The following is a 57,024-nucleotide window of genomic DNA, read 5'->3' as shown; positions in this document are numbered from 1 at the left end:
TACACCGTAAATGAAAAACAGGAACCCGTTTTTTTAGAAAGTCAAACGAAACAGGAATGAACCTTTTTCCCGCGCATACAAATAGGGAGAAAGGTTTTTTTGATTTTGATAGAAAAGACTGCCTGAAAATTTTCTAAAGATGTCATATTGAAATAGGACAACGTCATACACATATAGTGTCCTGTATTTGATTGGAGAATGGTGAATGAAAAATGATAAGGATAGGAAGTCCGGGAGGGGATCACTTGGAAAAGGTCGATATTTTCAAGGATATCGCTGAACGAACAGGAGGCGATATATACTTAGGAGTCGTTGGCGCTGTCCGTACAGGGAAATCTACATTCATTAAAAAATTTATGGAGCTTGTGGTGCTCCCGAATATCAGCAATGAGGCCGACCGAGCGCGGGCGCAGGATGAGCTTCCGCAAAGCGCAGCAGGAAAAACGATAATGACCACAGAACCAAAATTTGTCCCGAATCAAGCCATGTCCGTTCATGTCGCGGAAGGGCTTGATGTCAACATCCGTCTTGTGGATTGTGTGGGATATACGGTTCCCGGGGCGAAGGGATATGAGGATGAAAACGGTCCGAGAATGATCAATACACCTTGGTACGAAGAACCGATTCCCTTTCATGAGGCTGCGGAAATCGGTACGAGAAAAGTCATCCAGGAACACTCCACAATCGGGGTCGTCATTACGACAGACGGCTCAATCGGCGATATTGCGCGGGGCGATTACGTGGAAGCGGAAGAAAGAGTCATCGACGAGCTGAAGGAAGTCGGCAAACCGTTTATTATGGTCATCAACTCGGTAAAACCGTACCACCCGGAAACAGAAGCGCTCAGAGCTGAATTAAGCGCGAAATATGATATTCCTGTCCTCGCCATGAGTGTTGAAAGCATGCGGGAAACAGATGTGTTAAGCGTCCTCAGAGAAGCGCTTTACGAGTTCCCTGTGCTGGAAGTCAATGTCAACCTTCCGAGCTGGGTCATGGTGCTGAAAGAAAATCATTGGCTCAGAGAGAGCTATCAGGAATCAGTGAAAGAAACCGTAAAAGATATTAAACGCCTGCGCGATGTCGACCGGGTTGTCGGCCACTTCAGTGAATTTGAATTTATTGAAAGCGCCGGTCTGGCCGGAATCGAACTTGGCCAGGGTGTCGCAGAAATTGATTTGTATGCGCCGGATCATTTATATGACCAGATTTTAAAAGAAGTGGTCGGCGTTGAAATCCGCGGGAAAGACCACCTGCTTGAATTAATGCAGGACTTCGCCCACGCGAAAAAAGAATATGATCAGGTATCAGATGCGCTGAAAATGGTGAAACAGACCGGCTACGGCATTGCCGCCCCGGCCTTAACCGATATGAGCCTGGATGAACCGGAAATCATCAGGCAGGGATCAAGGTTCGGAGTAAGGCTGAAAGCGGTCGCTCCGTCCATTCATATGATCAAAGTGGATGTGGAAAGTGAATTCGCACCGATCATCGGGACAGAAAAACAAAGTGAAGAGCTTGTCCGCTACTTAATGCAGGACTTTGAAGATGATCCGCTTTCTATCTGGAATTCCGATATTTTCGGCAGATCATTGAGCTCTATCGTAAGAGAAGGAATCTCCGCAAAACTGTCACTCATGCCGGAAAATGCGAGATACAAACTGAAAGAAACGCTTGAGAGAATTATTAACGAAGGCTCAGGCGGCCTGATCGCCATTATTTTGTAAGCTGAAGGACCTCTTCCTGAAACGGGGGGTCTTTTTTTATTCTTTTTAGATACTGGAAATCAATCAAGGATTAGGAGGAAAAAGCAAAAAAAGGAATATTTGTTCGGTAAAACACGTGAAAACCTTGACGAGCAAGGGATTGAGGCTTTAAAATGCTTGATATGGCTTTTTATATGTGTTACTCTACATACAGAAAATCTTCACTTTGTTGGACAAACATTCCTCAAAGTGTCTGTTTTCTTATGAAAAGCCGTTTACTTGTCTGTTCTTCCCTGCTTTGATTTTTTATCAGACAGGTTTAGAATCAGGCTGAACTGTGAAGAAATGATAATAAACTGCTGATTTGATACCCTTTTGGGAGGAGGTGAAAGGCATGAACAAGACAGAACTAATCAATGCGGTTGCTGAAGCAAGCGAATTGTCTAAAAAAGACGCTACAAAAGCAGTTGATTCTGTTTTTGATACGATTTTAGATGCACTTAAAAACGGTGATAAAATCCAACTGATCGGTTTCGGTAACTTTGAGGTGCGCGAGCGTTCTGCACGTAAAGGACGTAACCCGCAAACAGGTGAAGAAATCGAAATCCCTGCAAGCAAAGTACCTGCTTTCAAACCAGGTAAAGCTCTTAAAGACGCTGTTGCAGGAAAATAATTGTGAATATAGATCGTGTATGCATCTGATACATACACTTTGTTTCTTCACAGAAAAGCCCCTTGATAAAGGGGCTTTTCATATTTAAGCAGCCCCGGTCACCGGGCAGGACTTTCGTTTTGCTTTTGGCGCGGCAAATGTGCTAGAATCGAAATTAAATGTATTCAATGGTGGAGGACACAGACAATGAAAGAAGTTAATAAAGAACAGATTGAACAGGCGGTTCGCCAGATTTTAGAGGCGATTGGAGAAGATCCGGACCGGGAAGGGCTTTTAGATACGCCGAAACGCGTGGCAAAAATGTACGCGGAAGTATTCTCGGGATTAAATGAAGACCCGAAAGAACACTTTAAAACCGTTTTCGGAGAAGACCATGAGGAGCTTGTTCTTGTAAAAGATATCGCGTTTCATTCCATGTGTGAACATCACCTTGTTCCTTTTTACGGAAAAGCGCATATTGCCTACATTCCGCGCGGCGGCAAAGTGACGGGCCTGAGTAAATTGGCACGGGCGGTGGAAGCCGTCTCAAAACGCCCGCAGCTGCAGGAGCGCATTACTTCAACGATTGCAGAAAGCATCGTAGAGACCTTAGATCCCCACGGTGTCATGGTTGTCGTCGAAGCTGAGCATATGTGCATGACGATGAGGGGCGTAAGAAAGCCGGGCGCAAAAACAGTGACTTCCGCTGTAAGAGGTATTTTTAAAGATGACGCAGCGGCGCGTTCCGAAGTGTTAGAACATATTAAACGTGCGGATTAATAATGATAGAGGGTGCAGATATGAATTCAAAGCATTCAAGTGATTTTGTCGTCATTAAAGCGGTCGAGGACGGCGTGAACGTCATCGGTTTAACGAGAGGAACGGATACGAAATTTCACCATTCCGAAAAACTGGACAAAGGCGAAGTGATTATCGCTCAGTTTACTGAGCATACCTCTGCCATCAAAGTGAGAGGCAACGCCCTCATCCAGACCGCTTACGGAGAAATGAACAGCGAAAAAAAATAAGCCGGCTGTTTCCCGCTTTTGCCAAATGCCCGCAAACGGCGGGAGAATACAGCCAATTTCTTTTTTTTATGCTATAATGATACCTGCGTATAATAATGACGAGTAAATCTCATACATATTAGAATAAATGTGAATTTGGGGACAAGGGTGATATTTTTGCAAGACATCTACGGAACTTTAGCGAATCTAAATACGAAATTAAAACAAAAGCTGTCTCATCCTTATTTAGCGAAACATATTTCCGCGCCTAAAATCGATGAGGATAAGCTTCTTCTTTTTCACGCTTTGTTTGAAGAGGCGGACATTAAGAACAACGACAGAGAAAATTACATAGTAACTGCGATGCTTGTCCAAAGCGCCCTTGATACCCACGATGAAGTGACAACAGCCAGAGCGTTAAAGCGAGACGAAAATAAAAACCGGCAGCTCACCGTGCTTGCCGGCGACTATTTCAGCGGACTGTATTATTCGCTTTTATCTGAAATGAAGGATATCTATATGATTCGGACGCTCGCTACGGCAATTAAAGAAATCAATGAGCATAAAATCCGTCTGTACGATCGGTCTGTCAATGACTTGAATCAATTGATCGAAAGCATGGCGATTGTGGAAGCGGCCCTGTTTCACAGAGTGTCAGACCACTTTAATCTTCCGCGCTGGAAAGAGCTGGCGAGTGATTTTTTTGTATATAAGCGGCTGATGAACGGCAATGCTATATTTCTCGATGTCATCGGCAATATTGTAAAGTCAGGGAAATCAAAGGCTGACATAATGGAAGATAGCTTCCGAAAGGCAAAGCAAAGCATTGAAACGCTGCTGCCGCTCAATTCACCAATCCAAAACCTCATGCTGAACCGGCTTAAGGCGATCAGCCAGGACAAAACATATCATCAGAAAGTGGAAGAAGGGTAATCAACATGCAGGAGTCAAAAGAACAGCGCGTACACGGCGTGTTTGAAAAAATCTATAAAAATTATGACCAAATGAACTCTGTTATCAGTTTTCAGCAGCATAAAAAATGGCGCGATAAAACGATGCAGATCATGAATGTAAAAGAAGGCGCAAAAGCGCTTGATGTCTGCTGCGGAACGGCTGACTGGACGATTGCCCTCGCAGAAGCGGCCGGAAAAAGCGGCGAAATCAAAGGACTGGATTTCAGCAAAAATATGCTGAGCATCGGCGAGAAAAAAGTGAAAGAGGGCGGTTACAGCCAAATTGAACTTTTGCACGGAAATGCGATGGAGCTTCCTTTCGCTGATGATTCTTTTGATTTTGTCACCATCGGCTTCGGGCTGCGGAACGTTCCCGACTATCTGACCGTGCTGAAAGAAATGCGGCGGGTCGTCAAACCGGGCGGGCAGGTCGTATGTCTGGAAACATCCCAGCCGGAAATGTTCGGATTCAGACAGGCATATTTTCTATATTTTAAATACATCATGCCTTTCTTCGGAAAAATGTTTGCGAAGAGCTATAAAGAATATTCTTGGCTTCAAGAATCGGCAAGAGAATTTCCCGGTATGAAAGAACTTGCGCGTCTGTTTGAAGAAGCGGGCCTGACGAATGTCAAATACCATTCGTTTACCGGCGGAGTGGCCGCTACGCATATCGGTTGGAAATGATGAATATACAGATGTTTGGGTGAATGATATGAAATTTAAAATGGCCTATTCTTTTTTAAATGACGATATTGATGTGATCGAAAGGGAACTTGAGCAAACGGTGCGGTCAGACTATCCCTTGCTGAGTGAAGCCGGGCTCCATCTGCTCCAGGCGGGAGGCAAGCGGATCCGCCCTGTTTTCGTATTGCTTTCCGGCATGTTCGGCGACTATGACATTAATAAAATAAAATATGTTGCGGTGACGCTGGAAATGATTCATATGGCGTCCCTCGTGCATGACGACGTCATTGATGACGCCGAGCTGCGGAGGGGAAAACCGACCATCAAAGCCAAGTGGGACAACCGTATCGCCATGTATACCGGTGATTATATGCTTGCGGGCTCACTGGAGATGATGACGAGATTGGATGAGCCGAAAGCCCACCGGATCCTGTCCAAAACCATCGTAGAAGTATGCCTCGGAGAAATTGAACAGATCAGAGATAAATACAATATGGAACAAAACCTCAGAACCTATTTGCGCCGCATCAAACGGAAAACGGCTCTTCTCATTGCCGTCAGCTGCCAGCTCGGCGCCATCGCTTCGGGAGCTGATGAGAAGATTCACAAAGCATTATATTGGTTCGGCTATTACGTGGGCATGTCCTACCAGATTATTGACGACATTCTTGATTTCACTTCAACGGAAGAGGAACTGGGAAAGCCGGTCGGAGGGGATCTGCTGCAAGGAAATGTCACTCTGCCCGTTTTGTACGCGCTCCGTCAGCCTGAATTGAAAAATCAGCTGAAATTAATTAACAGTGAAACAACACAGGAGCAGCTCGCCCCCATTATTGAAAATATTAAACGCACAGACGCAATTGAAAAATCAATGGCCGTCAGTGACAGGTACTTAAAAAAAGCGTTTGAAAAACTGAATACACTGCCGAGAGGACGGGCGCGCTCATCATTGGCCGCCATCGCCAAATATATCGGCAAACGGAAATTTTAAATTCCTTTTACGAACAAGATGTGAACATTCTCCGCCCTGGATTGATTAATTGTCAGAAAGATGTTACGATTTCGGTGTGCAACTTGAAAGCCTATACATAATGATGGGGTGGAGAATCTTATGGAAAAAACTTTTATCATGGTAAAACCGGACGGCGTACAGCGCCAGCTGATCGGAGAGATTTTATCCAGATTTGAGCGTAAGGGCTTACAATTGGCAGGAGCCAAGCTAATGCAAGTTTCAGAACAGATGGCTGAAAACCATTATGCTGAACATAAAGGGAAGCCGTTTTTCGGCGAGCTTGTGGAATTCATTACATCAGGACCCGTATTTGCAATGGTATGGGAAGGGGAAAATGTAGTAGAGATCACAAGACAGCTGATCGGAAAAACGAACCCGAAAGATGCACTGCCGGGCACGATCCGCGGTGACTACGGCATGTTTGTCGGCAAAAATATCATTCACGGTTCAGACTCCTTAGAAAGCGCTGAGCGGGAAATTGACATTTTCTTCAAACAGGAAGAGCTTGTACCGTATCAAAAATTAATGGCCGACTGGGTGTACTAAGCCGTCAGCCTTTCTTTTTCTCTTGTTATGAAAAGGTTTACATATTTTAAAAAAGACAGAGGCTGCGCTGCCCTGTCTTTTCATTTCTCACAAATCAGCCTGCGGGCTGATTTTTTTATTGAAATCGTACAAATTAGAAAGAAAACAGGCTATACTAGGACAAAAGACAGCGAGATTGGGAGAGAAGCAATGGAGCCTTACGAAATTTTTATCACCAAGTGGAAACAAATAACCGGCGTTGATTTATCTTTATACAAAGAAGCACAGATGAAAAGACGGCTGACGTCCCTTTATGAAAAAAAGGGATTCAAAGATTTTCAGGAATTTGCCGCCGCTTTGGAGAAAGACAAGCTTTTATTAAATGAAACATTGGACAGGATGACGATCAATGTTTCTGAATTTTACCGAAATTATAAACGGTGGGAAGTTCTTGAAACCTCAATTCTTCCGTTAATAAAGCATAACAAACCGTTAAAAATATGGAGTGCGGCCTGTTCAACGGGGGAGGAACCCTATACTTTGGCTATGATTCTCAGTCAGCAGGCGGGTTTGGCCGGATTTGATATATTGGCGACAGATATTGATGAAAAGGCGCTTGGCAAAGCCAAGCGGGGCATCTATCAGGAACGCTCGCTGCAAGAGGTGCCGGCTTCCGTGAAAAGCCGTTATTTCACCAAGCAGGCTGACAACAGTTATCAAGTAAAACAAGAGATTCAAAAAAACATCCGGTTTAAGCGGCACAACCTGCTCGCCGACAGCTATGAACAGGATTTTGATCTGATCGTCTGCCGCAACGTCTTTATTTATTTTACTGAAAAAGCAAAAGAAGAGCTGTATGTAAAAATGGCGGGCAGCCTGAAAAAGAACGGAATTCTGTTTGTCGGAAGCACAGAGCAGATTTTCAGCCCGGAAAAATTCGGCCTTGAGAGCACTGATACATTTTTTTATCAAAAAAGATAGAAGACATTTAATGAAAACTTGTGGTATAGTTTTACTTAAAAGCGTTAATGCGATGAAGGGAGAAGAAAGAAATGAGATACTTAACAGCCGGAGAATCACACGGCCCGCAGCTGACGACAATTATAGAAGGTGTGCCTGCGGGGCTTTATATAACTGAAGAAGACATTAATTTTGAGCTTGCCAGACGTCAAAAAGGGCACGGCCGCGGACGCCGCATGCAGATTGAAACGGACAGAGCGAAGATCACAAGCGGCGTGCGGCATGCCCGGACACTCGGTTCACCCATCGCGCTCGTTGTAGAGAATAAAGATTGGACTCACTGGACAAAAATCATGGGCGCCGCACCGATTACAGAAGAAGAAGAAAGTGAAATGAAACGCCAGATTTCAAGACCGAGACCGGGACACGCAGATTTGAACGGGGCTATTAAGTATAATCACCGCGATATGAGAAATGTGTTAGAACGATCTTCCGCGCGTGAGACAACGGTTCGCGTGGCGGCCGGAGCCGTCGCTAAAAAGATTTTAGCGGAGCTTGGCATTAAAGTCGCCGGACATGTCCTGCAAATCGGCAGCGTAAAAGCAGAGAAAACCGATTACACATCCATTGAGGATCTCAAACGGGTAACGGAAGAATCACCGGTCAGATGCTACGATGAAGAAGCAGGCCGTCAAATGATGGCAGCCATTGATGAAGCGAAGGCAAACGGTGACTCGATCGGCGGAATCGTTGAAGTGATCGTCGAAGGTATGCCGGTCGGTGTCGGAAGCTATGTCCACTATGACCGTAAGCTGGACAGCAAGCTCGCTGCTGCCGTTCTGTCGATTAACGCGTTTAAAGGCGTAGAGTTCGGCATCGGTTTTGAAGCGGCCGGCAAAAACGGCAGTGAAGTTCATGATGAAATCGTATGGGATGAAGAGAAAGGCTATACACGCGCCACAAACAGGCTCGGAGGATTAGAAGGCGGTATGACGACGGGAATGCCGATTGTCGTCCGCGGCGTTATGAAACCGATCCCTACTTTGTATAAGCCGCTGAAAAGCGTCGACATTGAAACGAAAGAACCGTTTACAGCGAGCATTGAACGTTCAGACAGCTGTGCGGTTCCGGCAGCAAGCGTAGTGGCTGAAGCAGCAGTGGCCTGGGAAATCGCAAATGCCGTCGTAGAACAATTCGGGCTTGACCAGATCGACCGCATTAAAGAAAATGTTGAAAACATGAAAAAACTATCGAGGGAATTCTGATGAAAGAGCTTGAGGTTCGGACAGCTTCCTCCGCATATCCCGTGTATATCGGTGAAGGCATAAGGAAACAGGCCGCTTCCCTTTTGTCTTCACTGAACAGGCCGCTGACAAAGATCCTTCTCGTCATCGATGCTGAAGTTGACCGGCTTTACGGCGATGAGATGTTCCGGCTTTTAAACGAAACATGGCCCGTGAAAAAAGTAATCGTTCCAAGCGGAGAAGAAGCGAAGTCTCTAAAAGAGTATGAACGGATTCAAACGGAAGCGATCGCTTTCCATATGGACCGCTCCTCATGTATGATCGCCTTCGGAGGCGGCGTGACAGGTGATTTGACCGGCTTTTGCGCAGCAACATTTATGCGCGGAATTGATTTCATTCAAATGCCGACGACACTGCTTGCCCATGACAGCGCGGTAGGCGGCAAGGTGGCCGTCAACCATAAACTCGGAAAGAACTTAATCGGCGCGTTTTATCAGCCGAAAGCGGTGATTTACGATACGGAGCTTCTGAAAACCCTGCCGGAACAAGAGCTGAGATCGGGCATGGCTGAAGTGATCAAACACGCGTTTATCGCCGATCATGCTTTTTTAGAAAAACTTCTCACGTTTGATACGTTGCAAGGACTGACAAGCGCTGAGCTGAATGAAATGATTTATAAAGGAATTTCAATCAAATCGGCCGTCGTGCGTGAGGACGAAAAGGAAGAGGGGATAAGAGCTTTTCTGAATTTCGGCCATACGCTCGGCCATGCCGTTGAGGCGGAATACGGCTACGGCCGGATTACTCATGGAGATGCGGTCGCCCTCGGCATGCAGTTTGCCCTTTACGTGAGTGAACAGGTTGCGGGTTGCAAGATGAACAGGAAAGAACTCACACAATGGCTGATTGGGCTCGGCTACCCGGGAAGCATCAGACAAGATATTGAAACGCCGGTTCTCTCCGCCCGGATGATGAATGATAAAAAAACGCGCGGAGGCATGACACAGTTCATCGTGTTAAAAGAATTAGGCGAAGCGCGGGACTGCATGCTTTCAAAAGATGAGCTCGAAAATTTGCTGAACAAATGGCGAATGGAGGAAACAGCATGATGATACGCGGCATTCGCGGAGCAACAACGGTGGAACAAGACACCGAACAAGAAATTTTAGAAAAAACACAGCAGCTGCTTGAAAAAATCATTGAACAAAATGGATGCAAGCCGGAAGACGTTGTACAGATCCTGTTATCCGCCACGCCTGATATCCATTCCGTATTTCCGGCAAAAGCGGTCCGCCGCCTTTCCGGGTGGCAGTACGTCCCGGTGACGTGCATGCAGGAAATGGATGTCACCGGCGCTCTGCAAAAGTGTATCCGTGTCCTGATGACGGTTCAGACGGATACGCCTCAGGATGAAATCAAGCATGTCTATTTAGAAAAAGCCGTTGTGTTAAGGCCGGATTTATCATTGACAAAAAATACTGACATGTAATACGATAAACAAAGCTTAGAAATACACAAGAGTGTGTATAGAGCTGGTAAGTAAGATATTGAACAGTTGAGTTTAGAATAGGGTAGCAGAGAATGAGTTTAGCTGAGCTGAGATAAACACGTTTTTATTCTGCCCAAAAGAAGCCTTTCTTTTGGGTTTATTTCTTATACGCAAGACTCCTCTCACTCTTCATCTCATTCTCCTTACCGTAAGGAGGAGAATCATGAATTTACAATCGGATATTTCTTTATTTTTAAAGGACAGTCTGACACACCGCACCATTCCAATCGCAGAGACTTTTACGGTCGACACGATCACACCCATTCAGATGGTTGAAAAACTGGACAGAAACATTACGTATCTTTTAGAAAGCAAGGATGAGTCGTCAAGCTGGTCGAGATACTCTTTTATCGGCCTTGATCCTTTTATCACGATTAAGGAGAGTCATCACACATTCACTGCCGCTGATCCAAACGGGCATACGCTGTTTGAAGCCGGAGAACTAAAAGCCGTGCTTGATTGGATGAATGAAAGCTTCCGCATTAAAACACCCGAGCTTGATATCCCGTTTTCGGGAGGGGCCGTCGGTTATCTGAGCTATGACATGATTCCTTTGATTGAGCCTTCCGTGCCGAGCCACGCGAAAGAAACAGATTTCGAAAAATGCATGCTGTTTGTCTGCCGGAAAATCATCGCGTACGATCACGAAACGAAACAAGTGCATTTCATTCAATATGCGGCGCTTAACGGCCGGGAGACGGAGGAAAAAAAGCGGGCCGTTTTTAAAGAAAATTGCGCGGAGCTTCGTAAGCTTATCGGTATTTTGACAGAACCGAAAGATATGAAAGAGCCGTTTTTTTCTAAAGAATCATTTGAAACGCCAAGTTTTGCCGATGTGACATCCAATTATACAAAAGAAGAGTTTATGGCCGGCGTCGATAAACTGAAAGAATATATAAAAGCCGGAGACATTTTTCAAGGGGTGCTTTCGCAAAAGTTTGACATTCCGGTATCCAGACATTCATTTGAGCTGTACAGGGTGCTCCGCATCGTCAATCCTTCACCTTATATGTACTATATCAAACTGCCTGACAGAGACATTGTCGGGAGTTCGCCTGAACGTCTGATCCGCGTGGATGACAGGCACCTGGAAATTCATCCGATTGCCGGAACGAGAAGAAGGGGCGCCGGAAAAGAAGAGGACGATCGCCTCAAAAAAGAGCTGATGAATGACGAAAAAGAGAAAGCTGAACATTATATGCTCGTCGATCTTGCGCGCAATGACATCGGCAGAGTTGCGGAGTACGGTTCCGTAGCCGTTCCGGAATTCACAAAGGTCGTTTCTTTTTCACATGTGATGCACATCATCTCTGTTGTAACCGGCCGTTTAAAACAGGGCGTCCATCCGGTTGATGCGCTGATGTCGGCATTCCCGGCAGGAACACTCTCGGGCGCTCCGAAAATCCGCGCGATGCAGCTTTTAAATGAATTAGAACCGACTTCCAGAGAAACCTACGGCGGATGTATCGCTTATATCGGATTTGACGGGTCAATTGATTCGTGTATCACCATCCGCACCATGAGTGTCAAAAACGGTACGGCGTCGGTGCAGGCGGGCGCGGGAATAGTCGCTGATTCCGTCCCGGAAGCCGAATATGAAGAGAGCTGTAACAAAGCGGGGGCGCTTTTAAAAACGATTCAAATCGCAGAAGACATCTTTTCTGGCAGGGAGGAGAAGACGGATGAACAAATTTCTGCAATCGTGCGTTAATGGCCGCACGCTGAAAACCGGAGAAGCCGAAAAGCTGATGGAGATGATGATGAACGGGGCCATGTCGCAGTCTGAGATCGGGGGGATTTTATCGGTATTAGCCCACCGGGGTGAAACGGCGGAGGAGCTTGCCGGATTTGTAAAAGTGATGCGGGCGCGGGCACAGACGGCGGGTGGCTTGGCGGATGTCGTTGATACGTGCGGAACAGGCGGAGACGGGATTTCTACGTTTAACATATCCACGGCAGCGGCGATTACAGCTTCTGCCGCCGGAGCTAAAGTTGCCAAGCACGGAAATCGCTCCGTTTCGTCTAAAAGCGGCAGCGCGGATGTGCTGGAAAAGCTGGGGGTTTCCATTCAAGCCACTCCAGAAAGCGTCAAACGCAGCATTGAAATGAAACAAATGGGGTTTTTGTTTGCGCCGCTGTTTCATTCGTCAATGAAGCACGTCGCCGCCGCAAGAAAAGAGCTTGGCTTCCGAACCGTATTTAATCTGCTGGGCCCGCTCAGCAACCCGCTGCAGGTGAAGCGGCAGGTGATCGGCGTCTATTCATTTGATAAAGCGCGCCTGATGGCAAGCGCTTTGGAACAATTTGATGTCAGACACGTCATGCTTGTGTCGGCGCGTGACGGATTAGATGAACTGTCCATCACAGCACCGACCGATATCATTGAGCTGAAAAACGGTGAACGTCTGGAATATTCCGTTTCACCTGAACAATTCGGTTTTGCAGAAGGTTCATTGAAGGATATTCAAGTGAGTTCATCGGAAGAAAGCGCGCTTCTCATTCAGAATATTTTTGCAAATAGAGCTCCGTCATCCGCTCTGCATATTACCGCCTTAAATGCGGGCGCGGCCATTTATACGGCAGGTCTTGCAAACGATCTGAAAGAAGGAACGAAAACAGCCTTAGAAGCGATTCAAAACGGAGATGCCAAAAGGCAGCTCGAACGTCTGAAACAGAAAGAGGAAGAAATGTATGCTTGATCAAATCATTCTGCAGAAAAAAGAAGAAATCAAATCCATCGTGCTGCCGGAAACCTGTCAAATTGAACGGAGATCCTTTAAAGAAGCGCTCCTGAACCCGAACCGTTTTATCGGGCTGATTGCCGAAGTGAAAAAAGCTTCGCCGTCTAAAGGATTGATTAAAGAGCATTTTGTTCCGGAAACGATTGCGGCGGATTATGAAGCGGCTAAAGCCGACGCCCTTTCGGTTCTCACGGATACCCGTTTTTTTCAGGGGAGAAATCAATTTCTGACAGATGTTAAACAAACCGTGTCTCTTCCCGTGCTGAGAAAAGATTTTATTATTGATTCCCTTCAGGTGGAGGAATCGTTCAGGATCGGCGCCGATGCCATTTTGCTGATCGGGGAAGCGCTGGAACCTTCAAAGCTTCATGAGCTTTATCTGGAAGCCCGCGGGAAGGGGATGGACGTTCTCGTTGAAGTCCATGATGAAACTGTGCTTGAACGGATTTTACAAGTGTTTCAGCCGGACATTCTCGGCATAAACAACCGGGACTTAAAAACGTTCCGTACTTCTGTTTCGCAAACGGAAAAAATAGCGCAGCTTGTGCCGGACGGCTGCCTGCTGGTCAGCGAAAGCGGCATCGGTTCTTTGGCTGACCTGCAATTCGTCAACAAGCACGGGGCGCAGGCTGTATTGGTCGGAGAATCCTTAATGAGAGAGGATTCGCAGCAAAAGGCGATCCGCGGACTGTTCGGAGAGTGACGATATGAAAAAGCCTGAGTTAAAGTACTGCGGAATACGATCGAAGCGTGATTATGAACTTGCGGCAGCTTCAGAAGCGGATTATCTGGGATTTATTTTTGCCGCAAGCAAACGGAGAGTAACGCCGGATGAGGTCCGGAAATGGAAAGAGCAGGTCCGGACAGACAAGAAACATGTCGGAGTATTTGTAAATGAAACGATAGAAAACATCGCGCAAATCGCATCTGATCTGGCACTTGACGTCATCCAGCTTCACGGTGATGAATCGCCTGAGGATGCCCTTCGCCTCCGTCCGCTTGTGCGCTCGGAAATATGGAAAGCGCTCCATCACGGGGAAGGGACGCTCCGTCAGATGGCTCAATTTACACCTGCTGTCGACGGCTATGTCATTGATTCTTCAGTGACAGGAATGAGAGGCGGGACGGGAATCGCGTTTTCATGGGCCCGTGTCCCCTTGTACCGAAAGCAGGCTCAAAATGCAAGCAAGCGCTGTTTTATTGCGGGCGGTGTTAATCCTGAAACGATTACCGGCTTACTGAGATCGCGTCCGTGCGGTATAGATCTTGCCAGCGGAATTGAAAAAAACGGACACAAGGATCAAACACTGATCCGGCTTTTAGAAGAAAGGATGAACCACTATGTATCCATATCCAAATGAAATCGGAAGATACGGCGAATTCGGCGGCAAATTTGTCCCTGAAACATTGATGCGGCCCCTTGAGGAAATCGAAACGGCTTTCACAGAATTAAAAAATGATCCTGTTTTTCATGCCGAATATAAAAAACTATTGTTTGATTACTCCGGAAGACCGACTGCATTAACGTTCGCAGACAGGGTGTCAGAGTATTTGGGAGGGGCGAAAATCTATCTGAAAAGAGAAGATTTAAACCATACCGGCTCTCATAAAATTAACAACGCGTTAGGCCAGATTCTGCTTGCTAAAAAGATGGGCAAAACGAAAATCATCGCCGAAACCGGTGCGGGACAGCACGGTGTGGCTGCCGCGACAGCCGCCGCAAAATTCGGTTTTAAATGTACGGTTTTTATGGGTGAAGAAGACGTTGCGCGCCAGTCGCTGAACGTATTCCGGATGAAACTGCTCGGCGCGGAAGTGGTGCCGGTCACAAGCGGCAACGGCACGCTGAAAGATGCGACGAATGAGGCAATCAGGTATTGGGTCCAGCATTGTGAAGATCATTTCTATCTTATCGGTTCTGTAGTGGGTCCGCACCCGTATCCGTATATCGTTCGCGAATTTCAGAAAATCATCGGCGAGGAAGCGAAAGAACAGCTCCGCCGAGTTGAAGGAACGCTCCCGGATAAGGTTGTTGCATGTGTCGGCGGCGGAAGCAATGCGATGGGCATATTTCAGGCCTTTTTAGAAGAAGACATTGAGCTGATCGGCGCCGAGGCGGCCGGAAAAGGAATTGATACGCCGCTGCATGCGGCAACGATCGCAAAAGGGACGCTCGGGGTGATTCACGGATCAATGACCTATTTAATACAAGATGAATACGGGCAGATTATCGAACCGTATTCCATTTCAGCAGGCCTTGATTACCCGGGGATCGGCCCTGAGCACGCCTATCTGCACAAAAGCGGCCGTGTAACGTACGAAAGCGTGACAGACGATGAAGCGATTGCCGCGTTACGTCTGCTTTCTGAAACAGAAGGTATTCTTCCGGCTATTGAATCTGCCCACGCCCTGGCAAAAGCGTTTGAAATGGCAAAGGACATGGATAAAGACAAAATCATTCTCGTCAGTTTGTCGGGAAGAGGAGATAAAGACGTTCATACGCTGATGAATGTTTTGGAAAACGGGGTGGAGACACATGTTTAATCTGCGAGATTCTGAAAAATTGTTTATCCCTTTTATCACAGCGGGCGATCCGCTTCCTGACATTTCTGTTGAACTGGCAATATCATTACAGAATGCAGGCGCTTCTGCCCTTGAAATCGGCGTTCCTTACACAGATCCGCTTGCGGACGGACCCGTCATACAACGGGCTTCAAAACGGGCTCTGGAAAACGGAATGAATATCGTAAAAGCCATTGAACTTGGCGGCAAAATGAAAAAAAACGGCGTTCATATTCCAATTATCCTCTTTACGTATTATAATCCTGTGTTACAATTAGAAAAAGAATACTTTTTCGCTTTACTGCGGGAAAACGACATAGACGGCCTGCTTGTACCCGACCTTCCATTAGAGGAAAGCGCCCTTTTGCAAATGACATGCAAAAAGGAGAACATCGCTTATATCTCACTGGTTGCGCCGACAAGTGAAGACCGTTTGAAAATAATTACTGAACAGGCCTGCGGCTTTGTGTATTGTGTATCCTCTTTAGGAGTGACGGGCGTACGCAGCGAATTCGATCCTTCTGTATACTCTTTCATCCGTAAGGTGAAAGAATTCAGCTCTGTTCCGGTGGCGGTCGGTTTTGGCATTTCAAACCGCAAACAGGTTGACGGGATGAATGAAATATCTGACGGTGTCGTTGTCGGCAGCGCGCTTGTCAAAAAAGTTGAAGAGCTTAAAACAAAGCTTGTGAATCCCGGCACAAGAGCTGATGCGCTTCTTGAATTTGAAGAATACGCAAAGACGTTCGGACGACTGTACAGTGTAAAATGAGGTGACTGGATTTGCAGATTAAAGAACAGCTGCGGCAGCTGAAACCGTATCAGCCGGGCAAACCAATAGAAGAAGTGAAAATGGAATACGGGCTTGAAAAAGTAGTAAAACTCGCTTCTAACGAAAATCCGTTCGGCTGTTCACAGGCCGCAAAAGATGCGCTGCATCGGGAGATTGAGCAGCTTGCGCTGTATCCCGACGGTTACAGTGCCGCTTTGAGAACGCGGCTCAGTGAGCATCTGCAGGTCAGTGAATCTTCGATCATTTTCGGCAACGGCTCTGATGAGCTAGTGCAGATTATCTGCCGTTCTTTATTAAATGATCAGGCAAACACGATTACCGCCGCCCCGACTTTCCCGCAATACAGACACAATGCGGTGATTGAAGGCGCTGAGGTGCGCGAGGTGCCGCTCCGCAGTGACGGCGCTCATGATTTGGACCGGATGCTGGAAGCAATTGACGGCGAGACGAAAGTCATATGGGTATGCAGCCCCAATAATCCGACGGGGACATATACTTCTGAGCAAGAGCTAATTGCCTTTTTAAACAGAGTTCCCGAGCATATACTCGTTGTCCTTGATGAAGCGTACTACGAGTATGTTACGGCGGAAGATTACCCAGAAAGCATTCCGCTTTTAAAGCAATATCCGAATGTCATGATCCTCCGCACCTTCTCTAAAGCGTACGGACTTGCCGCGTTGCGCGTCGGATACGGCATTGCGGACGAAGCGCTGATCCGCCAGATTGAACCGGCGAGAGAGCCGTTCAATACGAGCAGAATCGGTCAGGCTTCGGCACTGGCAGCGCTTGACGACCAGACATTTATCCAGGAATGCGTCGAGAAAAATAAAGCCGGCCTTAAGCAGTATTATGATTTTGCGGAAACTCACGGATTAACTTGTTATCCTTCACAAACCAACTTTGTGCTCATTGATTTTAACCGTCCGGCGGATGAACTGTTCCAAGCCCTGTTGGAAAAAGGATATATCGTCCGCTCAGGACAGGCGCTCGGATTTCCGACAGCGTTAAGGATTACGGTCGGTACGAAAGAGCAGAATGAGGAAATTCTCACAATTTTAGCTGAAATATTATAAGAGGTGATCAAGCATCACCTCTTTGCTCTATTAAAATAGATGAAAAAGGAAATGAGTGAAATGAAGGATACCATATTGCTTGCGGGGATCGGGCTGATCGGCGGATCGATCGCATTGGCCATCAAAAAGGAGCATCCGCATAAACGGATTATCGGTGTGGATATTTCGGAAGAACAGCTCACTGCCGCGCTGAAGCTCGGAATTATTGACGAGCGGGCCGGCTCATTGACGGAAGGGGCGCAGCAAGCGTCTGTTGTCATTATCGCCACGCCTGTCGCCCAAACGCTGAAAATGCTCGATATGCTGGCCGCATCAGACATCACCCATGAACTCCTGATTACGGATGTGGGCAGCACGAAACAGAAAGTCGTCAGCTACGCCGACAAAGTGCTTCCGGCTCACTATCAATTTGTCGGCGGCCATCCGATGGCGGGATCTCATAAATCCGGGGCCGCTGCCGCGAAAGAATTTTTATTCGAAAATGCGTTTTACATTTTAACACCCGGAAAATCAACTTCTAAAGAGTCAGTAACGCATCTGAAGGAACTCTTGAAAGCGGCAAACGCCCACTTTGTGGAGATGACTCCCGAGGAGCATGACGGCGTAACGAGCGTTATCAGCCATTTCCCTCATATCGTTGCTGCAAGCCTCGTCCATCAGGCTCATCATTCTGAAGAAGATTATCCGTTTTTGAAGCGTTTCGCAGCCGGCGGTTTTCGGGACATCACCAGAATCGCCTCAAGCAGTCCGGCGATGTGGAGGGACATACTTCTTCATAACAAAGATAAACTGCTTGACCGCTTCAAAGAATGGAAACGGGAGATTGACACGATCGAATCTTATGTAGAAAATGAAGATGCGGACAGCCTGTTCGGATATTTTAAAAAAGCGAAAGATTATCGCGACGGTCTGCCGCTCCGTCAAAAAGGAGCGATCCCGTCCTTTTATGACCTTTATGTCGATGTTCCTGATCATCCGGGGGTCATTTCGGAAATTACGGCGATACTGGCAGAAGAAAAAATCAGTATCACCAACATCCGCATTATCGAAACAAGAGAAGATATTAACGGAATTCTCAGAATCAGTTTCCAGACTGATGATGACCGGAAGCGCGCGGAAACTTGCATTCAATCCCGCGCCAAATATGACACATTTTACGCTGACTGAGGTGGAAAACATTGAAAAGAGAAAAAGTGACGTCTTTAAACGGTGAAATTCATATTCCGGGGGATAAATCCATCTCCCACCGTTCTGTTATGTTCGGAGCGCTTGCGGAAGGAACGACAACGGTAAAAAACTTTTTGCCCGGAGCCGATTGTCTGAGCACCATTGCCTGCTTCAGAAAAATGGGTGTCTCCATTGAACAAAACGGAAGTGATGTAACGATATACGGAAAGGGCATTGACGCACTTTGTGAGCCTGACAGCCTTCTTGATGTCGGGAATTCCGGCACGACCATCCGCCTGATGCTCGGCATTTTAGCCGGACGCCCATTTCACAGTACGGTAGCGGGCGACGAAAGTATTGCAAAGCGCCCGATGAAGAGGGTGACGGAGCCTTTAAAACAGATGGGAGCCGCGATTGACGGAAGAGCGGACGGAGGGTTTACGCCTTTATCCGTAAGAGGCGGACAATTGAAAGGCATTGATTACGTCTCCCCTGTTGCAAGCGCGCAGATCAAATCTGCCGTGCTGCTTGCCGGATTGCAGGCTGAAGGGACGACGACCGTCACTGAGCCTCATAAATCAAGAGACCACACGGAACGGATGCTGAACGCTTTTGGCGCCGAGCTTGCGGAAACGGAGACGAGCGTTTCCGTAACGGGCGGTCAGAAGCTTCGGGGAGCCGATATTTTCGTGCCCGGCGATATTTCTTCAGCGGCCTTTTTCCTCGCGGCAGGCGCTGTCGTTCCCGGAAGCCGGATTGTGCTGAAAAACGTCGGCCTGAACCCGACACGCACGGGAATGATTGATGTCTTAAAGCAAATGGGGGCTTCACTTGAAGTGATTCCTTCAGAAGCGGACAGCGCAGAGCCTTACGGAGACCTGGTTATTGAAACCTCAGCTCTGAAAGCGGCAGAAATCGGCGGAGAAATCATTCCCCGTTTAATTGACGAGATCCCGATTATCGCCCTTTTGGCAACGCAGGCTGAAGGCACAACTGTCATTAAAGACGCTGCGGAGCTGAAGGTGAAGGAAACGAACCGGATCGACACCGTCGTATCAGAGCTCCGGAAAATCGGCGCAGACATTGAACCGACTGAAGACGGCATGAAAATACACGGCAAAAAAACGCTTGCGGGCGGAGCCGATGTGTCAAGCCACGGCGACCACCGCATCGGCATGATGCTCGGTATCGCTTCATGCCTGACAGAAGAGCCGATTGACATCCGTGATACAGAGTCGATCCATGTCTCATATCCGACATTTTTTGAGCATTTAGATCAATTAGCCAAAAAAGCCTGAAGACTGTTCTTCGGGCTTTTTTCTTCATGTGTCATAAAATCTTGGGCTTTGACATAGCTTGTCTTAAACAGAAAACTAAAAGAAAGGGGGAATGCGTTTTCGTTACAGAAACAGCCGGAACAAATTGCGCTGTTTGCGTATAAAGATGCCGTCCCCTTTTTTGCCGTTTTCCTCTTAACCATTTTCTGATAAACTATAATGCCGGGTGAAGCATCTTATTTGCGGGCAGGCCCTGACTGAATTATGATAAGAATAACCCGAATAAAAACCCTTTTCATTTGGTTGATGAGGTATAGGAAAAGAAAGGACCGGTCTGATTTGAATACATTGATTCAAGAAGCCATAAAATTAGTTGAAGCAGGTGAAACCGAAAAGGGACTCAAAGCGCTTTCAAAAGCTGAAACAGAGCTTCATGACGAAGACAAAGCCATTGCAGCCCAGCTCTACTATGAATGGGGAAACGCCGAAAAAGCGTTAGCGCTGATCAGTGATCTGCATGACCTTTATCCGGATGAGTCTGAGCTGACGAATTTTTACGCCGAATTGTTAATAGATATTGATGAAGAAGAAAAAGCTCTTGAGGTGCTGGAGACAATTTCTCCGGAAGACCCGTCTTACGCGGAAAGCCTTCTTTTAATGGCTGATCTGTATCAGATGCAGGGCTTATTTGAAGTAAGTGAGCAAAAGCTGTTACAGGCGAAAGCGATGTTACAAGATGAACCAGTTATTGATTTCGCTCTGGGGGAATTATACTTCACTCAGGGATCATACGCAAAAGCCGTTCCTTACTATGAAGAGACGGCAAAAGAACGGCACGAAATCGGCGGCGTAAATGTTCATCAGAGGCTGGCTGAGTCATTGAGCGCGGCGGGTGAATTTGAGGAAGCGATTTCATGGTATGAAAAAGCGGCGGCAGAACATACAGAACCGAATACGATTTTCGGGTACGGGTTCACAGCCTATCAGGCGGGAATGGTCAAAACAGCCATCAAGCAGCTGTCTGATTTAAAAGGGCTTGATCCTTCCTATTCATCGCTTTATATGCCGCTTGCAAAAAGCTACGAGGCAGAAGGCATGTATGAAGATGCATTAAAAACCGCTAAAGAAGGTATTACTTACGATGAATACAATAAAGAGCTTTTTCTCTATGCGGCGAAAATGGCGTTAAAGCTCGGCAGCGAAGAGGAAGGCAAAAAGCTTCTTCAGGAAGCGCTGGCGCTCGATCCGGGTTATGTGGAAGCGCTCCATACGCTTTTAGCCGTCTATCATAAAGAAGAAAGCTTTGAAGAGATTATTGATCTGATTCAGGAAGTCCGCGGCTACGGAGAAGAAGATCCGAAATACAATTGGTATTTGGCGGGGGCCTATACAGGCCTGGAGCATTACGCTGAAGCGAAAAAAAGCTTCGAAGCTGCGTATCTCCATTATCAGGATGATCGGGATTTCTTATATGAATACGCTCACTTCTTATTGGAAGAGGGTCTCCAGAAAGAAGCGCTGCCGCTTTTAAAACAAGTGCTTTCAATGGATGGAACAAACGAAGAGCTTGAAGAAACAATCTTACGGATAGAGGATGAATTTTTAAGATAAGCAGGATTTTGGACCATGCTTGCTGAATGTATAAGTGATGTCAGATTATACGATCGATAGAGGAGGGAATTACATGCAGACCCCTGTTTCTGTCAATGAAAAAAAGGATTTTATCCGTTGGTTTTTAAATCATTATCAGCTTAAACGCCGGGAGTGCGTCTGGATTTTAAATTATTTAATGAGTCATGATTCATTAATGGAAAAAGTCCATTTTGTAGAACAAGCCGAATTTTGCCCGAGAGGCATTATCATGTCTACTCATTGCGTTGATGAGGTGCCGTTTAGGTTTTACAAAGAAAATGTCATGACTACGGACGCGGAAAAATCTTTTCACGACATCCGGTTAAATAAACAGCAGGATTTATTTATCCAGCTGAATTTCCGTTCGGCCTACAGCTCACCGGAATATGCCGCTGTTCTTGAATCAAATCCGCATCTGCCGAAAGACCTGTTTGAAAATAAACAGGATCAGGGGATGGCTGAAAAAATATTAGAACATGCCATTTCCACTTTCCAGCGGGAAAAGCTGCTTAAAGATATCGACGAGGCGCTGGACCGCCACGACAAAGAAACATTTGAAAAGCTTTCCCGCCAATTGAATCAGCTCACATAAATGACAGCCTTGCAGAATATGCAAGGCTTGTTGCGTAAAGAGGAGGAACGAGACATGAGATGGAGGGCCGCTGATGCCGATGCCTATTTACAATCTGCGGATTACATTGATACCGCTGTCATTCCGTTAATTTCCATAACGTCTTCAGGAGGCTTAAAAGAGGCCGTTGAACAGGGGGAAAGCACCCAATTGCTTTCTGAAGAGCTTGAGCGCCAATTGAAGGGACGGGTATATTTATTCCCCTCTTATACATATGTTGATATAGACCAATCACAAATCGCCCTGCTTCAAAAACTCAAAGAAGAGGTGATGATCAACTTCAGGCACGCCTTGTTCCTGACGGCAGACGAAAAATGGAAGGATTCTGAAATAGGGTCTGATGTCATATACATACCTGCCGTTCCGTTTGAACATATGAAAGACTCTTTAAAGAGAAAAATTGCGGATGACAAGTGCGGAGAAATTTTGAACGTTTTGTTACAGAAGTGGAACAATTCTTAAAAACTCCAGGCATCCTGCAAAACACCCGTTTTGCCTCTGTTGACCTTGCTGAAAGATTCATATATTATGAGGGTGTCAAATCTCAGAATTATTTTCTATTTTAGTTAATTTTTGGTCAATCTTTAGGGGGGGAAGAGATGGGCGGAAAACAAGATATATCAAGAAGACAATTTTTAAACTATGCGCTCACCGGCGTGGGGGGATTTATGGCCGCCAGTGCGCTTATGCCTATGGTCCGTTTTGCGCTGGATCCGGTATTAAAACCGACGGGAGATCAAAAAATGGTGCAGGTTGTCAGTGTGGATGAGCTGACGAAGGAGCCGAAGCGGTTTGACTTTAAAATTCATCAAGTCGACGCCTGGTACGAATCGGAAGAATCCAGGTCAGCCTGGGTTTACAAGCATGGGGATGAAATTATAGCGCTTTCTCCGATCTGCAAGCATTTGGGCTGCACCGTAAACTGGAACAATGATCCTAAAAATCCGAACAAATTCTTTTGTCCCTGCCATTACGGGCTGTATGAAAAAGACGGCACGAACGTTCCGGGCACGCCGCCGCTCGCGCCTCTTGACCGTTATGAGCAAAAAGTAAAGGACGGCTTTTTGTATCTTGGAAAAGCAAAGCCTAGGGGGGAAGGGTGACATGCTGAATAAAATTTATGACTGGGTGGATGAACGTCTCGATATTACGCCGATGTGGCGGGATATCGCCGACCATGAAGTGCCGGAACATGTAAATCCCGCTCACCATTTCTCGGCTTTTGTCTATTGTTTCGGCGGTTTGACGTTTTTTGTAACCGTTATCCAAGTGCTCTCCGGGATGTTTTTAACGATGTATTATGTGCCGGATATAAAAAACGCGTGGGAATCTGTGTATTATTTGCAGAATGAAGTCGCTTTCGGGCAGATTGTAAGGGGTATGCACCATTGGGGCGCAAGTTTAGTCATCGTGATGATGTTTTTACATACGCTGCGGGTTTTCTTTCAGGGAGCTTATAAAAAGCCTCGGGAATTGAACTGGATCGTCGGTGTTCTGATCTTTTTTGTGATGCTCGGTCTCGGATTTACAGGGTATTTGCTTCCGTGGGATATGAAGGCGCTGTTTGCGACAAAGGTAGGTCTTCAGATTGCCGAGGCGACGCCATTGATCGGAGCACAGGTGAAAACTCTTCTTGCCGGCCACCACGATATTGTCGGCGCTCAAACGCTGACGAGATTTTTTGCGATTCACGTATTTTTTCTCCCTGCCGCTTTGTTTGCGCTCATGGGCGCCCACTTTGTCATGATCCGCAAGCAGGGAATTTCAGGACCGCTTTAATACAAATCTGATATAAAAGGGAGGGGATGACATGCACCGGGGGAAAGGAATGAAGTTTGTAGGAGATTCAAGGATACCGGCTGAAAAAAAACCGAATATACCGAAAGACTATTCAGAGTATCCTGGAAAGACAGAGGCGTTTTGGCCGAACTTTCTGCTGAAAGAATGGATGGTCGGGGCCGTTTTCCTCGTCGGGTTTCTCGTTTTAACGATTGTGCACGAGCCGCCTTTGGAACGGGTGGCGGACCCTACGGATACAGGGTATATTCCGCTGCCGGATTGGTATTTTCTATTTTTATACCAGCTTTTAAAATATGAATATGCCGCAGGGAGCTACACCGTTATCGGAGCGATGATTATACCGGGGCTTGCCTTCGGGTCGCTGCTTTTGGCTCCGTTTCTCGACAGGGGGTCTGAAAGAAGGCCGTGGAAGCGTCCGGTTGCTGTCGGGATGATGCTTTTGGCGCTTTGCGCTACGGTCTTTTTAACGTGGCAGTCAGTCGCGACACATGACTGGGCGAAGGCGGAGGAGCAAGGGAAAATTAAAAAAGAAGCCGCCATTGATACTGAATCAGACGGTTATAAGGTATTTAAAGAACAAGGCTGTATTTCCTGTCACGGGGATAATCTTCAAGGGGGAGGCGCCGGTCCGTCCCTGGTCGATAACGGGCTGAGCCCGGAAGAAATTAAAAAAATCGCCGTCAAGGGGAAAGGGCAGATGCCAGCCGGTATTTTTAAAGGGAATGACAAACAGCTTGATCAGCTGGCGAAGTTCATTTCTGAAACGACAGCGAAATAACGTATTGTGAAGTAGACAACAGCAGGATATACTTTATGAAAAGAGCTGACCGGATGTCAGCTTTTTTTGCATGATACATACTTTTTACGGACTGAGAGTTGATGGTATGAGGTGGATTTCTTATCTTTTAGGGTTGCGCGGCATGCTTCTGCTTGTTCTTGCCGTTAATTTTATCGGTACGGTGTACGGCTATTATTGGTATGTGCCGCAGCTTGCGGACACGCCGTTCCGATTTCTGATATTTGTGCCTGACAGCCCGACGGCGACGTTTTTCTTCCTGTTTGTGCTTCTGGCATTTCTCATGGGAAGAAACGCGCCGCTGTTTGAAGCGCTGGCTCTTGTAACCCTTGTAAAATACGGGCTGTGGGCGGTCGGAATGAATGTCTTTGTGCTGGTCAAAATGGGGCAGATGCCTTGGGAAGGGTACATGCTGATTGCTTCACATTTTGCCATGGCCGTTCAAGGCGTTTTATACAGCCCGTATTTTCGGTTCCGGTTATGGCATCTTGCCGTTGCCGCTGTTTGGACGCTTCATAATGATGTCATTGATTATCTTTTCGGCATGATGCCCCGCTACTCAATGCTCAATGATTATATGCAAGAGATCGGCTATGCTACATTCTGGCTGAGCATATTTTCACTCGGCCTTGCATACTATTTGGTGATTTCTAAAAGACGGATAAAGCTTGACTTACACTGATAGAATCTTGGTCTAACCTTGTCCCGCTCCTCATATTCTGTAAAGAGAAGGAGTGGGAGGGACCTCTATGAAACGAAAGCTGACGATCTGTCTTTTACTTGCTCTTATGTGTTTCATCACAACTGCCAAAGCTGAAGATGAGGGCGGTCTCAAGGAACTGAACGACCTTTCGGATACCGTTTTCCAAATGACGCGGCATTCGCAGTATGATGAGGCTCTGCAAGTGCTTGGCTACTTTAAGAAAAAAATGACACACGTAAACTCACTGAGCGGCGCCGAAGTCAGGCAGGTGACTCTGGGTTTCAATGATTTAGTGCGCGTCCTGAAACAGGCAGACGCCTCAGATACCGAAAAAATCCGGGCAGCCGCCCAGTTCAGGTTGGTAATGGATGCGATGGAAGACCACTCCGATCCGCTGTGGGGTTCGCTTGAAAGACCGATTATGGCGACATTCAGCGCCTTAAAAGAAGATGTCAGCGGAAACGGAAGTGAAAATTTCAATGAAAAGTGGAATGAATTTATATCATTATATGATTTAATTTATCCCAGCCTGACAATGGATGTGTCGGCCGGCCAGCTTGATACGGTGGCGAAACATATCGAGGTGATTGAGCAGGAAGGGTTTCAGCAGATGACAAAAGGAACAAAGCTTGAGCGTCTGACGCTCCTGCAGCAGGATTTAAAGCGGGTTTTTGACAAGGTGGAGCGGGATGACGCTGACCCTTCGCTGCTCTGGGTCATTCTGACAACAGGCGGTATCATTATTACTGCGCTGACATATGTCGGCTACCGAAAATACAGAGCGGAAAAAAAGAAAGAGAAAAAGCGTGAGTATCCTAAGTCTAAATAAACACAAATTGCTGTAAAGGAGCTAAGCCAGTGAAAAAACTCATCCAGCAATTGGCTTCAAAACACCTCCCGCAGCCGATCAGAGGCAGAAAAGGGGCGACTGACGAAGGACCGCGAAACCTCGCGCGTGACTTCCAGAATCCTGACATGCTCGTTCCGCCTTCAACGGATTCAGGAACGGTTCAAAACTTGAAATTCTCATTTTCTGATACGCATATGAGGCTTGAAGACGGCGGATGGTCCAGAGAGGTGACGGTCAGGGAACTGCCGGTATCCAAAAACATCGCGGCGGTGAACATGAGGCTGAAACCGGGAGCTGTGCGGGAGCTTCATTGGCATAAAGAAGCCGAATGGGGATATGTGATTAACGGAGGAGTACGTTTAACTGCGGTCGATCAAAATGGGCGGAATTTTATTGATAACGTAAGTGAAGGAGACCTGTGGTATTTTCCTTCCGGCATTCCTCATTCCATTCAAGGATTAGAGCAGGGAAGTGAGTTTTTGCTCGTCTTTGATGACGGCTCTTTTTCAGAAAACAGCACCTTTTCAGTAACGGACTGGTTTGCCCATACCCCGCGCAGCGTGCTGGAAGCGAACTTCGGTGTTCCGGGTTATGAGCTGGCTTACATTCACAAGAAAGAGCGTTACATGTTCCAGCTGGAACCGCCTCCCCCTATTGAGCGGGCAGCAGTTTCTTCCCCGGAAGGCCCCGTTTTGGAGCCGTTCAGTTACAAGCTTTCCCGGCAGGAGCCTCTTGTTACCAGCGGGGGAAGAGTAAAGATTGTCGATTCAAAAACGTTTAAGGTGTCAAAAACGATTGCCGCAGCTCTTGTGGAGGTCGAACCCGGAGGCATGAGAGAATTGCATTGGCATCCCAATACGGACGAGTGGCAGTATTATCTTTCAGGAGAAGCGAAAATGACGGTGTTTGCGGCGGAGGGAAGAGCGCGGACATTTAACTATCAAGCGGGTGACGTAGGATATGTTCCTTTTGCAATGGGACATTATGTTCAGAATACCGGTGACACCGTGCTTCGCTTTCTGGAAATCTTCAAAAGCGACCGTTTCGAAGATGTCTCCTTAAACCAATGGCTGGCACTGACGCCGCAGCGCTTCGTCGAGCAGACGCTCAATGTCAGTCCGGCATTCGCCCGCCGATTGAAAAAGAAAAAATCACCGGTTGTCAAATGGAAACACGAACAGTAAAGGCGGCAAAAGCCGCCTTTTTATTATCGTCTGATCGGATTTTTATTTTCATCAAGCGTAAATCCTTCGCCGAGCACATCATGGACGTCGCTTACTGCAACAAAGGCGTGCGGGTCAACGGAAGTGATGACGCTTTTCAAAAGCACAATTTCGTTTTTCGGAACGACGCAGTAAAGAACGTCCCTGTCTTCTTTTGTATATGATCCCTGTCCTTTTAAAACGGTGACGCCGCGCTCCATCTCTTCAATGATTTTTTGCTGGATCAAATCGTTTTTCGAAGAAATAATCGTTGCCCCTTTTGCGGCATAGCCGCCTTCCTGTATAAAATCAATCAATCTCGCAGCGACAAAAACGGCTACAAGCGTGTACATCGCTTCCTTGTAAGAAAGATACGTAAACAAAGAAAGCAGAATGACACAGGCGTCAAAGGCAAACATCGTCCGGCCCATCGGGATTCCGAAAAATTTGTTGATCAGCCTGGCGATGATATCGACCCCGCCCGTCGTGCCGCCGTATTTAAAAATAATGCCGAGACCCGCGCCGATAAAAACACCGGCGAACAAGGCGGCCAGCGCTAAATCATGCGACAGCGGCATATGAATTTCGTAGCGCTGAAAAACACTCAGAAAAACGGAAAGAGAGACGGTGCCGATCAGGGTATAGACAAACATCGTCCGGCCGAGCATACGCCAGCCGATGAAAAAGATAGGAATGTTTAATACCAGGTTGGAAATAGAAGGGCTGATGTGGAATAACGCATATAAAAGCAGCGTAATGCCGGTAAATCCGCCTTCCGCCAAATTGTTCTGCATATTAAAGTGAACCAGTCCGAATGAAAAAACAGCGGCGCCGATTAAAATAAAGCAAATGTTTTTGATTCTGATTTCTCCAAGCATTGCATCAAACCCCTTTTCCTTCCATAAGATTGCGTAAATATTATAGTGGATACAAAAGAAAACAGCAAACTGCCGTTTTTAACATTTGTCAAATGTACTTGAATTAGCTAACATGGAAGAGATGACAGGAGGTATTCGCACAGTGAGTGACAAAACGATGAAAGACTTACAAGCTGAGGTCGATGAATATATCGGCCAATTCAAAGAAGGCTATTTCAGCCCGCTTGCCATGATGGCCCGTCTCACGGAAGAACTGGGCGAACTTGCAAGAGAAGTCAACCATTATTATGGGGAAAAGCCGAAGAAAACGACGGAAAATGAGAAAAGCATGGAAGAGGAAATGGGCGATGTGCTGTTCGTCCTGATCTGCCTCGCCAACTCCCTTGATATTTCATTGGAGGAAGCTCATAACCGCGTCATGCATAAATTTAATACACGTGATAAAGACCGCTGGACTAGAAAAGAAGAAGGAAAGTAGGAGAAACCATGTCAAATGAAACCATTAAAGTCGTCATTGCCGGACCGAGAGGCAGAATGGGCCAGGAGGCCGTAAAACTTGCCGTCCGCACGCCTCATTTTGAGCTTGTCGGCGCTATTGACCATACATACGATCAGCAAACATTGCGGGAAGTGATGTCAGCTGATTCAGACGCTCTTATTTATACGGATATCCGCGCATGTTTCCAAGAAACAAAACCGGATGTACTGATCGATTTGACAACGCCTGAAATCGGCAAAAAACATACGAAAGCCGCTCTTGAACACGGCGTCCGCCCCGTTGTGGGAACGACCGGATTTTCTGAAGCGGATTTAGAGGAGCTTCAAGCTTTGACTGAAGAAAAAGGAATCGGCGCTATCATCGCTCCGAATTTTGCATTGGGCGCGGTGCTGATGATGAAGTTCTCACAAATGGCCGCCAACTATTTTGAAGATGTAGAAATCATTGAGCTTCATCATGATCAAAAGCTGGATGCCCCGAGCGGAACGGCGCTGAAAACAGCGGAAATGATTTCAAACGTCCGTACAGAAAAGCAGCAGGGCCATCCTGATGAAAAAGAAATTCTGCCGGGCGCCCGCGGTGCTGAATTAAACGGCATCCGCCTTCACAGCGTGCGTCTGCCGGGCCTTATCGCCCACCAGGAAGTCATGTTCGGCATGGACGGCCAAACGCTGAAACTGCGCCATGACTCCTATAACCGGGCTTCCTTTATGTCAGGAGTGAAGCTGTCAGTGGAGCAAGTGATGAAAATCGACCAGCTTGTATACGGACTCGAAAATATTATCGACTGAATCGGCAAGGGGGAGAACATCAAATGAAAATTGCTTTGATTGCTCACGATAAAAAAAAGCAGGATATGGTTCAGTTTACGACCGCATATAAAGATATATTGAGCCATCATGAGTTATACGCGACGGGTACGACAGGCTTAAAAATCCAGGAAGCGACCGGATTGTCCGTTGAACGTTTTCAATCCGGCCCGCTCGGCGGAGATCAGCAAATCGGCGCATTGATTGCGGCAAACGCCCTGGATCTCGTCATTTTTCTGCGCGATCCGTTAACTGCGCAGCCTCACGAACCGGATGTCTCCGCGCTAATCCGGCTGTGTGACGTATACGCGATCCCGCTCGCCACAAATATGGGAACAGCGGAAATCCTCGTCCGGACGCTGGACGGCGGGGCATTTGATTTCCGCAATCTTGTGCGCGGAGGAGAGCCGAATGTCTGAACACGTTGATATCCTGGCGTTCGGCGCCCATAGTGATGATGTCGAGATCGGTATGGGCGGCACGATCGCAAAATTTACGGCTCAAGGAAAAACCGCGGTGATATGCGATTTGACCGAGGCCGAACTATCATCTAACGGAACGGTAGGGATAAGAAAAGAAGAAGCGGCAGAGGCGGCACGAATTCTCGGCGTAAAAGAGAGAATCCAGCTTACGCTTCCCGACCGCGGGCTTTTGAAAAGTGAGGACGGCATCCGCCGGATTGTCAGTGTCATCAGAGCCTGTCGGCCGAAAACCGTTTTCATGCCTTATCCGAAAGACCGCCATCCTGACCACGGCAATGCGGCGGCTTTGGTCGAAGAGGCGGTGTTCTCGGCGGGAATTCATAAATACAGAGATCATCAGGAACTGCCGGCTCATAAGGCTCAGCGCGTATACTATTATATGATCAACGGGTTTCACCGTCCGGACTTTGTAATCGACATAACGGAAACCATCGATCTGAAAAAAGAAAGCCTGCACGCCTATCAAAGCCAGTTTATTCCTACGGCGCAGTCAGTGAACACACCGCTGACCAACGGTTATATCGAAATGGTGGAAGCGCGGGAAAGACTGTATGGCAAAGAAGCCGGGACGGGGTATGCTGAAGGCTTCTTTTCAAAACAGCTTCCCGTTTTGAATGATGATGTTTTTGGGGGCGGACAATGAGACCATTAAAAATAGGGATTACATGCTACCCGAGTGTCGGAGGCTCGGGTATTATTGCGACGGAACTCGGCAAGCTGCTTGCGGAAAAAGGGCACCAGGTTCATTTCATCACATCAAGCATCCCGTTCAGATTAAATACATATCATCCGAATATTCATTTTCATGAGGTGGAAGTCAACCAATACGCGGTATTTAAACATCCGCCTTATGACCTTACGCTGGCGAGCAAAATCGCCGAGGTGGCCGCGAGGGAAAATCTTGATATCATTCACGCGCATTATGCGCTGCCGCATGCGGTATGCGCTTATCTAGCCAAACAAATGCTCAAGCGTGACATCGGGATCGTGACGACGCTTCACGGTACAGACATCACCGTTTTAGGATATGATCCGTCATTAAAAGATTTAATCCGTTTTGCCATCGAAGCGTCCGACAGAGTGACGGCGGTATCAACCGCGCTTGCCGGAGAAACATATGACTTAATCAAGCCGGATAAAAAAATTGAGACCATCTATAACTTTATTGATGAACGTGTTTATCTTAAGAAAAATACAGAGAGTATAAAAGAGAAACATGGTATTTTGCCGGATGAAAAGGTCGTCATCCATGTTTCGAACTTCAGAAAAGTAAAACGTGTTAAAGATGTCATCCGCGTTTTCCGTAATATCGCAGCCAACACAAAGGCGAAGCTCCTGCTTGTCGGTGACGGGCCGGAAAAGTGCGTCGCTTGGCAGCTTGTCGAAAAATACGGACTGCAGGATCAAGTGCTGCTCCTCGGAAATCAGGACAGGGTGGAAGAGCTGTATTCCATCAGCGATCTTAAGCTCCTTCTGTCTGAAAAAGAAAGTTTCGGACTCGTCCTCCTTGAGGCGATGGCCTGCGGCGTGCCGTGTATCGGAACAAATATCGGCGGCATCCCCGAAGTGATTAAAGATCAAGTAAGCGGTTTTCTGGTGGAAGTCGGCGATATTCAGGCGGCATCTGAAAAGGCGCTTGCTGTTTTAGAAGATAAACAGCTCAGCAAACGATTGACTGATCATGCGCTGAAAATGGTGGAGACCGCCTTTTCTTCGCAAAGAATCGTCAGTCAGTATGAACGGATTTATGACGAATTGGCAGGACCGGAGTGATCTTATGGAACAGGAATTTGTCAAAGCCCTCCCCATCCTTCATCATCTGATGAAGGCGGGCCATCAGGCGTACTTTGTCGGGGGAGCCGTCAGAGACAGCTATATGAAACGAAAAATAGGTGATGTGGACATCGCAACCAGCGCTTTGCCGAATGAGGTGGAGCGCCTCTTTAAGCGGACTGTCGATGTAGGAAAAGAGCACGGCACCGTCATCGTCCTGTGGGAAGATGAAACCTATGAAGTCACCACTTTTCGTGCCGAATCAGAATATAAGGACTACCGGCGCCCTGAAGCTGTGCGGTTCATTACTTCTTTATCAGAAGACTTAAAGCGGAGAGACTTAACGATTAATGCGATGGCGATGTCTGCCGAAGGAGAGCTGCTTGATTATTTCGGAGGCGCACATGATATCGGACAAAAGCTGATCCGTACGGTGGGTAACCCTGAAGACCGTTTTCGGGAAGACGCTCTGCGGATGATGAGAGCCGTCCGCTTTATGAGTCAGCTCGGCTTTCTGTTAGAAAAAGAAACAAGAGAGGCCGTCATAAAAGACAGGGAGCTTTTGGCACATGTATCAGTAGAACGAAAGACCGTCGAGTTTGAAAAGCTGATGCAGGGCGCTTTCTCACAAGAAGCGATTCAAACGATGGTGCAGACAGGTCTGATACAAGAGCTGCCCGGCCTTTCCGGTTATGAGCAGCAAATGCTTGAAGCAAGCGGCTTTCCGTTTTCTTCTTTAGATGCACGCGAAGAACGCTGGGCAGCGCTGTTATTGTTTCTCGGTCTTTGTCCGAAAAGCGCCGAGGCGTTTTTAAAACAATGGAAACTGCCGGGAAAAGTCATAAAAAAAGCGGTGCAGATCATAAGCGTTTATCCGGCGCAGCTGGAAGCAGAAGCGATGTACCGGGCGGGAGAGGCGCTGTTTTCAGCCGTTAAAATCGGGATGCTGAAACAGCATAAGACGATTGATGAACAAAAGCTGAAAGAGGTTCAGAGCCTGTATGAGCAGCTGCCGATCAAAAGCCTTCGAGACCTCGACATTTCAGGAGCCGATCTGATGGAGCTCAGAAACCGCCGCGCGGGTAAATGGGTGGCCGAAGAACTTCGCCGGATTGAAGAAGCGGTATTGGCAGGGAAGCTTCCTAACCGAAAACATGACATAAAGGAGTGGCTCGCATCATGGGATCAACATTAAAAACCCGATTAATTGATTTATTTTCTGAGGCGGGTGACGGCTTTATCTCCGGGCAGAAAATAAGTGACGCGCTCGGCTGCTCGAGAACCGCCGTTTGGAAACATATAGAGGAGCTCCGCAAAGAGGGCTATGAGGTTGAGGCGGTCAGACGAAAAGGGTACCGACTCATTAAAAAACCGGGGAAACTCAGTGAATCCGAAATCCGTTTCGGGCTGAAAACAGAGGTTTTGGGCAAACAGCTTCATTACCGGGACGTCCTGCCGTCCACCCAAAAAACCGCTCATGAACTTGCCAATGACGGCGCGCCGGAAGGGACCCTCGTAGTCGCCGATAAACAAACGGCAGGCAGAGGAAGAATGGCCAGAGTATGGCATTCACAGGAGGGAAACGGGATTTGGATGAGCCTCATTCTGAGACCCGACGTTCCTTTGCAAAAAACGCCGCAGCTCACCCTGTTATCCGCCGTTGCGGTCGTACAGGCCATCGAGGCTTTTACAGGCGTACAGGCCGCCATTAAATGGCCGAATGATTTAATGATTCACGGCAAAAAAGCCGTCGGGATTTTAACTGAGCTGCAGGCGGAAGAGGACCGTGTCCGTTCGGTTATTCTCGGGATCGGCATCAACGTGAACCAGCAGGAAACCGATTTTCCCGGCGAGCTTCAGGACATTGCGACGAGCCTGAGCATGGAAGCCGGTGAAAAAATTGACAGAGCGGGTCTGATACAAGAGATTCTGCTGACTTTTGAAAAACGCTATCAGGATTACTTGAACCACGGCTTTACACCGATCAAGCTGCTATGGGAAAGCTATGCGGTCGGACTGGGGAACGAGCTCAGAGCGAGAACGCTGCAAGGAACGTTTTACGGGAAATCGCTCGGCATTGATGATGAGGGAGTTCTTCTTTTGGAAACGAGAGACGGTATAAAGAAGATCTATTCTGCCGATATTGAGCTCAATTAATCTTAGTTGGTACAAGCCTCGTGAATTTGGTATACTTCCTATGGGCAGTATCATAATGAACTGCACCTGATCAGCAGAACAGAGATTACGAAAAGTCTGCCTTGATCCAAAAAAGGACTGGGACAGAGGGATGACATTCGCCGAACGTTAAACAAGTGGGAATCCTTCTTATTTTACAGAAGGCTTTTTTGCTTGCGAAGAATTGGCGGCTCATCTCCTCACCGTTTAGAGGAGGAGAAACAGAATGAAAACAAAACTGGATTTCATGAAAATGAAGGAAAACGGAGAGCCGATCGTGATGCTGACCGCTTACGATTATCCGCAGGCAAAGCTTGCGGAACAGGCGGGAGTCGACATGATTTTAGTCGGGGATTCGCTCGGAATGGTCGTGCTCGGACTCGATTCAACCGTCGGCGTAACTGTCAGGGACATGATTCACCATACAAAAGCGGTAAAACGCGGTGCGAAAAATACGTTTATCGTAACTGACATGCCGTTTATGTCTTACCACCTTTCAAAAGAGGATACATTGAAAAACGCCGCGGCCATTATTCAGGAAAGCGGCGCGGACGCGTTAAAGCTGGAAGGCGGAGACGGCGTTTTCGAATCCATCCGCGCGCTGACTCTCGGCGGAATTCCCGTCGTCAGCCATTTAGGCCTCACACCGCAGTCTGTCGGCGTATTAGGCGGATATAAAGTGCAGGGAAAAGATGAGCAAAGCGCGAAAAAGCTCATTGAAGACAGTATCAAATGCGAGCAGGCGGGAGCGATGATGCTCGTGCTTGAATGTGTGCCTGCTGAACTGACTGCTAAAATAATAGAAGAAGTATCCATTCCCGTCATCGGAATCGGAGCCGGTTCAAAAGCGGACGGCCAAGTCCTTGTCTATCATGACGTCGTCGGCCACGGCGTGGACAGAACACCGAAGTTCGTGAAGCAATACGCCAAAATCGACGGCACGATTGAGTCGGCCCTCAGTGACTATGTCCGTGATGTGAAAGAACGGGTTTTCCCGGAAGAAAAGCATTCCTTTCAGATAAACCAAACTGTGCTGCAAGGCTTGTACGGAGGAAAGTAAGCGATGAAACAACTGACAGAAACTCAACAGCTGAAAGAATTAATTGCACAATACCGCTCAGAAGGCCGCACGATCGGATTCGTCCCGACAATGGGTTTTCTTCATGAAGGACACCTGACGCTGGTTGAAAAAGCAAACAAAGAAAACGATATTGTCGTGATGAGCATCTTTGTCAATCCGACTCAATTCGGACCGGGCGAGGATTACGAAGCATATCCGCGAGATTTAAAGCGCGATGCTCGGCTTGCAGAACAGGCGGGAGCAGATGTTTTGTTTACGCCGTCTCCAAGTGACATGTATAAAGGCGAGCAAAATGTTGCCGTGCAAGTGAAAAGGAGAACTGACGTGTTGTGCGGCGCCTCCCGCGTCGGCCATTTTGACGGAGTGGCCACTGTGCTGACGAAGTTTTTCAATCTCGTTAAACCGACCCGCGCCTACTTCGGCCTGAAAGATGCCCAGCAGGCAGCGGTTGTGGACGGATTGATTGAGGATTTCTTTATGGATATCGAATTGGTTGCAGTGGACACGGTCAGAGAAGAAGACGGACTTGCCAAAAGCTCTCGCAACGTCTATCTGACTGAGCAGGAACGCAAAGAAGCGCCGATGATCTATAAAGCATTGCAGCAAGGTGCCGAACTGGTCAGAGACGGTGAAAGAAATCCGGAAACCGTTATAAAAACCGTCACCGATATCATCGAAAACACAAGCGGCGTCATTGATTATGCCGAACTGTACGCTTATCCGGAGCTGACTCCGCTTAAAACATTAAACGGCAAGGTCATTCTGGCCTGCGCCGTCCAATTTTCTAAAGCCAGACTGATTGATAATATCATTATTGATATTGATGAATGGGAGAGATCATAATATGTACCGCACTATGATGGCCGGAAAACTGCACCGCGCTACCGTGACGGAAGCCAATTTAAACTATGTCGGCAGCATAACGATTGATGAAGATCTTTTAGATGCCGTCGGAATGCTCGCTAATGAAAAAGTTCAGATTGTGAATAATAATAACGGGGCGAGACTTGAAACGTATATTATTCCCGGTAAGCGGGGGAGCGGCGTCATCTGTTTAAACGGAGCTGCCGCCCGTCTCGTCCAAGAAGGAGATAAAGTCATTATTATTTCTTATCAAATGATGTCTGATCAGGAAGCAAAAAGCCATCAGCCGAAGGTGGCCGTTCTGGATGATCAGAATAAAATCGAGCAGATGCTGGGTCAGGAACCGGCACACACGATTTTGTAAAAGAGCCCCCTTCATGGGGGTTTTCTTTTAAGATTTAGGGGCAAAAGCTGTTTTTCCGCTCCATTTCTCAACAAAACGTGTTACACTTTTCTCGTATGCAAGAATTGAGGTGTCCATTTTAATGAACAAACAACGGTTCGTTGTCATAGATGTCGAAACAACAGGAAATTCGCCGAAAAAGGGCGATAAAATCATTCAAATCGCAGCGGTTGTCATTGAAAATGGACAAATAACTGAGCGGTTTTCAAAATATATCAATCCGAATCAGGCCATCCCGCCGTTTATTGAACAGCTGACCGGAATTTCGTCCGGAATGGTTGAAAATGAACTGCCGTTTGAAGCGGTCGCAGAGGAGATTTTTCATCTGCTTGACGGCGCGTATTTTGTTGCCCACAATATTCATTTCGACCTCGGATTTGTCCGGCATGAACTGAGCGAAGCGGGCTATGAGCTGCCGGATTGTGAAGTGCTTGATACGGTTGAGCTTTCGCGTATTGTTTTCCCGGGGTTTGAAGGATATAAGCTCGGTGAGTTGTGCGCGGAGCTGAATATTGTTCATGACCGCCCTCACCGCGCAGACAGCGATGCGGAGGTTACGGGACTGGTCTTTTTAGACATTTTACATAAACTGAAACATTTGCCTTTACCGACGTTAAAGCAGCTTAGAAGGCTTTCACAGCATTTTATCAGCGATTTGACGCTGCTTTTGGATTCTTTTATACATGAAAGCAGGCCGGCGGAAGAAAAGAGCTGCATTCCATACGCCTCTTTTTCAATTAAAGAGCCCGATCACATTCCGGTTTCCCGTCCGGTGAATGCGGCCATTGACCTTGAAAAGTGGAACGAAGAAAAAGAACAGATCTTGTCCGGCATCATCCCCCGCTATGAAAAGAGGAAAGGGCAGCTTTCGATGATGGATGAAGTGCTTGGCGCCTTCCGCAATCGGGAGCATGCGCTGATTGAAGCGGCGCCCGGCATCGGAAAAACGATCGGTTATCTCGTTCCGGCTGTTTTATTTGCCAAAGCGGAACAAACTCCCGTCATTATCAGCACGTACTCTACTCTTTTGCAGCAGCAGATCATGTCTAAAGATCTTCCGCTTTTGGAGCGTATGTTTCCTTGGCCGGTCAAAGCCGCTATTTTAAAAGGGAAATCACATTATCTGTGCCTGCCGAAGTTTGAACATATTCTGCATGAGGAAGATGACAACTATGATGCCGTTTTGACGAAAGCGCAGCTTCTCGTCTGGCTGACGGAGACTGAAACGGGCGACGCCGCTGAGCTGAATCTTCCATCAGGCGGCAGATTGCTGTGGGAGCGCATGGCTTACGATGAGAATTCTTTTATGAAAAAAGGGAAGGACTCGGCTGCAGGGTTTTATGAACGGGCTAAAGAAAAAGCGCAGGCCGCAGATCTGATTATCACAAACCATGCTTTGCTGTTTTCAGATCAAAGCAGTGAAACGAAAAAACTGCCTGCAAGCGGAACGGTCATCATTGATGAAGCGCATCATTTCGAACGCGCCGCCAGCGAGCACCTGGGGAAGAGAGCTTCATACATCGGACTGCACACAAAGCTCAGCCGAATCGGGACCTTAAAGGAACACGGACTGTTAAAGCGGATGAGAAAACTGTTTTATACGTATGAACTGCCGGCGGAAAGTTTTTTTGACGCCGATGAGTGGATGAAGCATATTCAATCGGAAAGCGACGCATTTTTCAGTTCAGTGCATTCTTTTGTCAAACGAAGAAAACCTAAAGACGATCTGAACCGTCTCGTCTATAGTCTCAATCATAAAAGCCAGGATAAAGGGTTTCACATGATAACGGACGGAGCGGAGCGGCTTTGTGCGATGCTGGATCAGCTGCTTGACATGTTTTCCGTACAGGAGAAACTGTTACATCAAAAGCTTGATCAGATGAAAAGCGGAGCGGCTTTTTTAGCGGGCGAATATGTAAAGTGTATCAGGGGGCTGAAAGAATATCGCGATACGTTCAGCAGGCTGCTGTTTGAAAATGATGAGAAAGAAGCCGTTTGGGTTGAAATTGATGCGAAGGGCGCAAAAAATGCCGTCAGCATCTATGCGCAGCCTTTGGAGCCCGGTGAAATGCTGGCAGACCAGTTTTTCGCCCGCAAAAAAAGCGTTGTGCTCACATCAGCGACCTTAATGGTGGAGCAGTCTTTTCAATTTATGATTGAAAGGCTCGGACTTTCGCATTTTTATCCGCGCACCAAAAGCATCCCGTCTCCTTTTTCTTACGATGATCAGATGAACGTCATCATTCCGAAAGAGATGAAATCCGTTAAATATGACGGGGAGCGGGAAGTCATTGAGCATATTGCCAAGTATGCAGAAATCATGTCAAAGGGAAAACAGCCGAAGATCCTTGTCCTGTTTACGTCTCATGATATGCTGAAAAAAGTGTATCAGGAACTGAAACTCAGTATGGAGATCTCAGGCATTCAGCTTCTCGCCCAAGGTATTTCAGGCGGGAGTCCCGGTAAATTAATGAAAACCTTTAAAACGGCAAGCCGGGCGATTTTGCTCGGGACGAATCATTTCTGGGAAGGCGTTGATTTTCCGGGGGATGAATTGTCAACCGTCATGATCGCAAGACTTCCTTTCAGGGCACCTGATAATCCGCTTCACGCCGCAAAATGCGAATTTGCCAAGAAGCAGGGGAAAAATCCGTTTCAGACGATTTCCCTGCCTGAGGCCGTGTTAACGTTCAGACAGGGGATCGGGCGCCTGCTCCGTACGGCGGGAGACAAGGGAACGATCGTTCTTTTAGATCAGCGTGTAAAGACGGCGGGATACGGACGGCTGTTTCTTGAAGCGCTCCCGACTTCATCCCTTTTGGAGCTGACGGATGCCGAGCTGGGGGCTTATGTCAGCCAAACGGAATAAAAGCCGCATAAACGCGGCTTTCGTGGTGTGGGATGAGGAATTGTTTTTATAGTAAAAGCGGGTTCATGCCGCCTTGTGATTTTATTATGCCGCGGGCGCATCCCGTTATGACTAACAAAATTTGTTCGACCGATGGAGGGTATAAAAATGGAAAGCAAAATTGAAATTCTGTCAACGATTAATGTGGAGCATTCAGATGATTTATATAAAATCGTCGATACATTAAACCGGACTTTGAAACGGGACAACCTGATGTTCGGCCTTGCGCTCGACGAAGAAAATCAAAATGAAGCGGTCTTCACCATTTATCGCACATAGGTGAAAAAGATGAGAAAAAAAGCATTAATATTTACAGCCGTATTTGGTATTATTTTTTTAGCAGTTCTTTTATTTTCGGCCAGCATTTTTAAATCTGCAATGGCTCAAAAAGAAGAAGGCCACGAAACAGCTGCCGCAGCCGCTAAAGAAAAAACGAATCTGACAGATGCTGAGAAAGTGGAGACCTTTGTCGGCAAACAGAAATATTATGTTGTTACCGGAACGGATAAACATGGAAAAGATATGTATGTATGGGTTCCGGCCGACAAAAAAGCAAAAATTCTCTCGAAAAAAGCCAGTGACGGCATTTCAAGCGGAAAGGCTGCCAAGATCGTTCGGGACGAAGGGCTTGTTTCCAAGCTGAATGGCGTTCACCCGGCGAGAGAAAACAATGTTCCTTTATGGGAAGTGACCTATATCAACAAAAGCGGGCAGTATAGCTTTAGCTATGTGGACTTTACAAGCGGCAAGATTCTCAAAAACATCACACCGTGAGACGTATTAGGGGGAGTTCAAGTTGAAATTGGCAAAAAGAGTATCCGCATTAACACCGTCTGCAACACTTGCAATTACTGCAAAAGCGAAAGAGCTGAAAGCGGAAGGCCATGATGTCATCGGCCTCGGAGCAGGAGAACCGGATTTTAATACGCCTCAGCACATTATAGATGCCGCGGTGCGTTCCATGAATGAAGGCCACACAAAATATACGCCTTCAGGCGGTCTGCCGGCCTTGAAAGACAGTATCGCAAAAAAATTCAAAAACGACCAGGGGATTGAATATAAGCCGTCAGAAATCATTGTCTGCACCGGAGCGAAACACGCCCTGTATACATTATTTCAGGTCATTCTCGATGAAGGAGACGAAGTGATTATACCGACTCCTTACTGGGTCAGCTATCCTGAGCAGGTGAAACTGGCAGGGGGGCGTCCCGTCTATGCAGAAGGGCTGGAATCCAATCAGTTTAAAATTTCACCGGAGCAGCTGAAGCAGGCTATCACCGAGAAAACAAAAGCGCTCATTATCAATTCACCGAGCAACCCGACAGGTGTTATGTATACGAAAGAAGAGCTTGCGGAACTCGGAAAAGTGTGTCTGGAGCATGGCATTCTGATCGTTTCTGACGAGATTTATGAGAAGCTTACATACAGAGGAAAAAAACACGTCTCAATCGCACAGCTTTCAAGTGAATTGAAAGAGCAGACGATCATCATTAACGGCGTTTCGAAATCTCACAGCATGACGGGCTGGAGGATCGGCTATGCAGCGGGTTCGGAGACGATTATTAAAGCGATGACGAGCCTTGCAAGCCACAGCACATCAAATCCGACGTCCATCGCTCAATACGGCGCCATTGCGGCCTATAACGGGCCGGCTGAGCCGCTGGAAGAGATGAGACAGGCATTTGAGCACAGACTGAATACCATTTACGCTCAGATCAGTGAGATTCCCGGATTCACCTGTGTCAAACCTGAAGGAGCGTTTTACTTGTTCCCTAACGCCAAAGCGGCCGCAGAAAACTGCGGATTCAAAGATGTCGATGAATACGTCAAGGCGCTTCTGGAAGAAGAAAAAGTCGCCATCGTGCCGGGCTCGGGTTTCGGTTCACCGGACAACGTCCGCTTATCTTACGCAACGTCACTCGATCTTTTAGAAGAAGCGGTCAAGAGAATCCGCCGCTTTACGGAAAAACACAGCTGATTCTGAAAAAGCGGCTTTTAAAGCCGCTTTTCACTTGCATTGACCCCGTTAGAGTAGAACGGGTATAATAAAGTGATGAAAAAAGAGATTCAGGCAGATTCCTGAATGTCTTTCTTGTTCTGGAGGGAAAGAGTTTGAAAACAACAATCAACCAAGTGTATAAACACACAGGCGAGGAAGTAACGATTGGAGCTTGGGTCGCTAATAAACGCTCAAGCGGTAAAATCGCATTTTTACAGCTGAGAGACGGTACCGGCTTCATTCAGGGAGTTGTCGTCAAAGCTGAAGTAGAAGAAGACATCTTCCAAATTGCGAAATCAGTGACGCAGGAAACGTCACTTTATGTAAAAGGAATTGTGAAAGAGGACGAGCGTTCACCGCTTGGCTATGAGCTTGCTGTTACATCCATTGAAGTCATTCACGAAGCGACTGATTATCCGATTACGCCTAAAGAGCACGGTACGGAATTCTTAATGGATCACAGACATTTATGGCTCCGTTCGAAACGCCAGCATGCAATTATGAAAATCCGCAACGAAATCATCCGTGCGACTTATGAATTTTTCAACAAAGAAGGCTTCGTGAAAGTTGATCCGCCGATTTTGACGGGAAGCGCTCCCGAAGGCACGACTGAGCTGTTCGCGACGAAATATTTTGATGAAGACGCCTTCTTGTCTCAAAGCGGCCAGCTGTATATGGAAGCAGCTGCAATGGCGCTCGGAAAAGTATTCTCTTTCGGACCGACGTTCAGAGCGGAAAAATCGAAAACGAAACGCCATCTCATCGAATTCTGGATGATTGAGCCTGAAATGGCATTTGTTGAATTTGAAGAAAACCTTGAAGTTCAGGAGAATTATGTTGCATACATCGTACAAAGTGTGCTGGAACATTGTAAGATCGAGCTGAACACATTGGGAAGAGACACATCGAAGCTTGAACAAATCAAAGCGCCATTCCCGCGCATTACGTACGATAAAGCGATTGAATTCCTGAAAGAAAAAGGCTTTGACGATATTGAGTGGGGAGATGACTTCGGTGCGCCGCATGAAACAGCGATCGCAGAAAGCTATGACAAACCGGTGTTTATCACTCATTACCCGACGTCATTAAAACCGTTTTATATGCAGCCTGCCAAAGATCGTGACGATGTCGTGTTATGTGCCGACTTAATCGCTCCGGAAGGCTACGGGGAAATCATCGGCGGTTCAGAACGCGTTCATGATATGGATTTATTGGAAGAAAGATTAAAAGAACACGGTCTGGATTCAGATGCTTACAAATGGTATGCTGAACTCAGACAATACGGTTCTGTTCCGCACTCCGGCTTCGGCCTCGGACTTGAGCGGACAGTGGCTTGGATCAGCGGAGCGCCTCACGTGCGTGAAACGATTCCGTTCCCGAGACTTCTGAACCGTCTGTATCCGTAATAGTTATGAAAAACGAAGTCTCCTGCAAGGGAGACTTTTTCTAAGTAAAGGGGAAAGCTCCCGGAGATAACCTTTTACAGTAAGAGGTGTAAGGATGAAAAAACAGCAATTTATAGATATGCAGGAACTCGGCATTTCAAGCATTCCCAACCTGCTGCTGACACATTACCGGCAGCTCGGGCTGAATGAAACCGAATTGATCCTGCTTTTGAAGATTAAAATGCATTTGGAAAAGGGCTCTTATTTTCCGACGCCGTTTGAACTTCAATCAGGCATGTCCATCTCTGCTGAAGAATGTACAAGCTGCCTGCGAATGTTTATTCAAAAAGGTTTTCTGTTTATTGAAGAATGTGAAGACCATAACGGCATAAAGTTTGAAAAATATTCTCTGCAGCCGTTATGGGCGAAGCTGTATGATTACATGCAGCATTCTCAAAATGAAACGCAGGAAAGAACGTCAGAAAGAGAACAAAAAAGCCTGTATACCATCTTTGAAGAAGAGTTCGGAAGACCGCTGTCGCCGCTTGAATGCGAGACGCTGGCCATATGGCAGGATCAGGATCAGCATGATGCGATTATGATTAAACACGCCTTAAAAGAAGCCGTTTTATCGGGGAAACTCAGTTTTCGCTATATTGACCGGATTTTATTTGAATGGAAAAAGAACGGCTTCAAAACGGTTGAGCAGGCGAAGGCGCACAGCCAAAAATTCCGGCGTGTTCAAACGAAACAGAATGATCCGCAAAAAGAGTATACGAGGCAGGTGCCTTTTTACAATTGGCTGGAACAATAACATGAGAAGGGGAGAAACGTGTTAAATTTAAAGCAGATTGAATATTGTCTTGAAAAAATCGGCGATATGTTTCCGCACGCAGAATGTGAACTTGTCCATTCAAATCCTTTCGAATTGGTTGTGGCAGTCGCATTATCCGCGCAATGTACGGACGCTCTCGTCAACAGAGTGACAAAAACGCTATTTCAAAAATATAAACGGCCCGAAGATTATCTTGCCGTATCGCTGGAAGAACTCCAGCAGGATATTAAATCAATCGGTCTGTACCGTAATAAAGCCAAAAATATTCAAAAGCTGAGCAAAATGATCATCGAAGAGTACGGCGGAGAAGTGCCGAAAGACCGGGATGAGCTTGTGAAGCTGCCGGGTGTCGGACGGAAAACGGCAAATGTGGTCGTGTCTGTTGCTTTCGGCGTACCTGCGATCGCAGTAGACACTCATGTGGAGCGGGTCTCTAAACGGCTCGGCATCTGCCGCTGGAAGGACTCTGTTTTGGAAGTAGAGAAAACATTAATGAAAAAAGTGCCGAAAGAGGATTGGTCTGTTACGCATCACAGATTAATATTTTTCGGCCGGTATCACTGTAAAGCGCAATCTCCCCGCTGTGCGGAATGTCCTTTGCTTCCGCTATGCAGAGAAGGGCAGAAGCGTGACAAAAAAGGGCTGGTGAAACGGTGACGGCGATTGACATTCTGGCAGGCTATGAAACATACCTGCGCAGCCTTACGGACTTGGAAAGCTTCGAGATCAAAGCGGCGCTGCGCCGCCATCCGCTGTATATGGATTTCAGCGGTCAGCCAACAGTGCAGCCATGGAGGGAAAGGGGCGAATATGTCCCGTTTCTGTTTCAGATTTGGAATGAAACGAAAGAAACGCTGCTTCCCGTTTTTCAAACAAGAAAATCGAGATGTGATCAAAATGACATGCTGAAGGGAATTGCCTGTCTGATTGCCGCTTTTCATTGGACGGCAGGGGAGCGGGTCACATCACTCGACTGGACTGTGCTTGAAACAAAGCATTTTCCCGCGGAACCGATCAATTGGGCGGAGCGAATGGCGTTTATTTTAACAAAACCGACTCAATATCACTCGTTTATTCAGCTTGATGAATTGATGACGGAGATGAAGAAACAATATCATAAATATGAAGCCATGAACAAATGTTAAAAACCTCCTTTTCTTATAAGGAGGTTTTTTTGTATGAAAAAAATCCTTCACCTGTTTGAGGTGAAGGATTTCGTCCGCTAATGAGCGGGATTTGACTGGATGGTTGACGAATTGGACTGCCCGTTGATATTTGAAGATGAGTCTTGGTTTTTGTCCGTTTGACCGCTGTCAGGTTTATTTGAGCCGTCTGAACCGGAATCGGAATCATTATCAGAGCCGTTATCTTGCTGTCCGTTGTTATCGGTCCCGTTGCCGGGCTGATTCTGATTGTTGTTATCTGTTTGATCCTTATCGGATTGATCCTGATTTTTATCCGGGTCATCAGTTGGTGTTTGATCCGATCCGTCAGACGTATCTGTCTGATTGTCATCTTTGTTTGAATCATCGGTTTGCGTCTTGTCCTTATCTTTATCTTCATCAGTCTTCTGTTCATCGTCAGTCGCTTTATCTTTATCCGCATCGTCTTCTTCCTCTTTCGGGACTTTGAAAGATGCTGATGCCGTATCGCTTTTTCCGTCATCGTTTTCCGCTGTCACCTGGAAGCTGTATGTGGAGCCTGGGGTGACATCTGAGACGACGGCTTCTTTTGCCGAACTGTTTTGAATGTCACTGTAGCTTCCGCCGTCAACGGATTGTTTGACATTGAATGTTGCATCACCGTCATAATTCCAGCTTAAGGTTAATGATTTTTTATCTTTGTCGTATTTCACTTGCAATCCTGTCGGTTTATCGGCTTTTTCTTTCGTGTACGTTTTAGAAACGGCAGTTGGCTGCGTCCCTTTCACGAAGTACTCCGTCACTTTTTTATCATCCGGCGTGTTCGGTCCGGCTAAAGCGGCAGGATTCGAGCCTTTCTCAACTGTTTCTTTTACGACGCTGTCAGGCTGCTTGAAGCTTCCTTTACCGTCATCAACGTATGAGATCAGCTTTTGGAAAATACGTTTTGCGACTTGCTGGTCTGCAGAAGACAGTGATTTCTTGCCTGCTTTGTTGCCAGATTCTACACCAGTCCAAACCGCCGCAGTATATTGTGGGGTGTATCCGACAAACCAGGAGTCTGGAACTCCGCCTGGGGCAATGTTATATTTTTGAATGTCCTCTTTAGTAAAGTTGGTCGTACCCGTTTTACCGGCGACTTCCACGTTCGGCACCTGAGCCAGTTTACCTGTTCCTGATTCGACAGCTGATTTGAGCATATCGGTAATCATAAACGCTGTGTAGTCGCTCATAGCACTTTTCGGTTTCGGTGTTAAATCAAGCTTAGTGCCGTCATTAAATTCAATCGATGTGACCGCGTGCGGTTCGTTGTACGTTCCGTTATTTCCGAACGCACTGTAGGCGCCTGCCATGGTCATAGTAGATACACCGCGGTTACCCTCACCAAATCCCCCGATAGAGTAGGGTTCATATACTTGATCTTTGTTTAAACCTAATCCCAGGTCGTTTGCAAAGTCCACGGCATTATCCTTTCCAACTGCTTGGAATGCTTTTAAAGCAGGGATATTACGTGAGTCTGCGAGGGCCTCTCGCATAGATATCTGTCCTCTGTATTTATTGTCCCAATCATGAATCGGTGTGCCGTCAGAGTACGTATAAGCTGAATCGTCAATCTGCTCGTAAGTCGACCATTTTTTATTTTCAATGACCGGGCCGTAATCAAGAATCGGTTTTATCGTTGAACCGGGCTGGGTTTTACCTTGTGTTGCATAATTGAATCCCCCGGTAGTTCTGTTCCGTCCTGCTCCGATGGCGCGGATTTCTCCGTTTGTCGTATCAAGGAGCGTGACGCCGCCCTGCATGCCTTCGGTAAAGCCGGCTGTGTCGCCGTTCATCAATTGATCAAGATAATCTTGTGCTTTCGTATCAAGAGTCGTATAAATTTTCAGTCCGTCAGTTGAAATATCGACGTCTTTCTTTTCTTTTGTCTCAATTTCTTTCATAACTTCTTCGACAAAAGCGCTGTATTTATTTGTGTCCTTTTTATCGTATTCCTTTTGGCTGACGACGCCTTCATCTTTCATGGACACTTTCTTCGCTTTTTGGTATTCAGCATTTGAAATGAATCCTTGTTTTTCCATTAAGCTGAGAACGATGTTTCGTCGTTTTTCGGAAGCCTTCGGGTTTTTAACCGGGTTATATCCGGTCGGGCTTTGCGGCATTCCGGCAAGCGTTGCCGCCTGTTCAACCGTAAGCTTGCTCAAGTCTTTTACGCCGAAGAATTCTTCAGCCGCTTTTCCGACGCCGTAGGCGCGCGGTGAGAAATAAATTCTGTTTAAATACATTTCTAAGATTTCATCTTTAGAATAATGGCGTTCCAGCTGCAGTGAAAGCCACACTTCCTGTGCTTTCCGTTTAATCGTTTTCTGATGGGTCAAAAGCGAGTTTTTCACAACCTGCTGGGTGATTGTGCTTCCTCCCTCTGAACCGAACCCATCCGTAAAGTTGGCGACCAAGGCGCCTCCGATCCGGATCGGGTCTATACCGTGGTGCTTATAAAAACGGGCGTCTTCAGTTGCGATAAATGCTTCTTTCACAACATCGGGTATATCCTTAATCGGGACGTAGGTTCGTTTTTCACCGCCCACTTCCGCGATTTCTTTTCCGTTTTTATCGTAAATCGTTGAAGAGTAAGGCGTTTTCAGCTTGGCTTCGTCCAAAGACGGCGCGCCGGAAACCAAAACGGCAAATGCCGCCGCTCCGCCGACTATGCCAAGGACAAACAGAATAACCAAGGACAGCACAATCTTTTTGAATAAACCGCCTTTACGCTGTTTCTTGCCTTTTTTCGGTGAAGAGGGCTTAGTGCTTTTCGTCTGCCTTGCCTTACGGCGTTCTTCACGGCTCGTAAATTGATCTGACATAACATCTCAACCTTTCGTTTATCAACCTTTCGCTCAGTCTACTGTTCCTGCGAAAAATAAAGCTGTTCAATAATACTAATATAATCAATTCTCGGTGAGTATCCAAGGGAAATCGGAAAGGAAGCATCTTCTAATTCGTCTTTGCGAATTGATTTTCTGCCGTTCTTCTCCTTTCTCTCCCAAAAGACAAACAGCTTGTCGGCTTCGAGGAAATAAACCTTTCCGAAAGCGGATATAATAACAAAACAAATGCCGTCTTGCCTGACCACCTGCTTCATATGCTCAATCTGATGATCATGAAAATTCTGCAGGGGAAATGCCGTTTTGTTTTTTGTTTCTTTTGCCTCGAAATCAATGTAGCGTCCTTTATAAATGCCGTTGTAGTCAGTTGTTGAAGACTGTTTAAAATAAGCTTCCTTAATGACTGCGGCGCTTCTTTTCGGATAGTGGACGTTTACAATCTGGACGGGTGTCGGCTTTTTGTGAATGACAGCAATTTGGTTAGCCAGATAATACTTATTCGTTTCATTCAGGTCGTCTTCGAGGGTCATGCCGCGATTACTGTATGAATGAGACCGTTTCTGGCTGTTTTGGGATGAAACCGTTTTGTTCGGCTGAAAAGTTTTTCCATTCGGGTACCGAATCACTTTTTCCATCCTCCTTATCAAACTAATAGTGACGGAAGTGAATGAACGTGCATAAACGACAGACCGTAACCGCCATTCTTCGCCTGATCGAAAAAGAGACGAAAATAAAAAATGCCGATAATATTTCCCGGACGAATGCCTATAAAGCATATTATGACCGCCATCCTGAGATCAAGTGGCCGCTTTTGGCATCCTTTGTGTCCCGCAATGCGGGCTGGTCGATGACTGATTTAAGAGGCGTCCTTTATCAGGAGGGCCTTGACAGCAGTCAGAAAAACTGGTTTTTCCTTTCGTATGAAAGGGCGAATTGGCTGATTTTTTCTGATGCCTATCCTCAGCTTCTGGTCTACCAGTGGTCAAAACAAATCGGCGAACCTCTTTTCCGTCATCTTCCTCATTTCCGCGTCTCGGCTTTTATGCAGGAAGAATGGTTCCGCTTTTGGCGTGACGGAGATACGGAACGGCTCATGTATGCTCTTATTATAAATGAACAAAACACTATCCAAGCACCTATTATACAAAATCCTTCGTTTAAAAAGAATGTTTTTGGCACGATTCCTTTTTATTTAAGTGATTGGTTTCACTTTAATACGGTGATATTCCCTTCATTTGACGGACATTTATACGGAATTTCCGTCAAACGGTTTTCAAAAACCGAAGAGAGAATTACGCTCGGAAAACAGCTGGCCCGCCTTCTGTTCAGCCCTGATCTTCACGCTTCTTTTTACCGTTTTCTTGATACCGTTCCTCATACCGGTTCACGCTTTGATATGGAGAAAATGATCGGCATCAAAAAAAGAACATCACCCATGCTGAGGACAACCTATCCCATTGTTGCCCACTCATTAGACGGCGAAAGGGCGGATTGGTTTCAAAAAAGGTTAAGAAAAGGGGCTTTCTTACAGGAGAAAATGCCGAAACAGCTTGAACTGACGGACTGGTACTTCCAGAAAAGACGGGAGCTCCATGCGCTCTTCGCGGTTAAAGAGTGGCTGAAGAAATGAAAAAGCCCGAAACCGTTCGATGGGGTTTCGGGCTGCTGGTGTGTTACGTGGAAGGGCGGTTTGGGCCGCCTAATTTTTTATCAAGCGTATCAGTTGTTTTTGCTTCGGTTTTTTGCTGTTTACCTGCATTTTTCGGTCTCGTTTTCATACGGCACCTCCTCAACTGTATCGTTTGCATTAACGTGCCGGTTCATACAAAGTTTGCGGCACTTTTTTGTCGAAAGGCACGCCTTTTAGGATAATCTCGGTTTGTTTGCCGAACTGCTTCTAGTTTTGTCATGTGCAGAGGAGAGCGGTATGAAAACGAGAATTATATTTGAAAGAGACGCAAGTGATAAAAGGGAGGAACATGAATGTCTGTTTACACGAGCAAGGCTGATATTCTCCGTCTGCTTTCTGATATTGAAATCCGGATTTCTGCTGCTGAAAAAACGCTTACCCAAGCAGTCAGATCCTGTCAGGCGGAAGCAGAAGAAATCAGGCAGGAGAAACTTTCCCGTCTTGAGGAAGAGGCGCGGGAGCTTCATGTTTGTATTGATGACCTGTTTTTGACTGACCGGCGTAAAAAGGATTTGCCGAGAGCCTGTCGGATAAGCTGATTTTGTGCAAAAACTTTGGTACCATATGTACTGAGGTGAGTCCGTTTGCAGACACAGTCGTTATTGGAGCTGACAGAACAAATGATAGAGGTGGTTCTGGAAGCCGAAAAAAGGTATCAGGATGGAAAAGAGTCAGGCCGTTCATATGATTTTTTTGAGACGATTAAACCCGATGTTGAAAAAAGAGACCGGCTTTGCGCGCTTTGGACAGGAGCAGCGCTTGCGTTTATTCAGGAAAACCGTCCGAAATACGTTCATCATGCACAAATTCAGGCCGTTACAGAAAATTTCGGGGAGCTGATGCTCCAATCATATGTTCATCATATTCATAAAAAAAGATACAGGGATTTAACTGAATCTGTTTTATATACGCTTCGTATATTAAGGGATGAAATTGAAAAAGAAGGCAGCTGAAAACGGCTGCCTTCTTTTATATAAAGGGGTCGGGTATGTTATTCATACGCCGGGTTTTCTGCTCCACTTGCTTCGAGAACCTTCATACTGTTTCGAAATTCGGTTGCGGTGAGATGGCCTTGAATATAGAGAAATTTTGCAAAGTCCATCAGTTTATCAGCACAATCTGTTTCATATTTTTTCACTTCAGCAAAACGCTTTCTTAAGTATGATACGTTCATAATGGTGCATCCCCTCTCATGTATGTTGAGATTATGTTAACATAACGATTCGACTTTTTTCTGTTTTTAAAAAATTAAGACTTTCGACAGCATTTGACAAAGATCAGAATCACCGAAAGCACATAACCAAGGCGGAATTCATACATATATAGCAGAAACTTAGTGAGAGACAAGGGGGAATGTCATATGCAATGGAGAGCGCAGCCATATCAAAATATGTACCAGCAGCCGGCGGGATATTTCTACCCGCAGCAGATACAGCCATTACAGCCGCCGTATCCGCAGCAGATACAGCCATTGCAGCAGCCGCCATATCATCAGCAAGGGCAGTACCCGCAGCAATTTTATCCGAATCAGGAATACGGTCATATGCAGCCGCCGTATGCTCCCGCTCCTCCTCAGGCAGGCATGCCCGGGGGTCAGCCGGAGTTTGTGAATCCTTACCCCGTTCCCAGACCGAATCAGCAGCAGTCTTCCCAATTCTCAGGCATACTCTCCCAGTTTAAAAAAACGAACGGACAGTTTGACTTTAATAAAATGATGGATACAACGGGGCAGATGGTAAGCGCCGTAAATCAGGTCGGATCGCTGGTGAAAGGCTTCACCAGTATCTTCAAATAAAAAGCATGAATGATATTCATCATTCATGCTTATTTTTTTGGGAAAAAGAGGGTAAGCGTCTGTTCATTCCAGGATGTTTCCATATCTTCTTCATTTACCTTATACGGGAGGACAACGGTTCTTGTCATGCTTGAAGACACATGGGATGAATGAGCCTGTTTATGATCGTAGCGGATTGTAACGTGAAGGTAGCACCCTTTCGTTTCCACCAGCATATCCCCGTCACGGAACGTCTCGGGAACGCCGATATCAACCGCGAGGCCCGTCGGCTCTTCTCTGACGTCAATCGTCACTTGCGCTTCAGTAAAAGCCGAATTGACAAGGTGCTGAAAACCCTGCATCAATTCTGCGAAGGGACCTGAGTGAAAAAATTGGTCCATCGCATGGCTGATGATGTCCTCATTTCTTTGCGGATCAAGTTTATCGTTTTGTGATTGATCCATATGACCACCGCCTTTTTACAAACAGACTATGCGATGTTATGCCGTATGGTTAAGAATTGAAGGAAAAAAGAAAGTATGGTTAAATAGTGGAGAATAAACTGGTAACGGATTCACATTTAGGAAGGGGAGCACAACACATTGCTGAAAAAATTATTCGGATTGGGAGACAGCCGGAAAAAGCCGGCCGAGGAAGTGATTTTTTCTCCGGCTGACGGAGCGGTGATGGATTTGGCTTCAGTGCCGGATCCCGTATTTTCACAAAAAATGATGGGGGACGGGATCGCCGTCGAGCCTGCAAACGGAGACATTGTTTCACCGGTTGAGGGAGAAGTGATTCAGCTGTTCCATACAAAACATGCTGTCGGCATCCGCACCCTTTCCGGAGCGGAACTTTTGATACATGTCGGTTTGGATACCGTCAATATGAACGGCGAAGGCTTTGAAGCGCATGTAAAAGAAGGAGACAAAGTGAAAACAGGCGATCTGCTTTTAACGTGCCGGCTGGATTTAATAAAAGAAAAAGCAAGCAGCACCGTCATCCCTATGGTGATTATGAATGGCGATGCCGCAGAACCTTTGCAATTTGCAGGCGCAAATGAAGCGAAAAAAGGACAAACAGAGCTATTTACGATAAAAATGAAGTAGGCAGGGGCTGATTCCCTGCTTTTTTTCTTGTGCAGGATTTTCATCTAGCCAGGCAAACAAATATTCGGTAAACTGTACCTCATAAAGAGGTGTGAACGATGAAGAAAAAATCACTGAGCGAACTGATTCAGGAATTAAAAAATCATGAAAATATTGTGCATTGGCATGAAGAGGAACCGCGGGAGGCGAAAACCATGCCGATGCCGGAGCAAGTAGATCCGAAAATTCGGGCTGCTCTCGAAAAGAGGGGGATCGAGCGGCTTTTTACACATCAATACTCCGCTTTTCAGACGGTTCAAAATGGAGAAAGCATTGTCGCCGTCACACCGACGGCCTCCGGAAAAACACTGTGCTATAATCTTCCGGTTCTTCAGTCTATCGCGGAAGATGCCTCAAGCCGCGCGCTTTATTTATTTCCGACAAAGGCGCTCGCGCAGGATCAAAAAAGCGAGCTGAATGAAATCATAGACGAGACGGGCATGGACATTAAAAGCTTCACCTATGACGGAGATACGTCTCCGGCCATCAGGCAGAAAGTCAGAAAGGCAGGGCATATTGTGATCACAAATCCCGATATGCTTCATTCAGCCATTCTTCCCCACCATACAAAATGGGTGAGTCTGTTTGAAAACCTGAAATATATCGTCATTGATGAATTACATACGTACCGCGGCGTATTCGGCAGCCATGTGGCGAACGTCATCCGCCGTTTAATGAGAATCTGCGCTTTTTACGGAAGCACGCCGTCATTTATCTGTACATCCGCCACAATCGCCAATCCGAGGGAGTTGGCGGAGCAGCTGACGGGGAAATCTGTGCGCCTGATTGACGACAACGGTGCCCCGGCCGGAAGAAAGCACTTTGCTTTTTACAATCCTCCGATTGTAAATAAACCGCTGCATATTCGAAAAAGCGCCACCGCGGAAGTGAACGAACTTGCCAAAACTTTTTTAAAAAATAAGATCCAGACGATTGTTTTTGCCAGAAGCCGTGTCCGGGTTGAAATTATTTTAAGCCACATTCAGGAGATCGTAAAAAAAGAAATCGGCGCGAAGTCTGTCAGAGGCTATCGCGGCGGATATCTACCGAAAGAAAGAAGAGAAATAGAGCGGGGGTTAAGAGACGGCAGCATTCTCGGCGTTGTCAGCACAAACGCGCTGGAGCTCGGCGTTGATATCGGCCAGCTTCAGGTCTGCGTGATGACGGGGTACCCGGGCAGTGTCGCGAGCGCATGGCAGCAGGCGGGCCGGGCCGGACGGCGGCAGGGAGAGGCGCTTATCGTGATGGTGGCGAACTCTGATCCGATTGACCAATATATTGTGCGCCATCCTGATTATTTCTTTAAACGCTCGCCTGAATCTGCAAGGATTAATCCCGATAATCTCATTATATTGGTCGACCACCTGAAATGCGCCGCATATGAGCTGCCTTTCAGAGCCGATGAAACATTCGGAGAAAATGATGCGAGGGACATTCTCGAGTATTTAGAGGAAGAAGGGGTGCTTCACGAAAACCGCGAACGCTATCACTGGGCGAGCGAATCTTTTCCCGCCTCCAACATCAGTCTCCGTTCGGCGTCCCAGGAAAACGTGGTCATCGTTGACCGGTCAGAGACGGCTGATGTAAAAATCATCGGAGAAATGGACCGCTTCAGCGCGATGACGCTTCTTCATGATGAAGCGATTTATCTTCATGAAGGGGTGCAGTATCAGGTTGAAAAGCTTGATTGGGATCATAAAAAAGCGTACGTGCGAAAGGTCGATGTCGAATATTATACAGATGCCAATTTAGCGGTGCAGCTGAAAGTGCTGGACATTGACAGAACGGACAGCAGAAAGAAAACGGCCTTACATTTCGGCGACGTCACCGTGAACGCACTTCCGACAATATTTAAAAAAATTAAAATGACGACATTTGAAAATATAGGATCAGGACCGATTCATCTTCCTGAAGAAGAACTGCATACCAGTGCAGCCTGGCTTGAATTAAAAGAAACGGATTCGGAAATCGGCGAAAAAACGCTTGAACAGCTGCTTTTAGGCATTGCCCACGTCCTGCAGCATATCGTGCCTGTATACGTCATGTGCGACCGAAATGACGTGCATGTCGTGCCGCAAATCAAAGCCGCACATACGGGACTTCCGACAATCTTTCTGTATGATCATTATCCGGGCGGAATCGGACTTGCCGATGAAGTATATAAGCGATTTGATGAAATCAATGAAGGGGCTGAGCGCCTGATCAGACAATGTCCATGTCAAGACGGATGTCCTTCCTGCATCGGCTCCGAAATAGAAGGAATAGATGCAAAGAAAGCGATACTCAAGCTCTTGAATTACGTGTAAAAGAAAAGGGGGACGAAAGATGTCCTTGAAAAATAAATTAAAGCGGATGAAAAACCACCTGAATGTGCCCGAAGCTGAAAAAAAGCCGGCAGCTTCACAACTTTCGATCCCGGATATTCAAGTCCCGTTTAGAGAAGAATGGGAGGCATTCGGAGTGAAGCCTTTCTTTTTTGAGGATGAATACTGTCTTATCCGCGAAACCGTCTATCCGCTTTCGCACCGCCACGGACGGTACAGCTTCAGTGAACTTGATGACGTCATGGCATTATGGAATAAAGGCGGTTTGACACATACTTTATCAGCAGAAGGATACGAAAAAAGCCAGCTGTTCTTCTTTGATACTGAAACGACCGGCCTCGGCGGCGGGGCAGGCAATATGATCTTTTTGCTCGGCCATGCAAGAGTATATGAAGACCGTGTCGCGGTTAAACAGCATCTGCTCCCTAAACCGGGAAACGAGACGGCTCTTTACAAAAGCTTTTTAAGTGAGGTTGACATTACGTCCCTTGTTACGTATAACGGAAAAGCCTTTGACTGGCCGCAGGTAAAAACCAGGCATACATTGCTGCGGGACAGGCTTCCGAAACTTCCTGACTTCGGGCACTTTGATCTTCTGCACGGGGCGAGACGGCTTTGGAAACATAAGTTAGAGCGTGTATCGCTTTCGGCGGTTGAAAATGAAGAGCTTGCTTTTAAAAGGGACGAAGACACCCCTGGGTATTTGGCGCCGATGCTGTATTTTCAATTTTTAAAGGCGGAGGACCCGGCTCTTTTAAAGGGAGTGCTCTCGCATAATGAACAAGATGTGCTTTCCCTCATCGTTCTTTACATCCATATGTCAAAAAAGATTTTTGCATCTTCTGATCAGACGTCAGAACGTCAGGAAGCATACGCCATGGCGAAATGGTTTATCGCTCATAAAGAAACCGATCGCGCCGTTTCGCAGCTGGAAGCGCTGCAAGGCAAAGCCTTTGAAGATTCGGATCGGGCCCTTTTTGACTTAGCGATGCTTTATAAAAAACAAAACCGCAGGCAAGACGCCGTGCCCCTTTGGGAGAAACTGACGGGCTCTGATCTTCACACATGCAGACACCAATCAGCGGTTGAGCTGGCGATCTATTTTGAGCATCATGCAAAAGATTACAAAAAAGCTCTGCAGGCCGCACAGCAGGCGGCAGAAGACGGGGAAATATCGGAAAAAGAAGCCGAGAAGCTCCATGTAAGAATTGCCCGGCTCAAGAGGAAATATTCCTCTTAAAATATTGCCCGGGAAAGCGCAAAAGCCGAGCTGTTTCGCCAAAAATATTTTTTTCTGAATCCGCATCGATTTTGTTGTAGAATGGTGCCGCATCTTGTAAAATAGCGTTAGTTATTTATAGGGGAGAGTTGGTATGTATAAAGGTGTTTTTTACTTGTTCTTTGTCGTGGTTTTTTTGATTGCGTTTGTATTTTCGAATTTTAAAGACAGCTTGCTGACGCACTTTTAAATTGGGTGATTGAATTAGAACATGCACCCTCTTTTCTTCATAACCTAACAGTGTAATAAAAGTTAATGGAGAGGGGATTTAGCATGTTTCATCATCATTGTTGCAGACCAAACGTGATGCCGCCGATTGTCCATCCGACTCATTGCTGTGAACACCATTGCTTTTCTAACACGGTTGTGCCGCATATTCATCCGCAACATACAACTAACGTAAATCACCACAACTTTGAGCACGTTCATTACTATCCGCACACTTTTTCAAATGTTGACCCGACAACTCACCAGCATTTTCAGTGCGGAAGCCCTTGCTGCGATCATTAGTATTGAATGCTTAAGCAAGATCGGTTAGGATATCAGCAAATCAAAATGGGGCCCGATGGGGAGCCCCATTTTTTAAGCAGGTGATCAATTGAAAGTATTAGCCGTAACGGGGTACAAGCCGTTTGAACTCGGGATTTTTAAACAGGATGACCGGGCGCTTGTTTATATAAAAAAGGCGATAGAAACCAGACTCAGAAGCTTTATTGACGAAGGCTTGGAATGGATTCTCATATCCGGACAGCTGGGGACTGAGCTTTGGGCGGCAGAAACGGCGTATGATCTCAGAGAAGAGTATCCGGAATTAAAGGTTGCCGTTATCACGCCTTTCTACGGCCAGGAGGAAAAGTGGAAGGAGCCGAATAAAGAAATGTATGAAGCGGTGCTTGCTCAGGCAGATTATGAGGAGAGCCTGACGCATCGGCCGTACGAAAGTCCTCTCCAATTCCGGCAGAAAAACGCGTTCTTTATTGAAAAGTCAGATGCGCTTTTGCTTTTATATGATCCGGAGGTGGAAGGGTCGCCGAAATATATGCTGCAGCAGGCAGAAAAACGCCGTGAAACCGACGGATATCCGATTTATTCGATTACGATGGATGATCTCCGTGCCGCCGTTGAAGAAGAAGATTTCTTTACATAACACGTCAGAGAATATTTGACAACGG

General features: G+C 46.7%; 64 protein-coding genes and 1 pseudogene (1 of these 65 cut by a window edge). 59 read left to right on the top strand and 6 right to left on the bottom strand.

All coding sequences use genetic code 11. From position 1 onward, the window contains the following. The 31 genes from ACWJJX_RS11340 to ACWJJX_RS11190 form a co-directional block, all read left to right on the top strand. Positions 1-60 carry the 3' portion of a hypothetical protein gene (locus tag ACWJJX_RS11340; RefSeq protein WP_071391684.1) on the top strand. 675 nt of this gene lie to the left of the window's left edge, so 60 of the gene's 735 nt are visible here — the last part of the coding sequence; its start codon lies beyond the left edge, outside the window; it ends in the stop codon at positions 58-60. A 185-nt stretch (positions 61-245) separates the two neighbouring features. Further along, positions 246-1,724, top strand: a complete 1,479-nt coding sequence (gene spoIVA, locus ACWJJX_RS11335) for a stage IV sporulation protein A (protein WP_003153438.1) — start codon at positions 246-248, stop codon at positions 1,722-1,724. A 373-nt stretch (positions 1,725-2,097) separates the two neighbouring features. After that, positions 2,098-2,376 carry a non-specific DNA-binding protein Hbs gene (gene hbs, locus ACWJJX_RS11330; protein ID WP_003153447.1) on the top strand — a complete coding sequence of 93 codons (279 nt, stop codon included), beginning with the start codon at positions 2,098-2,100 and terminating at the stop codon, positions 2,374-2,376. 186 nt (positions 2,377-2,562) lie between these two features. Next, complete coding sequence (gene folE, locus ACWJJX_RS11325) at positions 2,563-3,135, top strand: GTP cyclohydrolase I FolE (RefSeq protein ID WP_003153448.1); 573 nt, start codon at positions 2,563-2,565, stop codon at positions 3,133-3,135. A gap of 20 nt (positions 3,136-3,155) precedes the next feature. After that, positions 3,156-3,383 (top strand): trp RNA-binding attenuation protein MtrB, encoded by a 228-nt coding sequence (gene mtrB, locus ACWJJX_RS11320; RefSeq protein WP_003153449.1) that lies wholly within the window; start codon positions 3,156-3,158, stop codon positions 3,381-3,383. Between the two features lie 156 nt (positions 3,384-3,539). Beyond that, positions 3,540-4,295, top strand: coding sequence for a heptaprenyl diphosphate synthase component 1 (hepS, locus tag ACWJJX_RS11315; RefSeq protein ID WP_007409455.1), 756 nt, complete (start codon positions 3,540-3,542; stop codon positions 4,293-4,295). Between the two features lie 5 nt (positions 4,296-4,300). Next, positions 4,301-5,002, top strand: coding sequence for a demethylmenaquinone methyltransferase (menG, locus tag ACWJJX_RS11310; protein ID WP_003153453.1), 702 nt, complete (start codon positions 4,301-4,303; stop codon positions 5,000-5,002). 28 nt (positions 5,003-5,030) lie between these two features. Next, positions 5,031-5,993: a heptaprenyl diphosphate synthase component II gene (hepT, locus tag ACWJJX_RS11305; RefSeq protein ID WP_003153454.1), complete on the top strand. Its 963-nt coding sequence runs from the start codon at positions 5,031-5,033 to the stop codon at positions 5,991-5,993. Positions 5,994-6,113: 120 nt separating this feature from the next. After that, complete coding sequence (ndk, locus tag ACWJJX_RS11300) at positions 6,114-6,560, top strand: nucleoside-diphosphate kinase (protein ID WP_003153455.1); 447 nt, start codon at positions 6,114-6,116, stop codon at positions 6,558-6,560. 189 nt (positions 6,561-6,749) lie between these two features. Next, positions 6,750-7,520, top strand: coding sequence for a protein-glutamate O-methyltransferase (locus ACWJJX_RS11295; protein ID WP_015388067.1), 771 nt, complete (start codon positions 6,750-6,752; stop codon positions 7,518-7,520). A gap of 71 nt (positions 7,521-7,591) precedes the next feature. Next, positions 7,592-8,764 (top strand): chorismate synthase, encoded by a 1,173-nt coding sequence (gene aroC / locus ACWJJX_RS11290; RefSeq protein ID WP_003153459.1) that lies wholly within the window; start codon positions 7,592-7,594, stop codon positions 8,762-8,764. Continuing rightward, a complete protein-coding gene (gene aroB, locus ACWJJX_RS11285) occupies positions 8,764-9,852 on the top strand; it encodes a 3-dehydroquinate synthase (RefSeq protein ID WP_454022987.1) in 1,089 nt (362 codons plus the stop codon). The genes aroC and aroB overlap by 1 nt, the downstream gene beginning before the upstream one ends. Then, positions 9,849-10,232 (top strand): chorismate mutase, encoded by a 384-nt coding sequence (gene aroH, locus ACWJJX_RS11280; RefSeq protein ID WP_003153463.1) that lies wholly within the window; start codon positions 9,849-9,851, stop codon positions 10,230-10,232. The genes aroB and aroH overlap by 4 nt, the downstream gene beginning before the upstream one ends. Positions 10,233-10,455: 223 nt before the next feature. Then, positions 10,456-12,003: an anthranilate synthase component I gene (gene trpE, locus ACWJJX_RS11275; RefSeq protein ID WP_454022986.1), complete on the top strand. Its 1,548-nt coding sequence runs from the start codon at positions 10,456-10,458 to the stop codon at positions 12,001-12,003. Further along, positions 11,975-12,991, top strand: coding sequence for an anthranilate phosphoribosyltransferase (gene trpD / locus ACWJJX_RS11270; protein ID WP_043867246.1), 1,017 nt, complete (start codon positions 11,975-11,977; stop codon positions 12,989-12,991). Before trpE ends, trpD begins: the two co-directional genes overlap by 29 nt. Then, positions 12,984-13,736: an indole-3-glycerol phosphate synthase TrpC gene (gene trpC, locus ACWJJX_RS11265; protein WP_003153467.1), complete on the top strand. Its 753-nt coding sequence runs from the start codon at positions 12,984-12,986 to the stop codon at positions 13,734-13,736. The genes trpD and trpC overlap by 8 nt, the downstream gene beginning before the upstream one ends. A gap of 4 nt (positions 13,737-13,740) precedes the next feature. Continuing rightward, the gene (locus ACWJJX_RS11260) at positions 13,741-14,394 is read left to right on the top strand and encodes a phosphoribosylanthranilate isomerase (RefSeq protein ID WP_014305306.1); all 654 of its coding nucleotides are present in this window, start codon (positions 13,741-13,743) and stop codon (positions 14,392-14,394) included. Further along, entirely contained in the window at positions 14,375-15,577 is a 1,203-nt protein-coding gene (gene trpB / locus ACWJJX_RS11255; protein WP_077722521.1) for a tryptophan synthase subunit beta, read from the top strand. The genes ACWJJX_RS11260 and trpB overlap by 20 nt, the downstream gene beginning before the upstream one ends. Continuing rightward, positions 15,570-16,367: a tryptophan synthase subunit alpha gene (gene trpA, locus ACWJJX_RS11250; protein WP_007612229.1), complete on the top strand. Its 798-nt coding sequence runs from the start codon at positions 15,570-15,572 to the stop codon at positions 16,365-16,367. Before trpB ends, trpA begins: the two co-directional genes overlap by 8 nt. Positions 16,368-16,378: 11 nt before the next feature. Continuing rightward, positions 16,379-17,461: a histidinol-phosphate transaminase gene (hisC, locus tag ACWJJX_RS11245; protein ID WP_077722520.1), complete on the top strand. Its 1,083-nt coding sequence runs from the start codon at positions 16,379-16,381 to the stop codon at positions 17,459-17,461. Between the two features lie 51 nt (positions 17,462-17,512). Next, entirely contained in the window at positions 17,513-18,628 is a 1,116-nt protein-coding gene (locus tag ACWJJX_RS11240) for a prephenate dehydrogenase (RefSeq protein ID WP_071392574.1), read from the top strand. 11 nt (positions 18,629-18,639) lie between these two features. Then, positions 18,640-19,926, top strand: coding sequence for a 3-phosphoshikimate 1-carboxyvinyltransferase (aroA, locus tag ACWJJX_RS11235; RefSeq protein ID WP_077722519.1), 1,287 nt, complete (start codon positions 18,640-18,642; stop codon positions 19,924-19,926). Between the two features lie 318 nt (positions 19,927-20,244). Continuing rightward, positions 20,245-21,516, top strand: a complete 1,272-nt coding sequence (locus ACWJJX_RS11230; RefSeq protein WP_077722518.1) for a tetratricopeptide repeat protein — start codon at positions 20,245-20,247, stop codon at positions 21,514-21,516. A 73-nt stretch (positions 21,517-21,589) separates the two neighbouring features. Further along, positions 21,590-22,129, top strand: coding sequence for a ReoY family proteolytic degradation factor (locus tag ACWJJX_RS11225; protein WP_003153482.1), 540 nt, complete (start codon positions 21,590-21,592; stop codon positions 22,127-22,129). A gap of 54 nt (positions 22,130-22,183) precedes the next feature. Further along, entirely contained in the window at positions 22,184-22,630 is a 447-nt protein-coding gene (locus ACWJJX_RS11220) for a YpiF family protein (protein ID WP_454022985.1), read from the top strand. Positions 22,631-22,767: 137 nt separating this feature from the next. Continuing rightward, the gene (locus ACWJJX_RS11215) at positions 22,768-23,271 is read left to right on the top strand and encodes a ubiquinol-cytochrome c reductase iron-sulfur subunit (protein ID WP_003153484.1); all 504 of its coding nucleotides are present in this window, start codon (positions 22,768-22,770) and stop codon (positions 23,269-23,271) included. A 1-nt stretch (position 23,272) separates the two neighbouring features. Further along, complete coding sequence (gene qcrB / locus ACWJJX_RS11210; RefSeq protein WP_003153485.1) at positions 23,273-23,947, top strand: menaquinol-cytochrome c reductase cytochrome b subunit; 675 nt, start codon at positions 23,273-23,275, stop codon at positions 23,945-23,947. Positions 23,948-23,978: 31 nt separating this feature from the next. Beyond that, positions 23,979-24,746 (top strand): menaquinol-cytochrome c reductase cytochrome b/c subunit, encoded by a 768-nt coding sequence (locus ACWJJX_RS11205; protein WP_003153486.1) that lies wholly within the window; start codon positions 23,979-23,981, stop codon positions 24,744-24,746. A gap of 106 nt (positions 24,747-24,852) precedes the next feature. Continuing rightward, entirely contained in the window at positions 24,853-25,446 is a 594-nt protein-coding gene (locus ACWJJX_RS11200; RefSeq protein WP_021734183.1) for a DUF1405 domain-containing protein, read from the top strand. A gap of 67 nt (positions 25,447-25,513) precedes the next feature. Further along, complete coding sequence (ypjB, locus tag ACWJJX_RS11195) at positions 25,514-26,296, top strand: sporulation protein YpjB (protein WP_017418030.1); 783 nt, start codon at positions 25,514-25,516, stop codon at positions 26,294-26,296. Positions 26,297-26,325: 29 nt separating this feature from the next. Further along, the gene (locus ACWJJX_RS11190; RefSeq protein ID WP_353575100.1) at positions 26,326-27,501 is read left to right on the top strand and encodes an oxalate decarboxylase family bicupin; all 1,176 of its coding nucleotides are present in this window, start codon (positions 26,326-26,328) and stop codon (positions 27,499-27,501) included. A 23-nt stretch (positions 27,502-27,524) separates the two neighbouring features. Here the strand turns inward: ACWJJX_RS11190 and ACWJJX_RS11185 are convergent, their stop codons facing one another. After that, on the bottom strand, positions 27,525-28,397 hold the full coding sequence (locus ACWJJX_RS11185) for a YitT family protein (RefSeq protein ID WP_003153493.1): 873 nt from the start codon (positions 28,395-28,397) through the stop codon (positions 27,525-27,527). Between the two features lie 142 nt (positions 28,398-28,539). On the opposite strand from ACWJJX_RS11185, the gene ACWJJX_RS11180 reads away from it, so the two are divergent. The 18 genes from ACWJJX_RS11180 (at position 28,540) to ACWJJX_RS11095 (ending at position 44,755) form a co-directional block, all read left to right on the top strand. Continuing rightward, positions 28,540-28,875: a nucleotide pyrophosphohydrolase gene (locus ACWJJX_RS11180; protein ID WP_003153495.1), complete on the top strand. Its 336-nt coding sequence runs from the start codon at positions 28,540-28,542 to the stop codon at positions 28,873-28,875. An 8-nt stretch (positions 28,876-28,883) separates the two neighbouring features. Further along, positions 28,884-29,687: a 4-hydroxy-tetrahydrodipicolinate reductase gene (gene dapB, locus ACWJJX_RS11175; protein WP_102422764.1), complete on the top strand. Its 804-nt coding sequence runs from the start codon at positions 28,884-28,886 to the stop codon at positions 29,685-29,687. A gap of 23 nt (positions 29,688-29,710) precedes the next feature. Then, positions 29,711-30,124 (top strand): methylglyoxal synthase, encoded by a 414-nt coding sequence (gene mgsA, locus ACWJJX_RS11170; protein ID WP_003153499.1) that lies wholly within the window; start codon positions 29,711-29,713, stop codon positions 30,122-30,124. After that, on the top strand, positions 30,117-30,830 hold the full coding sequence (gene bshB1, locus ACWJJX_RS11165) for a bacillithiol biosynthesis deacetylase BshB1 (protein WP_003153501.1): 714 nt from the start codon (positions 30,117-30,119) through the stop codon (positions 30,828-30,830). Before mgsA ends, bshB1 begins: the two co-directional genes overlap by 8 nt. Further along, positions 30,827-31,960 carry an N-acetyl-alpha-D-glucosaminyl L-malate synthase BshA gene (gene bshA, locus ACWJJX_RS11160; protein WP_003153503.1) on the top strand — a complete coding sequence of 378 codons (1,134 nt, stop codon included), beginning with the start codon at positions 30,827-30,829 and terminating at the stop codon, positions 31,958-31,960. The genes bshB1 and bshA overlap by 4 nt, the downstream gene beginning before the upstream one ends. 4 nt (positions 31,961-31,964) lie before the next feature. Beyond that, positions 31,965-33,155: a CCA tRNA nucleotidyltransferase gene (locus ACWJJX_RS11155; RefSeq protein ID WP_454022984.1), complete on the top strand. Its 1,191-nt coding sequence runs from the start codon at positions 31,965-31,967 to the stop codon at positions 33,153-33,155. After that, entirely contained in the window at positions 33,140-34,117 is a 978-nt protein-coding gene (locus tag ACWJJX_RS11150) for a biotin--[acetyl-CoA-carboxylase] ligase (RefSeq protein ID WP_454022983.1), read from the top strand. The genes ACWJJX_RS11155 and ACWJJX_RS11150 overlap by 16 nt, the downstream gene beginning before the upstream one ends. Positions 34,118-34,361: 244 nt before the next feature. Continuing rightward, positions 34,362-35,195, top strand: coding sequence for a 3-methyl-2-oxobutanoate hydroxymethyltransferase (panB, locus tag ACWJJX_RS11145; RefSeq protein ID WP_032857093.1), 834 nt, complete (start codon positions 34,362-34,364; stop codon positions 35,193-35,195). Between the two features lie 3 nt (positions 35,196-35,198). Further along, positions 35,199-36,059 carry a pantoate--beta-alanine ligase gene (gene panC / locus ACWJJX_RS11140; RefSeq protein WP_003153508.1) on the top strand — a complete coding sequence of 287 codons (861 nt, stop codon included), beginning with the start codon at positions 35,199-35,201 and terminating at the stop codon, positions 36,057-36,059. A 1-nt stretch (position 36,060) separates the two neighbouring features. Continuing rightward, the gene (panD, locus tag ACWJJX_RS11135) at positions 36,061-36,444 is read left to right on the top strand and encodes an aspartate 1-decarboxylase (RefSeq protein WP_003153510.1); all 384 of its coding nucleotides are present in this window, start codon (positions 36,061-36,063) and stop codon (positions 36,442-36,444) included. A gap of 121 nt (positions 36,445-36,565) precedes the next feature. Further along, complete coding sequence (gene dinG, locus ACWJJX_RS11130) at positions 36,566-39,352, top strand: ATP-dependent DNA helicase DinG (protein WP_454022982.1); 2,787 nt, start codon at positions 36,566-36,568, stop codon at positions 39,350-39,352. A 147-nt stretch (positions 39,353-39,499) separates the two neighbouring features. Then, positions 39,500-39,670 (top strand): YpmA family protein, encoded by a 171-nt coding sequence (locus tag ACWJJX_RS11125; RefSeq protein WP_003153512.1) that lies wholly within the window; start codon positions 39,500-39,502, stop codon positions 39,668-39,670. A 9-nt stretch (positions 39,671-39,679) separates the two neighbouring features. Further along, complete coding sequence (gene tseB, locus ACWJJX_RS11120) at positions 39,680-40,165, top strand: cell wall elongation/penicillin-binding protein regulator TseB (protein ID WP_014305291.1); 486 nt, start codon at positions 39,680-39,682, stop codon at positions 40,163-40,165. Between the two features lie 22 nt (positions 40,166-40,187). Next, positions 40,188-41,369, top strand: a complete 1,182-nt coding sequence (locus ACWJJX_RS11115) for a pyridoxal phosphate-dependent aminotransferase (protein WP_454022981.1) — start codon at positions 40,188-40,190, stop codon at positions 41,367-41,369. Positions 41,370-41,503: 134 nt separating this feature from the next. Then, entirely contained in the window at positions 41,504-42,796 is a 1,293-nt protein-coding gene (gene asnS, locus ACWJJX_RS11110; protein ID WP_003153515.1) for an asparagine--tRNA ligase, read from the top strand. 94 nt (positions 42,797-42,890) lie between these two features. Further along, complete coding sequence (dnaD, locus tag ACWJJX_RS11105) at positions 42,891-43,589, top strand: DNA replication protein DnaD (protein ID WP_070082021.1); 699 nt, start codon at positions 42,891-42,893, stop codon at positions 43,587-43,589. A gap of 18 nt (positions 43,590-43,607) precedes the next feature. Beyond that, positions 43,608-44,267: an endonuclease III gene (gene nth, locus ACWJJX_RS11100; RefSeq protein ID WP_003153517.1), complete on the top strand. Its 660-nt coding sequence runs from the start codon at positions 43,608-43,610 to the stop codon at positions 44,265-44,267. After that, the gene (locus ACWJJX_RS11095; RefSeq protein WP_025852657.1) at positions 44,264-44,755 is read left to right on the top strand and encodes a YpoC family protein; all 492 of its coding nucleotides are present in this window, start codon (positions 44,264-44,266) and stop codon (positions 44,753-44,755) included. Before nth ends, ACWJJX_RS11095 begins: the two co-directional genes overlap by 4 nt. A gap of 77 nt (positions 44,756-44,832) precedes the next feature. On the opposite strand, the gene ACWJJX_RS11090 is transcribed toward ACWJJX_RS11095, so the two are convergent. Beyond that, the gene (locus ACWJJX_RS11090; RefSeq protein ID WP_454022980.1) at positions 44,833-47,616 is read right to left on the bottom strand and encodes a PBP1A family penicillin-binding protein; all 2,784 of its coding nucleotides are present in this window, start codon (positions 47,614-47,616) and stop codon (positions 44,833-44,835) included. A gap of 38 nt (positions 47,617-47,654) precedes the next feature. Then, positions 47,655-48,263, bottom strand: a complete 609-nt coding sequence (gene recU, locus ACWJJX_RS11085; RefSeq protein WP_003153521.1) for a Holliday junction resolvase RecU — start codon at positions 48,261-48,263, stop codon at positions 47,655-47,657. A gap of 41 nt (positions 48,264-48,304) precedes the next feature. Here recU and ACWJJX_RS11080 point away from each other — a divergent pair, with 41 nt between their 5' ends. Beyond that, positions 48,305-49,267 carry a DUF2515 domain-containing protein gene (locus ACWJJX_RS11080; protein ID WP_032861546.1) on the top strand — a complete coding sequence of 321 codons (963 nt, stop codon included), beginning with the start codon at positions 48,305-48,307 and terminating at the stop codon, positions 49,265-49,267. A 43-nt stretch (positions 49,268-49,310) separates the two neighbouring features. Here the strand turns inward: ACWJJX_RS11080 and sspM are convergent, their stop codons facing one another. After that, positions 49,311-49,415: an acid-soluble spore protein SspM gene (gene sspM, locus ACWJJX_RS11075; RefSeq protein ID WP_003153525.1), complete on the bottom strand. Its 105-nt coding sequence runs from the start codon at positions 49,413-49,415 to the stop codon at positions 49,311-49,313. A 205-nt stretch (positions 49,416-49,620) separates the two neighbouring features. On the opposite strand from sspM, the gene ACWJJX_RS11070 reads away from it, so the two are divergent. Beyond that, positions 49,621-49,866, top strand: coding sequence for a DUF5446 family protein (locus ACWJJX_RS11070; protein ID WP_039063257.1), 246 nt, complete (start codon positions 49,621-49,623; stop codon positions 49,864-49,866). 45 nt (positions 49,867-49,911) lie between these two features. After that, a complete protein-coding gene (locus ACWJJX_RS11065; RefSeq protein ID WP_454022979.1) occupies positions 49,912-50,280 on the top strand; it encodes a YppE family protein in 369 nt (122 codons plus the stop codon). Between the two features lie 38 nt (positions 50,281-50,318). Here the strand turns inward: ACWJJX_RS11065 and ACWJJX_RS11060 are convergent, their stop codons facing one another. Then, on the bottom strand, positions 50,319-50,501 hold the full coding sequence (locus ACWJJX_RS11060) for a YppF family protein (RefSeq protein ID WP_003153532.1): 183 nt from the start codon (positions 50,499-50,501) through the stop codon (positions 50,319-50,321). A 186-nt stretch (positions 50,502-50,687) separates the two neighbouring features. On the opposite strand from ACWJJX_RS11060, the gene ACWJJX_RS11055 reads away from it, so the two are divergent. Next, entirely contained in the window at positions 50,688-51,122 is a 435-nt protein-coding gene (locus ACWJJX_RS11055) for a YppG family protein (RefSeq protein ID WP_076851378.1), read from the top strand. Positions 51,123-51,151: 29 nt separating this feature from the next. On the opposite strand, the gene ACWJJX_RS11050 is transcribed toward ACWJJX_RS11055, so the two are convergent. Next, positions 51,152-51,565, bottom strand: coding sequence for an Hsp20/alpha crystallin family protein (locus ACWJJX_RS11050; RefSeq protein ID WP_070082015.1), 414 nt, complete (start codon positions 51,563-51,565; stop codon positions 51,152-51,154). 138 nt (positions 51,566-51,703) lie between these two features. Here ACWJJX_RS11050 and ACWJJX_RS11045 point away from each other — a divergent pair, with 138 nt between their 5' ends. The 6 genes and pseudogenes from ACWJJX_RS11045 to ACWJJX_RS11020 all read left to right on the top strand — a co-directional run bounded on the left by ACWJJX_RS11045 (position 51,704) and on the right by ACWJJX_RS11020 (position 56,999). Further along, positions 51,704-52,210: a PTS sugar transporter subunit IIA gene (locus ACWJJX_RS11045; RefSeq protein ID WP_012117833.1), complete on the top strand. Its 507-nt coding sequence runs from the start codon at positions 51,704-51,706 to the stop codon at positions 52,208-52,210. A 98-nt stretch (positions 52,211-52,308) separates the two neighbouring features. Further along, positions 52,309-54,555: a DEAD/DEAH box helicase gene (locus ACWJJX_RS11040; RefSeq protein ID WP_102422776.1), complete on the top strand. Its 2,247-nt coding sequence runs from the start codon at positions 52,309-52,311 to the stop codon at positions 54,553-54,555. A gap of 19 nt (positions 54,556-54,574) precedes the next feature. After that, positions 54,575-55,813: a ribonuclease H-like domain-containing protein gene (locus ACWJJX_RS11035; RefSeq protein WP_076851381.1), complete on the top strand. Its 1,239-nt coding sequence runs from the start codon at positions 54,575-54,577 to the stop codon at positions 55,811-55,813. Positions 55,814-55,934: 121 nt separating this feature from the next. After that, a pseudogene (locus tag ACWJJX_RS11030) lies at positions 55,935-56,042 on the top strand (hypothetical protein); the annotation flags it as partial. Positions 56,043-56,125: 83 nt separating this feature from the next. Continuing rightward, the gene (gene cotD / locus ACWJJX_RS11025) at positions 56,126-56,362 is read left to right on the top strand and encodes a spore coat protein CotD (protein ID WP_003153539.1); all 237 of its coding nucleotides are present in this window, start codon (positions 56,126-56,128) and stop codon (positions 56,360-56,362) included. A gap of 88 nt (positions 56,363-56,450) precedes the next feature. Beyond that, a complete protein-coding gene (locus ACWJJX_RS11020) occupies positions 56,451-56,999 on the top strand; it encodes a DUF1273 domain-containing protein (protein ID WP_014305282.1) in 549 nt (182 codons plus the stop codon). Positions 57,000-57,024: the final 25 nt, after the last annotated feature.

The sequence above is a fragment of the Bacillus sp. YH3-2-B2 genome (assembly GCF_053663335.1).
This window is presented reverse-complemented; position numbering and strand designations above follow the sequence as displayed.

Bases quoted from the DNA above. Each gene is read 5' to 3' on its own strand.
- trpC (WP_003153467.1), top strand. From the start codon at position 12,984: ATGCTTGATCAAATCATTCTGCAGAAAAAAGAAGAAATCAAATCCATC.
- ACWJJX_RS11070 (WP_039063257.1), top strand. From the start codon at position 49,621: ATGTCTGTTTACACGAGCAAGGCTGATATTCTCCGTCTGCTTTCTGAT.
- bshB1 (WP_003153501.1), top strand. From the start codon at position 30,117: ATGTCTGAACACGTTGATATCCTGGCGTTCGGCGCCCATAGTGATGAT.
- panB (WP_032857093.1), top strand. From the start codon at position 34,362: ATGAAAACAAAACTGGATTTCATGAAAATGAAGGAAAACGGAGAGCCG.
- ACWJJX_RS11040 (WP_102422776.1), top strand. From the start codon at position 52,309: ATGAAGAAAAAATCACTGAGCGAACTGATTCAGGAATTAAAAAATCAT.
- tseB (WP_014305291.1), top strand. From the start codon at position 39,680: ATGAGAAAAAAAGCATTAATATTTACAGCCGTATTTGGTATTATTTTT.
- aroC (WP_003153459.1), top strand. From the start codon at position 7,592: ATGAGATACTTAACAGCCGGAGAATCACACGGCCCGCAGCTGACGACA.
- menG (WP_003153453.1), top strand. From the start codon at position 4,301: ATGCAGGAGTCAAAAGAACAGCGCGTACACGGCGTGTTTGAAAAAATC.
- ndk (WP_003153455.1), top strand. From the start codon at position 6,114: ATGGAAAAAACTTTTATCATGGTAAAACCGGACGGCGTACAGCGCCAG.
- dinG (WP_454022982.1), top strand. From the start codon at position 36,566: ATGAACAAACAACGGTTCGTTGTCATAGATGTCGAAACAACAGGAAAT.
- trpD (WP_043867246.1), top strand. From the start codon at position 11,975: ATGAACAAATTTCTGCAATCGTGCGTTAATGGCCGCACGCTGAAAACC.
- trpE (WP_454022986.1), top strand. From the start codon at position 10,456: ATGAATTTACAATCGGATATTTCTTTATTTTTAAAGGACAGTCTGACA.
- panC (WP_003153508.1), top strand. From the start codon at position 35,199: ATGAAACAACTGACAGAAACTCAACAGCTGAAAGAATTAATTGCACAA.
- cotD (WP_003153539.1), top strand. From the start codon at position 56,126: ATGTTTCATCATCATTGTTGCAGACCAAACGTGATGCCGCCGATTGTC.
- ACWJJX_RS11240 (WP_071392574.1), top strand. From the start codon at position 17,513: ATGAGTGAAATGAAGGATACCATATTGCTTGCGGGGATCGGGCTGATC.
- qcrB (WP_003153485.1), top strand. From the start codon at position 23,273: ATGCTGAATAAAATTTATGACTGGGTGGATGAACGTCTCGATATTACG.
- ACWJJX_RS11200 (WP_021734183.1), top strand. From the start codon at position 24,853: ATGAGGTGGATTTCTTATCTTTTAGGGTTGCGCGGCATGCTTCTGCTT.
- ACWJJX_RS11155 (WP_454022984.1), top strand. From the start codon at position 31,965: ATGGAACAGGAATTTGTCAAAGCCCTCCCCATCCTTCATCATCTGATG.
- dnaD (WP_070082021.1), top strand. From the start codon at position 42,891: ATGAAAAAACAGCAATTTATAGATATGCAGGAACTCGGCATTTCAAGC.
- trpB (WP_077722521.1), top strand. From the start codon at position 14,375: ATGTATCCATATCCAAATGAAATCGGAAGATACGGCGAATTCGGCGGC.
- dapB (WP_102422764.1), top strand. From the start codon at position 28,884: ATGTCAAATGAAACCATTAAAGTCGTCATTGCCGGACCGAGAGGCAGA.
- ACWJJX_RS11225 (WP_003153482.1), top strand. From the start codon at position 21,590: ATGCAGACCCCTGTTTCTGTCAATGAAAAAAAGGATTTTATCCGTTGG.
- trpA (WP_007612229.1), top strand. From the start codon at position 15,570: ATGTTTAATCTGCGAGATTCTGAAAAATTGTTTATCCCTTTTATCACA.
- ACWJJX_RS11125 (WP_003153512.1), top strand. From the start codon at position 39,500: ATGGAAAGCAAAATTGAAATTCTGTCAACGATTAATGTGGAGCATTCA.
- hbs (WP_003153447.1), top strand. From the start codon at position 2,098: ATGAACAAGACAGAACTAATCAATGCGGTTGCTGAAGCAAGCGAATTG.
- ACWJJX_RS11035 (WP_076851381.1), top strand. From the start codon at position 54,575: ATGTCCTTGAAAAATAAATTAAAGCGGATGAAAAACCACCTGAATGTG.
- ACWJJX_RS11185 (WP_003153493.1), bottom strand. From the start codon at position 28,397: ATGCTTGGAGAAATCAGAATCAAAAACATTTGCTTTATTTTAATCGGC.
- ACWJJX_RS11080 (WP_032861546.1), top strand. From the start codon at position 48,305: ATGAACGTGCATAAACGACAGACCGTAACCGCCATTCTTCGCCTGATC.
- ACWJJX_RS11060 (WP_003153532.1), bottom strand. From the start codon at position 50,501: ATGAACGTATCATACTTAAGAAAGCGTTTTGCTGAAGTGAAAAAATAT.
- folE (WP_003153448.1), top strand. From the start codon at position 2,563: ATGAAAGAAGTTAATAAAGAACAGATTGAACAGGCGGTTCGCCAGATT.
- ypjB (WP_017418030.1), top strand. From the start codon at position 25,514: ATGAAACGAAAGCTGACGATCTGTCTTTTACTTGCTCTTATGTGTTTC.
- bshA (WP_003153503.1), top strand. From the start codon at position 30,827: ATGAGACCATTAAAAATAGGGATTACATGCTACCCGAGTGTCGGAGGC.
- sspM (WP_003153525.1), bottom strand. From the start codon at position 49,415: ATGAAAACGAGACCGAAAAATGCAGGTAAACAGCAAAAAACCGAAGCA.
- ACWJJX_RS11220 (WP_454022985.1), top strand. From the start codon at position 22,184: ATGAGATGGAGGGCCGCTGATGCCGATGCCTATTTACAATCTGCGGAT.
- aroH (WP_003153463.1), top strand. From the start codon at position 9,849: ATGATGATACGCGGCATTCGCGGAGCAACAACGGTGGAACAAGACACC.
- ACWJJX_RS11215 (WP_003153484.1), top strand. From the start codon at position 22,768: ATGGGCGGAAAACAAGATATATCAAGAAGACAATTTTTAAACTATGCG.
- hepT (WP_003153454.1), top strand. From the start codon at position 5,031: ATGAAATTTAAAATGGCCTATTCTTTTTTAAATGACGATATTGATGTG.
- ACWJJX_RS11090 (WP_454022980.1), bottom strand. From the start codon at position 47,616: ATGTCAGATCAATTTACGAGCCGTGAAGAACGCCGTAAGGCAAGGCAG.
- ACWJJX_RS11050 (WP_070082015.1), bottom strand. From the start codon at position 51,565: ATGGATCAATCACAAAACGATAAACTTGATCCGCAAAGAAATGAGGAC.
- mgsA (WP_003153499.1), top strand. From the start codon at position 29,711: ATGAAAATTGCTTTGATTGCTCACGATAAAAAAAAGCAGGATATGGTT.
- ACWJJX_RS11295 (WP_015388067.1), top strand. From the start codon at position 6,750: ATGGAGCCTTACGAAATTTTTATCACCAAGTGGAAACAAATAACCGGC.
- ACWJJX_RS11205 (WP_003153486.1), top strand. From the start codon at position 23,979: ATGCACCGGGGGAAAGGAATGAAGTTTGTAGGAGATTCAAGGATACCG.
- ACWJJX_RS11055 (WP_076851378.1), top strand. From the start codon at position 50,688: ATGCAATGGAGAGCGCAGCCATATCAAAATATGTACCAGCAGCCGGCG.
- aroB (WP_454022987.1), top strand. From the start codon at position 8,764: ATGAAAGAGCTTGAGGTTCGGACAGCTTCCTCCGCATATCCCGTGTAT.
- ACWJJX_RS11260 (WP_014305306.1), top strand. From the start codon at position 13,741: ATGAAAAAGCCTGAGTTAAAGTACTGCGGAATACGATCGAAGCGTGAT.
- panD (WP_003153510.1), top strand. From the start codon at position 36,061: ATGTACCGCACTATGATGGCCGGAAAACTGCACCGCGCTACCGTGACG.
- ACWJJX_RS11150 (WP_454022983.1), top strand. From the start codon at position 33,140: ATGGGATCAACATTAAAAACCCGATTAATTGATTTATTTTCTGAGGCG.
- mtrB (WP_003153449.1), top strand. From the start codon at position 3,156: ATGAATTCAAAGCATTCAAGTGATTTTGTCGTCATTAAAGCGGTCGAG.